Here is a 54,797-nt window from a genome sequence, read left to right on the forward strand (position 1 = left end):
TCTTGCAAAAACGCATAAGGCAAATCTACCCAATCTGCCGTCATTCCATCGGTAGATTCTACAGCACGTAAAGCTACCACTTTTTCGTAAGTACGTTCGTCTCCCATTACTCCAACCGAAGATACGGGCAGCAACATCGCTCCGGCTTGCCAAACTTTATCATACATATTCCACTTGCGTAAACCATCGATAAAAATAGCATCTACATCTTGCAAAATACGAACTTTTTCTGCTGTAATATCGCCTAAAATACGAATACCTAAACCTGGACCTGGAAAAGGATGACGACCTAACAACTTGTTAGAAATTCCCAATTCTGCTCCTACTCTACGCACTTCATCTTTAAATAACATTCGTAAAGGCTCAACCACTTTTAATTTCATAAAGTCGGGTAAACCGCCTACATTGTGATGCGATTTAATGGTTACCGATGGTCCATTTACCGAAACCGATTCAATTACATCGGGATAAATGGTGCCTTGTGCTAAGAAACTTACATCTTTAATTTGATGCGCTTCATCATCAAAAACTTCAATAAAAGTATTGCCTATTTTTTTACGTTTGGTTTCTGGATCACTAATTCCAGCTAAAGCATCTAAAAAACGGGAAGAAGCATCTACTCCTTTTACGTTTAAACCCATGCCTTTGTATTGTTCTAAAACTGAACTAAATTCATTTTTTCGCAACAAACCGTTGTTTACAAAAATGCAGTACAAATTTTTACCGATGGCTTGGTGAAGTAACACAGCGGCAACGCTAGAATCTACTCCGCCACTTAAACCTAGTACTACTTTTTGATTACCAATTTTCTCTTTAAGTTCGGCTACGGTTAAATCTACAAAACGTGCTGGTGTCCATGATTGGGGAACTCCAGCAATGTGTACTAGAAAGTTTTTTAAAATTTGCGCTCCGTCTTTGGTATGATACACTTCGGGATGAAATTGTAAGCCATAGGTTTCTTCGCCATCAATTCGGTAAGCTGCATTTAAAACATCTTCGGTACTAGCTAAACGAACTGCTTGATTGGGTAGTGATTTTATACTATCACTATGCGACATCCAAACTTGAGAACCTTCATTTACATTTTTAAACAACGCTTCTTCTGCTTTAATGATGTTCAATTTTGCTCTACCAAACTCCCGTGTGTTCGATGGGGCAACTTCACCACCAAAATTATGGGCAATGTATTGGGCTCCATAACAAACTGCTAATAACGGAAGTTTTCCTTTAATTTTACTTAAATCTGGCTTAGGTGCGTCTTCAGCACGTACTGAAAATGGACTACCCGATAAAATTACCGCTTTAAATTCGTTTAAATTTTCTGGTATTTTGTGAAAAGGGTGAATTTCACAATATATGTTGAGCTCTCTAACGCGCCTTGCAATAAGTTGTGTATATTGAGAACCAAAATCGAGAATAAGAAGGTTTTTTTGCATGCACAAAAGTAAAAATTTACGCTAAAATTAAGCATTTTAATCGCCTATTTTTAGACATTTGAATTAAAAAATGTTAAACGAAATTTTAGAAACTGCCAAACAAGAAATTAAATTTGGTTATTTAAAGAAGAAACATCCCTTTCGTTACCCTAGTTTAGCTAGTTTAGGCAACACTTACCCAAACCAAAGAACCGTAGTTTTAAGAGACACTACAACTGATTTTGAACTCCTTTTTTTTACAGATAAACGAAGTGATAAAATAGAAGATTTTTCGAAAAACCCTATGGCTAGTGTTTTGTTTTATCATCCCAAAAAACTTTTACAGATTAAAGTTATGGGGAAAATAAAAATAGTGACTTCTGGTAAAGTTTATGAAGATTATTGGAGTAAAATTCAAAGGGAATCTAAAAAAGATTTCATTACTGAAAACCCACCAGGCACCGAAATTGCAAACCCAGATGAAGTTGAATACAAAAACAATGAGCATCATTTTTGTTTGTTAAAGCTCGTACCAACTGAAATTGAATATTTGCAATTAAAGCGACCAAACCATATTCGTGCTATATTTAAGGAAGAAAATAACTGGGAAGGTAAATTTTTAAATCCATAAAAAAAGCTGTTCCAAAATTGGAACAGCTTTGTAAAATAGGTATTGATTTAATTTCACTTAGAAATTTGAACCAATATCGCCTTGAGCAACTATGGTTTCAAGTTTATCTGCACTTAAATGTACATTTACATAACCATCTACAGCTAAGATATCTTCATAAGTATATGAATTTTCTCCATCGCTTTGCCCCATTCTTGTATCAGACATGCTCATTCCTGTATCGCCATCACTTGAGCAATTCACAAATAAAATGGCCAATACCATTAAGAAAGAAAATTTAATTGATTTCATAGTGTTTAATTTTTATTCACAATAGTTATGTAAGAAAACATAATGTTGGTTCACTTTAACAAAACGATAAAGTGATTAATTAACTATATTTAAAAGAAAAAGGTGATTTAGATGAATATTTAAGGGATTCTTAAATATTTATGGGTTTGTAATGATATTTTCCACTTCGGATTTTGCATTACATAGTCAACAATTATAGGAATCATTTTTTCACGCATACTCCATTCGGGTTGCAGGTAAAGCAAACAATCGTTATTTACTTGAGTAGCCTGTTCTTCAGCAAATTGCAAATCGTGTTTATTAAAAACAATTACTTTTAGCTCATGTGCTTTTTGATAAGCTTCTTTTGTAGGTAATTTATTTTTTTTAGGCGAAAGACAAACCCAATCCCAAATTCCTGTAAAAGGGTAAGCTCCCGAAGTTTCTATATGGATATTTACGTCTTTTTGTTTGAGCATTTGAGTAAGCAAAGTCATATCCCAAGTAAGTGGTTCGCCTCCAGTAACTACAACAGTATCGCTGTATTTCACTACATCATCTACAATTTTTTCGGTAACTGTTGGTGGGTGTTTTTCTGCGTTCCAGCTCTCTTTTACATCGCACCAATGGCAACCTACATCGCAACCGCCTATTCTAACAAAATAAGCCGATGTTCCTGTATGGTGACCTTCACCTTGTATTGTGTAAAACGCTTCCATTAAAGGAAGCATTTTCCCTTCATGAACAAGCGTTTCAATTTTTTCTTTTTTCATAGCGGGCAAAGATACTACTTCAATTCTGTTTATAAAAGCTATAAGATTTAAGTAAAAGTATAATTGTTTAGCCCTAGCAATTCTTATTTTTGTAACTTAAAATTTAATTATGAAGAAAATATTTACAGTCATTTTAGTGCTTATTGGTTTAGTATCTTGTACCAATGCTGAAAAAAATAAATTCTTATTAGCTAAAAACCAAGTCGGATTGGTAAATGCTAATACACCCGTTTACGAGCTAGAGCATTTATTTAAAAACGATTCTGTTGTTCGAATGGATTTAGAAGACCGTTTTAGAACCAAAATTCAAGATGTTGAAGTTTACAACAAAGAAGGTGAGAAACTTTTGGTTTTAGAACCTAGAAAAGCAGATGATTCTACCAGTACTTTTAAACAAATACAAGTAGCTAGTCCTTTGTTTGTTACAGAAAAAGGTTTTGGAACAAATTCTACTTTTAAAGATATTTATCAAAATTACGAAATCGGAAAAATACAAAATACATTTATGTCTGTAATTGTTACTATTAAAGATATTGATGCATTTGTAACTATTAACAAAAAACAACTTCCAGAGAATTTACGGACTGGTTCGGATATTGAAATTAAAGCTAGCCAAATTCCAGATGATGCTAAAATTCAACATTTATGGATGAACTTTAGTTTAGATGAAGAAAAGTAAATTATTTATTTTTGGCTTATTCATTGTATTAGCGTGCCAGAAAAAGAAAATTGATTTAGTAAATATTCCTACAACTACAAAAGATGGTTATATTCAAGTTTTAGTCTCAACAAGCTTAAGAGATTCTGTTATTAGTAATTTTAATTTCGAAAAAAAGAATCTAGAACTTACCAAGCAAAACCATTTTTTAAAAGGGATTGCTAGCTTGGGATATATAGCTGGAAAAAACAAGAACAATGAAGCTATTGTTTTAGGCGAAAACAAATCAAAAAATCATCTAAAACAATTAAAATCGATTGGATTAGCTCGGGTTGAATGGCATAACCAAACCAAAGATTGGTTTGGTTTTACCGAAAAAAATGGAAATATTAAGAGCTTTGAAGATTTCGTAGTAAATCACATTTCATTGAATAAAAACCTTCAAGAAGCATTAATTAATCAAAACACAAAGGCTGGCGGTCGTGTAATTTGGTATGGTGAAGCTTTTTTAGATTCAGAACTAAATCTCAGCTAATTATGAAAAAAATACTCAAAAAATATATTCCTAAACTTATAGGCCTTCAACTGAATTCAATTTACCGAATTAATAAGAAAAAAGCTGTAATTAAAGTTTATCGCATTTTTTGTACGCCTCGTGGCGGAAAAGTTAAGCCACATCAGGAGCTGTTTTTAAGAAATGCCCAAGCCACTAAAATAAATCATGGTAATATTAAGTTACAAACTTACCATTGGAAAAATGAAGGACCAAGTGTTTTGTTACTTCATGGTTGGGATAGCAATACCAGCAGATGGCGAGATTTAATTGAACAATTAGTTACAGAAAAATACAATATTATTGCCTTCGATGCACCCGCACAAGGCAATTCTGGTGCTAAATTACTAAATGTTCCGCTCTATGCTAAATGCATTGGCAAAATGATAAAAATGTATAAGCCTCAATACTTGGTTGGTCATTCTATGGGTGGTATGAGTATTTTTTTTAATGAATTTCAAAACAGATCTAATTCAGTTGAAAAAATAGTAAGCTTAGGCGCACCTACTGAAATGAAAAAAATAATTGATGATTTACAGCAAATTTTAGGACTTAAACCTAAATTAATGAAGGATGTTGAAGCTTATTTTAAAGATAAATTTGGTTATCGATTTAAAGATTTTACAACACAAAACTTTGTGCAATCAGTAGATAAAGATTGCTTGGTAATTCATGATAAATACGACAAAATTGTACCTGTTCAGTCCGGTAGAAATCTAGAAAAACAATTAAAAAAAGTAAATTATATAGAGACTGAAGGCGCGGGTCACTCATTAAATCGTGATTATATACATCAGCATATACTCGAATTTTTGGCAAAATAAATTAGTTATGGAGAAAGAACAACCTGTTAGAATAAATAAGTATTTAAGCCAAATTGGATATTGCTCTCGTAGAAAAGCAGACGAATTACTTAACCAAGGAAGAATTAAAATTGAAGGAAAAGTACCTGAATTAGGTACTAAAATTATTCCTGGCCAAGAAATTTTAGTAGACGATAAACCCATACCACAGCAAGAAAACAAACCTGTTTATATTTTACTAAACAAACCCAAAGGAATTGTTTGTACCACCGATACTAGGGTAGAAAAAGATAACATCATTGATTTTGTAAATTACCACAAACGCATTTTTCCGATTGGCAGATTAGATAAAATGAGCGAAGGACTAATTTTATTAACCAACGATGGTGACATAGTGAACCAAATTTTAAGAGCCAAACATAAAAATGAAAAAGAATATATTGTAAAAGTTAACCAACCCATTACTGATGAATTCTTACATAAAATGGCTGATGGTGTTTCTATTTTAGATACGGTAACTTTACCCTGTAAAGTTGAAAAAGTAGACGACTACCGTTTTAAAATTGTGCTAACGCAAGGCTTAAACAGGCAAATTAGAAGAATGTGTGAAGCCTTAGACTATAAGGTATATGCCTTAAAACGAATTCGACTAATGCATTTGTTTTTAGATGTACCACAGGGCGAATACAGAGAATTAAATGACCAAGAAGTATTGCGCTTAAAATCTGCTTTAGCTAAAAAAAATTAAAAGTTTAATTGTAATTTTAGCCAAAACATAAAAAATGCAAAAATTACGTCCGTTTCATTTAGCCATACCTGTTCAAAACCTTGAAGAAGCTAGAAATTTTTATAGAAATACCTTAGAGCTTCAGGAAGGTAGAAGTGACAAACAATGGGTTGATTTCGATTTTTTCGGGCATCAGTTAGTAATTCATGAAGACCAAAATGCTCATCAAAATTCAAAAGTGAGTAACATTGTTGATGGTAAAACAGTTCCTATTCCACATTTCGGCATTTTATTAGATTGGGATGAGTTTCATAACTTTTCTGAGATGCTTCGTATTAAAAAAATAAAATTCCAAGTAGAACCTTACATTCGTTTTCAAGGAGAAGTTGGAGAACAAGCCACCATGTTTTTTTATGATTCTTCTGGAAATGCCTTAGAATTTAAAGCATTTAAAGACGAACAACAAATATTTGCCAAATGAGTAATCAAAAAATAAGCACATCCTTAATACGCCAAATTTTCACTCTCCTACTAATTATAATTTTAGCAGGCTTAATTTTAAGTAAAACATTTCCTTATTTGTCTGGCGTACTTGGAGCTATTGCTTTATTTGTGATTTTTAAAAAAAGTATGGCAAAAATGCGAGCAAAAAAATGGAATCCCTTTTTTGCAAGTTCTCTAATATTATTTATTTCGACCATTTTAATAATATTACCTGTTTTTACCATTGTATACTTAATGACCAATAAAATTGGGCAAGCTGTAAAAAATTCTGAGCAACTAGTTAAGGCATTCAAAAATCAGTTAGTAATAATAGAAGATTATTTAGGATTTGAACTTGCTTCCCAACTTGATCCGAATTCTGTAACCGATTGGGTATCTAGCAGCTTAAAAGGACTTGCTACAGGAACTTTTGATGTATTTATAGCATTAACTATTATGTATTTTTTACTGTATTATATGCTTATTAATTATAAAAAACTACAGCAAACTTTAGAAGCATACGTACCCATAGGAGTAGAAAATTTTAAACGAATTGGCAATGAAGCTTACCAAAAAGTTAAAGCCAATGCCATTGGTATTCCGTTAGTTGCCCTTTTTCAAGGACTAATTGCATTAATCGGATTTTGGATTTTTGATGTACCCAATCCCTGGTTTTGGTTTGTAATTACATCGGTTGGTTCGGTTTTACCCTTTGTAGGAACTGCCATCGGAATTTTACCTGTTAGTATTATTTTATTTGCTGAAGGAGCAACGGCAAGTGGAATTGGTATTTTAGTTTATGGATTTGTAGTGGTTGGTGCTAGCGATAACTTAATTCGCTTGTACGTTCTGAAAAAAATGGCAGATGAGCATCCGCTAATTACATTATTTGGCGTTATAATTGGCGTACCTTTATTCGGATTTATTGGCTTGATATTTGGTCCTTTACTTATATCATTATTCTTGTTAATAATGAAAATTTACAAAGAAGAATACGGAAAAGAATCTAAAATAGAAACCCATGAAAAAATCATCTAAAAATATCGATGAAGCATACATCAACAAAAATGCAGAAAACTTAGACAAAGATCAGCTCAATGAAGCTTTAGAAAACGAAGGAAAAATTAAAAGTAAACTGAAATACTTACAAGATTTTAAAAATCAAATTATTTTGCTTTTTCAATTACTAAAAGACTACAAAAACAAACGCTACAAACAAACTCCGTGGTTAAGCATTGCCGCTATTGTGTTTGTGCTACTTTATATACTAAACCCTTTAGATTTAATACCCGATTTTATTCCGTTTGTTGGCTATATAGACGATGCTAGTGTAATTGCCGTTACTTATAAAATGATTAACAGCGATATTGAAAACTATCAAATTTGGAAGAAAGAAAATCAAGAAATTAAAGGCGAAGTGAGTTAATACTATTTTGATTATGTAATGTCGCTAATAAATACACCAATACCTAAGGTGCTAAAATATCAATCATCTGCTGGCAGTATTTAAAAAACCTCGTTAATGTGGAAGACAATTAAAATGACTTGTAATTAAGCCTAAAAAACAAAAAACCTAGATCAATTAAAAAAACCTTGATGGAATGCATCAAGGTTTTTTTAATGAGTTTTGATAGATAAATTACTATTCGTCTAACATTAAATTGAGTGTTACATCAATATTATCGCGAGTAGCTCTAGAAAATGGACACATTACGTGAGCTTCATTAACTAACTTTTCTCCCGTTTCAATATCAGTGACTTTTGGCAAGTATGTATCTAAAATAACTGCCAATTGCAAGTCGCCTTCTTCCGTTTTTCCTAAGCTAACATGTGCTGTAACTTCAAAATCTCCAATTTCAACTTTATGTTTATTAGCAACTGCTTCAACTGCACCTCCAAAACAGGCTGCGTAAGCTGCGCCAAAAAATTGCTCAGGATTAGCTCCGTCTCCACCATCGCCTCCAAGCGCTTTTGGAAGACTCAACTTCATATCTATTGGTCCATCTTCAGATTTAACATGACCTTTTCTTCCACCAATTGCTTTGGTTGCTGCTTTATAAATTGTTTCCATGATTATATTTTTTACTAATGTAGAAACTTAAGTAACGGAGAACAAAAATGAATTCATAAATTTGTGCTAAACACTTTTAAGTTGGCATCAAAACAAAATTCTAAATTCACTTCAGCTTTAGGACACAGCAAAGCTACTGTTGAAAAATCGCACATTAGCCATGCGAGTAAGAAACGCATTCGTGAGATTAGAAAATTAGGATTTAATACAGATGCTATAATTACAGGATTACTAAAAGGAAATAAAACACAACTCAGTAAAGCTATTACTTTAATAGAAAGCAATGCAAATAAGCATGAACATGCAGTAAAAAAAATTATAGCAGCAAGTTTACCACACGCTAATAAATCGGTTAGGATTGGCATTACAGGTGTTCCTGGTGTCGGAAAAAGCACTTTTATTGAAAGTTTTGGAAATTACCTTATCCAACTTGGCAAGAAAGTGGCTGTTTTAGCTGTAGATCCTTCTAGTTCAATTTCTGGTGGAAGCATTCTAGGCGATAAAACCCGAATGGAAGAATTGGTTAAAAGTGAAGCTGCATTTATACGTCCTACCGCCTCTGGCGACTCGCTTGGTGGCGTGGCAAGAAAAACAAGAGAAAGTGTTATTTTATGTGAAGCCGCAGGCTTTGACGTAATTTTAATTGAAACCGTAGGAGTTGGTCAAAGTGAAACCGCTGTACACAGCATGACTGATTTTTTCTTATTGTTAAAATTAGCTGGAGCTGGAGATGAATTGCAAGGCATTAAACGTGGGATTATTGAAATGGCAGATGCTATTTTAATTAACAAAGCTGATGGGCAAAACAAGAAAGCTGCAAAACAAGCAAAAGTTGAATTTAAACGTGCATTACATTTATATCCCGAAAAACGAAGTAATTGGATACCTAAAGTAAAACTCTGTTCTGCATTAGAAAATTGGGGAATAGAACAAACTTGGGAAATGCTAACCAATTATTTTAGCCTTACTAAAAAAAATAACTTTTTTGAAGAAAACCGAAAACAACAAAATAAATATTGGTTATTACAAAGCATCAACGAACAATTGAAAAGTCAATTTTACAATCATCCAGAAATTAAAAAAGAATTAGCCGAACAATTGGAAAAAATACATCAACAAAAAACAACTCCATTTGAAGCAGCTAACTATTTACTAACTTTAAAACGGTAACTTTTTAATGTAGTTTGTTCTAATTTTTGATAAATTTCATAGAATATAACACCCACACCAAAACCAAATAAAGTTCCTACTATAATATCACTTGGATAATGGTAGCCTAAATAAATACGACTAGCACTTACTAAGAATGCCCAAATACATATACTTATAAAATAAATTAAGTGTATTCTGCCTAAAAGTCTACCTATAAATCCCGCAATAACAAAAGACACCGCAGCATGCGCTGAAAAAAAACTGAATTTTTCACACTTTACCAGATTGCTATCAATTAAATCGCCTTTAAAAAACAAACCGTCGGCTAATAAACGAATTTGATTTGCAATGACTGAATATTGGCTACAAGGTCTTGGTCTAGCCACGCTGGTCTTAACCAACATAGAAAAGAGTTCAGTAAAAACTATACCAGCCAATAAAAAAGTTCCAACCCAAAATGCAGTTTTAAAATTAGATTTTTTCCAACAAAATAGTATGAGTATAGCCGTAAAAATAGCACCTGTAAGTTTATCCGTAAAAAAAAGCCAAAAAAAATCCCAAAACGCTGTATGGTTTTGATTAAAAGCTAGCAACAAGTCTTGATCTAAACCTTTTATCATGATGCATTCGTTTAATTTTCTTGTTGTTCGTAAAACTGAATTTCGGCATCATAAAAATCACTTGCTTCTTTTACTAAATTTGCTGTTTCTTCGCGTAATTCATCTTCATCTTCCTTAGAGATATCTTCCCAAAACTTTAATTCGTCTGTAGATAAATCGATTATACATCTAGGAAATTCAGTATGAATAACAAAAATTGAGTCGGGACATTCAGAAGCGTCACCCATTATAAAACGCGGAATTTTCATAAATTAAAAGTTAATTTATTGCAATATTATCAAAATCATTTCATTTATAAGATATTACGCCGCTTTATGTTTGGTCTTTGTAAGCATTTTTTTTGTTAAGTAATTGAATCTAAAAAATAACATTATAGCAGAAGCGGTTAAACCAGCGAGTAATCCTAACCAAATGCCTACACTGCTAAAAACATCAGCTTTACCTGTAAAAAACGAAATTGGAAAGCCAATCATCCAATAGGCTACAAAACAAATTAAGGTAGGAATCCAAACATCTTGCATGCCACGTAGAGCACCTAAGATGGTTACTTGTAAACCATCACTCAGTTGAAAAATAGCAGCGACAATTAATAACTGGCTGGCCATTTGCGTAACCTCTATATCATCGATATAAATGCTTGGTAAAAAGTCTTTCAACAAAATAAAGCCTAAAGCAAAAAAAGACATGATAGTAAATACTTGAATAAAAATAGAATATGCAATTCGTTTTAAACTAACATAATCTTTTTTTCCTTTTTGATTACCAACACGAATTGTAGCGGTTACTCCTAAGCCAACCGCAATCATAAAAGTCATAGATGCTAAATTTAACGCAATTTGATTAGCAGCTTGTGCATTGGTTCCGAGTGTTCCTGCTAGCAAAACAGTAGCTGTAAAAATACCGCCTTCAAAAATCATTTGTAAAGCTGTTGGAAAACCAAGATGAAAAAGTTTTTTAAAAATCAATTTTTGTAAAGACTTCTTCATTAAAACAAAATAAGGCTTCAATTTAGGCTTCTTGAATAAAATAATAAACAAAAAACTAACTAAAAAAATGCGGGAAATAAGAGTTCCAATAGCGGCTCCTTCAATTTCAAGTCTCGGAAAAATCCAAACTCCATAAATTAGTAAATAGTTTAAAAGTACATTTATTAAATTAGCTCCAATGGTAGCATACATGGCATATTTAGTTAGCGACAAACCGTCGGCAAATTGCTTTAAACCTTGAAAAAGCATCATAGGAAGCATAGATAAAGCAATAATATTTAAGTAAGGCATGGCTAAGTTTACAACAGCAAGCGGCTGGTCTAGATAAAATAAAATCGGTTTTGAGAACACCAAAAAAAGCAGTAACAAAACTCCAATAAAACCACACATTAATAAACCATGCTGAAAAATTTGCCTTCCTTTTGTACGGTCTTCTTCACCATCGGCTTCTGCTACTAAAGGAGTAATTGCAAAACTAAAACCGATTCCTAAAAACAAAGCAAACATAACTAGGCTATTTCCTAGTGAAACAGCTGCCAAAGGAGCTGCACCCAACTTACCAATCATTACATTATCTACAAATCCAACTAATATATGACCTAACTGGCCCAGCATAATCGGATAAGCTAGCTTATAATTCGTAAAAAACTCCTTGGTATATCTGTTTAGCATTACAATAAAAAATTTGCAAATGTAGTTTATTTATAGCTTTGTAAGCATGAATCCAAAATGGATTTATACGCCAAGGAGTTTAGCTTTGGATAAAGTTAATTTATGAAAAAATACTTTTATGGCCTGTTTTTTCAACTACTTTTCTAATTAAACTTTCGAATTGGCTAGAACATTATTTAAGCATTTAGATGCATTCAAGTTTGTCTTCTAATTTTTTGCTGGCTTATCCTTCATTTATCATAATAAAAATATTGGTTTCTGGTTGCCACATAATAAGCCTAAATATTAGCGATCCTTAAAAGAGAAACAAAACTCATTAGAAAAGAATGTTTGATAAAATTTTAGTTAAGATCTAGCGACTAGAAGTCGGAATTGAGAATTTTTAATAAGCTATCTTAATTGTTTAGCGATTTGGGGATAAATGGCTTTATTGAAAAAAATATATTCTCTTCTCGAATATTTTTTCAAATGAAATCATTTTAATTTTTTAGGTGAATTTTTTTCTAAAAGTTGTTTGTGCTTCATCAAATACAAGTTAGAGTAACTAAGCATAAAAGGAAGTTTACTTCAAAAATTAAACTGAAAAATATTGTATATTGCAGAGTTTTATGCTTTAAAAAAATCTAATTTTGGAAGACAATAAAGAGACTATAATTAATAACATTGCTCAGCTACTTCAAGAGGTACCAAGCTCTTTAGAAATTGTAAAAGACGACGACAAAAAGCAACAACGCTTTCGCTATCTTGCTAAACACATGGTAGAAAAAGCCATAAGAGAAGATGCCTTAATTGTAAGCGATGATTTAAAAGGGATTGCAATTTTATTTAAGATTGATGGTAGCCAAAAAAATTTTTGGTTAGACACCTGGGAAGATTTAAAATTAGCAATTCATGTTACGGGTATTAAAAAAGGTTTAAAAGCCTTTAAAACTCAACAAGTTGTTCGTAAACAACGCCCTAACCAAGGTACCTATTTGTATTGTTGGTTTTGGGGAATTTTAGCTGATGCTCGAGGAGTAACCGATAAAATGACAGCTTTTAAAATGAAAGATGAGTTTTACGAACGTGCTTATCAACTCCAAATTCCTATTTATGCAGAAACTAGAATTCGGCGAGTTGCACTGGCTTATCAACGTTATGGTTTTAAAAAATTAAAAGATTGGAAACACCCAAGCGGTGATACTATGGTTTTTATGCGCTACGATCCGCCCAAAAAAGAACAACATGCGTAAACTAAAAAACGAAGAATTAGACCGCAAAAGCCTGAATGAATTTAAAGCAGCTAGAAAAACTCCACTGATTGTTATTTTAGACAATGTACGCAGTTTAAATAATATAGGTTCTGTTTTTAGAACTGCTGATGCTTTTTTAATTGAAAAAATATACTTGTGTGGCATAACTGCTAAACCTCCACATAAAGACATTCATAAAACAGCTTTAGGTGCTACCGAAAGTGTAGACTGGGAATATGTAGAGAGCACAATTAAATTGGTAGAAAAACTCAAAAAAGAACAAATAAAAGTTTACGCTATAGAACAAGCAGAAAAGGCTACAGAATTACATCAGTTTCAAGTTAAACCCAGCCAAAAATATGCTTTTATATTTGGTAACGAAGTAAAAGGTGTACAACAAGAAGTTGTAAATAATTGCAATGGTATAATTGAAATACCACAATTAGGCACTAAACATTCTTTAAACATTTCAGTTAGCACTGGAGTTTGTTTATGGGATTTTGTTACTAAAAGCAAGTTGTTTAACAGCGAATTGTAGCTTCAGAAAATTACAATACCCGATCTAAACGTTTAGAAATTATTACTTCTAACTGTTTATAGTCTTTAATTTCAGTAAGAATTTGAAAAACGTCTTCGTTAGGATTTGTTTTAATTTTTTCCCCAAATTGATTTACTTTTTCTTTTATGAGTAATCTACGCATACTTAAAATAGTTTGCACTACTTCTTTAGGATCTAAAATAGATTTATCGGTTACAAAAATATTGGCATCTTGCCACCGATGAAGTTTTTCCTTTTCATCTTCCATTAAAATATGGGTAACTTCGGTAGCTTCATCTTGACTTAAGGATTGTAAAAAAGCATTTACTTCAATTTTTCCTTTACTTGCCAGCTCAACTTCAATTTTTTTGTGCAATTCACTAAAAATAGGATTACTAAATTCAGTTTCATCGTCTTGTAAATCTTTATAAATTTTATCGTAAACGCTACATTCTACTTCTAAATTTTTATAAATAATTTCTTCATTTTCATCAATATCAATCACTACGTCGTTAAAAACATTTCGTTCGTGACCGTGTTTTAATAATAGTGAAATAATTTTTCGTTCGAGGATATATTTTGGATCGACGGCTTCTGCTTTTACCTGATTTTCTTCTGGCTTTACTAAGGCCATTGGTTTTTCTGGAGCATATTTTTTTTTCGATTCGTCGCGTTGTTTTTTAGCTAAAATTTGTGCTAACGAGCTAAACAAAACTTCTTCAGAAACATTCATAATTCTAGCACATTCCTTGATATAAATTTCCTGCTGAATTTCATTAGGAATCAAAGAAATACTATTTACAATTTCTCGGGTAACTTCTGCTTTGCGAATAGGGTCGTTTATAGCAGATTCAGCTAACAACGAAGCTTTAAACTGAATAAAATCGGTTGCATTATCATTTAAGTAAGCCTTTAACTCTACTTCATTGTTGTTTTTAGCAAAGCTGTCTGGATCTTCACCTGCTGGAAAAGTACAAACCTTCACGTTCATACCTTGTTCCAAAATTAAATCTATACCGCGTAAAGATGCTCGAATACCTGCAGCATCACCATCAAAAAGTACCGTTATGTTTGGGGTTAACCTATTAATTAATCGAATTTGATCTGGTGTAAGTGCCGTACCCGAAGAAGCTACAACATTTTTTACTCCAGTTTGAAAAAACTGAATAACATCGGTATAGCCTTCAACTAAATAACAATTATCTTCTTTGGCTATGTATTTTTTAGCTTGATACAAACCGTAAAGCACTTTACTTTTGTGGTAAATTTCACTTTCGGGAGAGTTTAAATATTTTGCTGCCTTTGGATCGTTTTTTAAAATTCTACCTCCAAAACCCAAAACTCGACCAGACATAGAAAAGATAGGAAAAATAACACGACCTTTAAATCGATCGAATTTTTTATCGCCTTTTACTATGCTTAGTCCTGTCTTTTCTAAATAATTAAGTTGATATCCTTTTTTTAAAGCTTCATCAGTAAAAGCGTGCCATTGGTCGGGTGAGTAACCTAAACTAAAGTCTTTGATGGTTTCGGTTGTAAATCCACGTTCTTTAAAATAGCTCAATCCAATTTGCTTCCCTTCGGTGGTATTAAAAAGTTGATCTTCAAAAAAAGTCTTTGCAAATTCTGAAACTAAAAATTGGCTTTCTTTTTCGCTAGCTTTTTGTTTCTCTTCGTCGGTTTGTTCAGTTTCTTCAATTTCAATTCCGTAACGTTTAGCTAAATATTTTATAGCTTCAGGATAACTAAAGTGTTCGTGTTCCATAATAAATGAAACCGCATTACCACCTTTACCACTCGAAAAGTCTTTCCAAATTTGTTTTACAGGCGAAACCATAAAACTAGGCGTCCGTTCTTCAGTAAAAGGGCTTAATCCTTTAAAATTAGAACCTGACTTTTTTAACTGCACAAAGTCGCCTATTACTTCTTCAACACGAGCAATATCAAATACTTTTTCTATGGTAGACTTACTTATCAATTCAAAAAAATTAAGAATTCAAAAATACACAAATTAAAAGTTTAGTTTCTTTAATTTAAATTAGATACTTCAAAAAAAGTAAATTCGCTCCATTGTTATACAATTATATTAGTAATAAGTGCTTACTTTACTATCTTTGAAGCTTAATTCGTAATAATGAAAACACAAATTATTAACATACTCCTTATCTGTATAAGCTTAGGTGCATTAAGTTGTGAAAAAGAATATGTTAAGCCAGTTAAAATTAACTATAAACAACAAGCTATAGATGCAAATCTTATGGCTGATGAAGAAATTGAAAATTTTATAGCTCCTTATAAAAGCAGAATTGAAGGAGAAATGAAAAAAGTTTTAAGTTATGCACCACAAAGCATGTTTAAAAGCCAAGGCAAGTACAACACGGCTATTGGTAACATGATGGCAGACGCTGTACTTGAAGAAGCCACTCCCATTTTTAAGAAACAACAAAATTTAAATATTGATGCCGTTTTACTAAATTATGGTGGGATTCGTGCAGGAATAAGTAAAGGTGATATTAGCGTTCGTACTGCTTTCGATATTATGCCTTTTGAAAATGAAGTAGTTGTAGTAGAGCTTACTTATGAGAGTGTACAAAAGATGATTCGTTATTTAATGAAGAAAAAAATAGCCCATCCTATTGCAGGAATACAACTTCAGTTAAATCATGATTATACTTTTAAAAAGGCAAGTATAAATGGAGAAGAAATTAAATTGAACGACCAAAAAGACAAGCATTTTTATATTGCAACTTCAGATTATTTATTGCAAGGTGGAGATGAAATGTCTTTTTTTGAAGATAATAAGAATGTGTATCACTTAGACTATAAACTACGAAATATTTTAATTGATTATTTCGAAAAAAAAGAACAAATTTTAGCAACAGTAGAGAAGCGCTTTACTGTTTCAGATTCATTTTAACAACACTATGAAAAGAAGAAATTTTATTAAGAAAACAGGCGTTGCTTCTAGTGTTTTAGGTTTTGGAAGTTTTAGTTTATTAAATTCTTCGTTAACAAAAGTTGAAGAAGATGCAAAGCAGATTACAATTTTACATACCAACGATGTACACAGCCATATTGAAGCTTTTAGCAATACGCATGCTAAGTATCCAGGTCGTGGTGGGGCTGCAAGACGCTACGCATATATAAACATGGTAAAAAAAGAAAATCCCAACACCTTGATACTCGATGCTGGAGATGCTTTTCAAGGAACACCTTATTTTAATTTTTATGGTGGAGAGCTGGAATACAAATTAATGAGTAAAATGGGTTATCATGCTTCAACAATAGGAAATCATGAGTTTGATAATGGAATAGAAAATATTGCTGCACAATTAGCCCATGCTGATTTTAAATTATTAAATGCAAATTACAATCTAAAAAACACCATTTTAGATGGCTTGGTAAAACCTTACCAAACTTACGAAATGGACGGTGTTAAAATTGGTGTTTTTGGTTTAGGAATTGAGCTAAATGGTTTGGTTTCAAAAAAATTATTTAAAGAAACTGAATATATAGACCCTGTTGATGTAGCTAAAGACACTGTTAAAAAGCTAAAAAATGAAGAAGAATGCGATTTAGTAATCTGCTTATCGCATTTAGGTTTTAACTACAGTGGTCGTAAAATATGCGATGTAAAACTTGCACAACAAACACGAGATATCGATTTAATAATCGGTGGCCATACGCACACTTTTTTAGAAAAACCATCGCTTATTGAAAATTTAGATTTTAAAAATGTGCTGGTAAATCAAGTTGGTTGGGCAGGACTAAATATGGGAAGAATTGATTTTTATATGAAAAAAGAAAAAGCATCTAAAGAAACATTGATTGAGCTTTAATTCTCTGTTTTTATTTTTCTCTTTCTATAACGTAATCGATTAAGGTCTGTAATGAAGTTTTGTATTCAGAATCTGGATAAGAATTAAGAATTAATGATGCTTCGGTTTGGTATTTTTTCATTTGCTCTATAGCATAATCCAAGCCACCAGATTGTTTAACAAAAGCAATAATTTCTTTTACACGTTTCTTATCTTTATTATGGTTTTTAACAGAATTAATTAACCATTTTTTATCTTTAGCAGCAGACGTATTTAAAGCATAAATTAAAGGGAGCGTCATTTTTTGTTCTTTAATATCAATACCTGTTGGTTTGCCTATTTTTTCTTCACCATAATCAAATAAATCATCTTTAATCTGAAAAGCCATACCTATTAATTCTCCAAACTTTCTCATTTTTTCTATGTGTTCTGAGTTTGGCTGAACAGCGGCAGCACCAAGGCTGCAACAGGCAGCAATAAGCGTGGCTGTTTTTTGGCGAATAATCTCGTAATATACATCTTCAGTAATATCTAGTTTTCTAGATTTTTCAATTTGAAGAAGTTCGCCTTCACTCATCTCACGAACAGCAACAGATATAATTTTGAGTAAATCAAAATCGTCATTATCTATGGAAAGCAATAAACCTTTTGAGAGTAAAAAATCACCTACTAAAACAGCAATTTTATTTTTCCATAAAGCATTGATTGAAAAAAAACCGCGTCTTCGGTTACTATCGTCTACCACATCGTCATGGACAAGAGTAGCGGTATGAATTAATTCTATTACCGCAGCACCACGATAGGTTCGATCGTTAACATCTCCCTTTGAGAGCATTTTTGCTACCAAAAATACAAACATAGGTCGCATCTGCTTGCCTTTTCTGTTGACAATAAAATGGGTGATTTTATTTAGTAAAGCTACACGAGAAGACATGAATAGAGAGAATTTTTTTTCAAAAATTTCCATTTCATGAGATATGGGTGCTTTTATTTTGGCTACGGCTTTCAAAGGATTGCAAAGATAGGAATTTGATGGACTAGAAAATTTAATTATTAACAGATATTTAAAAATCTTAAATTTTTATCAAGTAAATTAAAGATAAGTTAAAAATCATGTGCAAAGCTTTCTTTACTGAGTAAATCCTTATTATTGTAACTCAATAAAATTATATATTTATGAATAAAATTACCTTACTTATGCTAGCTTTTCTAGCAACTTTATCGACTTATGCTCAATTTCCTGAAACTTTTGAAGGACCAAATAGTTTACCAGCGACTTGGGCCATATTTGATAATGGAATTGGAACAGTTGAATCTTGGCAACAAAGTGAAAATGGCTTTGCACTAGTTTTATGGGAAGCTGTTGGGGCTGGTGAAACAGCTGAAGATTGGCTTGCAAGTCCATCTTACACTATAGATGCAACTACACCAGTACTTTTATTTGAAGCTACTCCATTTAATGCACCAGATTATGGTTCTACACTATCAGTTCGTGTACAAGTTGACGGAGCTGGAAGCGATAGAGTAGATCCAAGTTTATACACAACTATAGAAACTTTTACTGAAACAGATTTACTACCCGAAGCAACCTTTAACACTGTAGAAGTTGACTTATCAGCTTATGCTGGAGACGATGTGTTTATCGCTTTCGTTTATTCTAATAACGACGGTGATGCGTGGGCGCTTAGAAATGCTGAATTTATTAGCTTAGCTACTACAGCTCCACAAGCCGTTATAAACCCTGATCCTGCAGACCAATCTACTGTTTTTTTATCTGATGGTGGTATAAATGATGAAGGCGTACAAGTTTACCAGTATGTATTTGGTTTTGAATTACCAGACAGCTCTGAGCCAGCAACTTCGTATCTTTTTGAATTAGGACTTGATTCAAATGTAGATGCTTTTAGTACTACTTTACCTAGTCCAGCCCTAACTTTAACAGGTTTACAATTTGATACAACTTATTTTTGGAAAGTTACTTCAATCAATAGCCAAGGTTCAGCAGAGAGCCCTGTTTGGTCTTTTACAACTGAAAGTACGCTAAGCAATAATGAGTTTGTTTTAGAAAATGATTTTGTTCACTTTATTGGCAACAACAAATTAAACATTCAAGCTAATACGCAATTTAATCAAATTCAAATTTTTGATATCAGTGGTAAGCAAATTATTAACAATGAATTAAATGGTGCAACTGAAGCGCAAATTGACATCAATACATTAAATACTGGTATTTATATTGCTAGAATTAATACAGAAAATGGTTTATATTCATTTAAATTTGCTAGATAAAATACTTAATTTAGTTAATATTTATAAAAACGTCCTTTCATTCGAAAGGACGTTTTTTTTGGATTAAATAAAAAATTAATTATTTTTTGTTAATATTGTATACAAACATCTAAAACAAATAAATATGAAGAAAATTACTTTTTTATTAACAATGATTTTTGTCGTAAGCTTAGGTTATGCACAACAAAGTGCGTTTACAGACGATTTTACAGACGATACTTTTCCAGGCTGGACATTTTATGATGAAGACGGTGATGGAAACTTTTGGGGTGATTTAAACCAAATTGGCGATGGCGAGGGTGGATTTATAACACCTCCTTCACTAATTTCTAGATCATGGCAAGGTTCTCCTCTAACTCCAGATAACTGGGCTGTTAGTCCAGCTATAGATTTATCTTCTGCAAGTGGTACCATAACTGTAGATTATATCACTCAAGTAGCAGCACAGGCATGGGATCAAGAAACCTATTCTGTTTATGTTACAACAACAGACGATTTTACTACAATACAAGCTGAAACACCAATTTTCACAACAACTCTTGGTAATGGAGCTGGTGGTATCCCACAAGAAACTCATACTCATGATATTTCTAGTTTTGCAGGCGAGTCTGAAGTGTATATCACATTTAGACATTTCAATACAACAGATATGGATTTTATAGCCATTCATGAACTTAATGTATTCGCTGAAACCTTATCTAATAACGAATTTGTTGTAGAAAATAATTTTGTTCACTTTATTGACAACAACAAATTGAATATTCAAGCTTCTACGCAATTTAATCAAATTCAAATTTTTGATATCAGCGGTAAGCAAATTATTAACAATGAACTAAATGGTGCAACTGAAGCGCAAATTGACATCAATACATTAAATACTGGTGTTTATATTGCTGAAATTAACACAGAAAATGGATTATATTCATTTAAGTTTGCTAAGTAAAATTAGTTGATTGTAAATAGAAAACGGTCTTGAACTTAATCAAGACCGTTTTTTTTATGGATAACTCCAAACTTACTTAGAAGCAAATAATTCTACATCTTGTTTAGTGATTTCATAATCACCTAGGATATGAAGCCGCTCTATTACATTTCTTAATTCTCTTATATTTCCCGTCCAATTATACGATTTCAATTCATTAAGAGCACTTTTAGAAAAAGTTTTAGGAGCATCGCCATTTTCTTTTGCAATGGTTTTTGCAAAATGGTCTACCAATAAAGGAATGTCTTCTCTTCTTTCGTTTAAAGATGGAACTTGAATTAAAATAACGGCTAACCTATGGTACAAGTCTTCTCTAAATTTTTTATTACTAATTTCATTTTTTAAATCTTTATTGGTTGCTGCTATTACCCGAACATCTACTTTTATATCTTTATCGCTCCCAACACGTTGTATTTTATTTTCTTGAAGTGCACGTAAAACCTTAGCTTGAGCAGGAAGGCTCATGTCTCCAATTTCATCTAAAAAAATGGTTCCGCCATTGGCAGCTTCAAATTTACCAGCTCGATCTTTATTAGCTGAAGTAAATGCACCTTTTACATGACCAAATAATTCGCTTTCAATTAATTCTGATGGTATTGCAGCACAATTTATTTCAATAAAAGGCTTTTTTACGCGTTCACTTTTTTCGTGCAACCAATGGGCTACTAATTCTTTTCCAGTACCATTTTCTCCAGTGATTAAAACGCGTGCATCAGTTGGCGCTACTTTGTCGATTATATGCTTAACAGAATGTATGGACTCGGAATCACCAATCATTTCGTACTTTTTAGAAACCTTTTTTTTCAGGTTTTTATTTTCTGTTTTTAACTGATTATTGTCTAAAGCAATACGAACAGTTGTAAGTAAACGGTTTAAATCGGGTGGCTTAGCAATATAATCAAAAGCACCCATTCGCATGGTTTCTACAGCTGTATTAATATCGCCATGGCCAGAAATCATAACTACTGGAACGTCGGGTTGGTGTTCCTTAATTTGGGTTAATACTTCCAAACCATCGTTTTTAGGCATTTTTATATCGCAAAGTACTAGGTCGAAAATCATCGATTTAATTTTCTGAATTGCTACAGCCCCATCTTCTGCTTCTTCAATGAAGTAAGATTCGTTTTCCTCAGATAGTATCTTGATTAAAACTCTACGTATAGAAGGTTCGTCTTCTGCAATAAGTATTTTAGCCATTTTAAATTTTTATGCAAAATACAGAAGTAGTATTTAAAAAGAAAGATTTTGTATTAGAAAAAGTATGAGTTAAAATTTTCATTACGCTCTCGGATGATATTTTAAGACGGTTTCTTTTAGATGTGAAGTGTCTAAATGCATGTAAATTTCGGTAGTAGTTATACTTTCATGTCCGAGCATTTGTTGAATAGCTCGTAAATCGGCTCCATTCTCTAATAAATGGGTAGCAAACGAATGGCGAAAAGTATGTGGACTAATTTTTTTTTGAAGGTTTGCTGCTTTAGCCAAATTTTTAACGATAGTAAATATCATAACACGCGTTAAAGCCTTACCACGTCGATTAAGGAATAAAATATCGCTTGCAGACTTATCAATGGATTCATGTACGCGGACTTCGTCTTTATAGATATTAATTAACTTTATAGTAAAATTGCCAATAGGTACAAGGCGTTGCTTATTACCTTTCCCAAGAACACTAATAAAACCTTCTTCAAAATATAAATCAGATAGTCGTAAACCAACAAGCTCACTTACTCGTAATCCACAGCCATACAAAGTTTCAATAATTGCTTTATTTCGCTCGCCTTGTGGATGCGACAAATCAATAGCACCTATAAGTCGGTCTATTTCAGAAGTTGACAAAGTATCAGGTAACTTTCTGCCTATTTTAGGTGCTTCAAGTAGTTCTGAAGGGTTATCTACTCTAAAGTCTTCTATCAATAAATATTCAAAAAAACTTTTTAAACCAGAAATAATGCGGGCTTGACTTCTTGCATTTACCACTTTAGCAAGTTGGTGTACAAAGGCATATAAATGAGTTGGCTCTATTTGTAAGGGATTTATTCCCTCATAGTATTGATCTAAAAACTGAATTAATTTGGCCAAGTCTAAACTATAATTTTGAACTGTGTTTTCAGCTAAACCACGTTCAATTCGTAGGTAATTTTGAAATTCTTTCTGCGCCTGCTTCCAATTCATAATAAAGAATATGAAAGCAAAATAACTAATTTTATCAAATAATTTTCTATTTTTATAAATTAAACAACCTAGAAATGAAAATACACATTATTAATGGTCCAAACCTAAATATGCTAGGTGTTCGTGAACCTGAAATTTATGGAAAAACTTCATTTAAAGATTATTTTTCAGAACTTCAGTTTCAATTTAAAGATGTTGAACTTTCTTATTTTCAAAGCAATATAGAAGGTGAGTTAATATCTGAAATTCATGAATCTAGTACTAATGTAGATGGAATTGTGATCAATGCAGCGGCTTACACACATACATCAATTGCATTAGCTGATGCTATAAAAATACTTGAAATACCTGTTGTTGAAGTACACATCTCTAACATATATGCAAGAGAAGAGTATAGAAAACATTCGTTTATTGCCCCTAATGCCTTGGGTGTTATTTCTGGATTTGGATTACAAAGTTATGCTTTGGCCATACAAAGCTTTATTTAAAGTAGCTTTATGTCTACAAATTTTAAGCTTGAAAATATCACAATTTATTTATTATTGTGAGCAAAACAACTCACAACAATAAATTCATGAAATCTACTCAACTGGTTGCCTTATTCCTTATTTTTTTATCTTCTTGTACTGCAAAAAAAATAACTGATTACGAAAATGGAATCCTTAAATTTAGTGGTTGTCCTGATGGGGGTGATTGCAATATTGAACAAATTAGAGATACCCAAATAAGCTTAGAAAAAGATGATACTGGAAAATTATATCCTGAACTCAAAAAATCGAATACTTACCATTTATATAAAATAACTTACAATAAACAGACAGATATAAACCTTGCAGATACAGAATACCAAGAAGTAATTTACTTTGAAATTGAAAAAAGCAAAACCTTTAGGCAGTTTAATAACAAAGCCTTAGATCGTGCAAAAGTAACCTACGGAAGACTTTGTCGATGCCCTGAAGAAACAGGCTACGAGCCTATATATGATGGCAAATTATACTTCGAAACTTTTAGGCAAGTAACTGAAATAAAGCTTGAAATAATACCTAAAACACTACCTGTAATAATGAATAATTTTCAAGTTAAAGTTGCATTTAATGATTAAAGTAAGTAGATTATTCTACTAAATTTATTTTGTTTATTAGGCAAAGCTTACTTTTGCAATGAAAATTTGCATCATGAATCAAGAACCTAAAGAAAGATACGCCCAACGTGGTGTTTCTGCACAAAAACAAGATGTTCACCAAGCTATAAAAAAAATAGATAAAGGACTATTTCCAAAAGCATTTTGTAAAATAATACCAGATCACCTCACCAATAGCAAAGAGCATTGCATTGTAATGCATGCCGATGGAGCAGGAACAAAATCTTCTTTAGCTTATATGTATTGGAAAGAAACAGGAGACATTTCTGTATGGAAAGGAATAGCCCAGGATGCCTTAATTATGAATATTGACGACTTACTTTGCGTAGGGGCTACCGATTCTATCCTACTATCTTCTACCATCGGGAGAAATAAAAACATCATTCCAGGTGAAGTAATTTCAGCTATAATTAATGGTACAGAAGAATTATTAAAAGATTTAAGTACATATGGAGTTAAAATACATTCAACTGGTGGTGAAACAGCAGATGTAGGCGACCTTGTTAGAACTATTATTGTAGACTCGACAGTTACAGCCAGGATGAAACGAAACGACGTAATTGATAATGCAAACATAAAAGCTGGCGATGTAATTGTAGGTTTAGCTTCTTTTGGGCAGGCAACTTACGAAAACGAATACAATGGTGGCATGGGTAGCAACGGTCTAACTTCGGCAAGACACGATGTGTTGCACAAAAAATTAAAAGAAAAATATCCTGAGAGTTTTGACCATTCCATACCAGAACACCTTGCTTATGCTGGCAGCAAAAACTTAACCGATTTACTAGAAGATGTTAAACTTAACGTCGGAAAGTTAATCTTATCGCCAACTCGAACTTATGCACCAATTGTTTCTGAAATCTTTAAACAATTAAACAGAAAAGATATTCATGGAATGGTTCACTGTTCAGGCGGAGCACAAACCAAAATTCTTCATTTTATAGACAATTTACATGTAATTAAAGATAATCTATTTCCAACACCTCCCCTTTTTAAGCTTATTCAAAAAGAAAGTGAAACGGACTGGAAAGAAATGTATCAAGTTTTTAATATGGGCCACCGTATGGAGTTATATGTAGAAAAAAACAATGCGCAACAAATTATCGATATTGCAAAGAAATTTAATGTAAATGCGCAAATTGTTGGTCATGTAGAAGCTTCAAATCACAAAAAACTAACAATAAATTCTGTACACGGTAGTTTTATTTATTAGATATATTGATTTTTAAATAGTCTTTTTTATCTAATTTATACTCAACAATTAGAAAGCTAAGATTTAATTTACACACAAAATAAAACAAAAAATAGCTTATTTATAGTAGATTATTTATGAAAAAAATAATTTTCTTTTTTTTTATCTGTTTGGTTTTCAGCAAAGCAAATTCCCAAAGAAACCCTCTATTTTTTAAAGAAAGACCTCTTAACGTTTTTATAAAAAAAAGTGGACCAATTGAATTTGTTAAAGATTATACCGACCGTGACTACAAAATTGAAAATGCTACTCTGTTAATTCCCAATCAAGCTCCAGAAAGTTTTTGGAAAAAAATAAATCGGTTTTCATTCGACTTTACGCAAGTATCCTTCGCAAACTGGAATGCAGGTGGTATTAGTTCAATTGCTGGATTATCAGATTTTCGGTTTAGAAGAACTTATGAAAAAGGCTTTGTAAGATGGAATAATGAAATGATAATTCGTTATGGTCTTAATAAACAAGAAAATCAAAATTGGCGAAAAACAGACGATGATTTTGAAATGGTATCTACCTTTGGTTACAAATTCAGTAAAAGCTCAAAATGGTTTTACACCGCACGTTCAAGTTTTAAAACCCAACTTACACCAGGATATAATTATCCAAACCGAGATGAAAGTATTTCTCAAATTATGGCACCTGGGTATTTTTTCCTGGGTATTGGTGCCGAATTTTCTGAACCCGAAAAAGAATTGATTTTTTATGCATCTCCATTAACCCAAAAAACAACATTCGTATTGAATCAACGTTTGGCAAACCAAGGTGCATTTGGTGTACGTGAAGCACAACTAGACAACCAAGGAAACCTAGTAAGAAAAGGAAGCAAAATAAGAAACGAAACTGGTATACTTATTAAAAATGAGTTTAGAAAAGAAGTTTTAAACGATGTAATCTTATTTAGCAGAATTAGCTTATTTACAGATTATTTTAAAAACTTTGGTAATATTGATGTGGATTGGGAATTAATTGTAGACCTAAAAGTAAACGAGTATATAAAAGCAAGAATTGGCTCTCATATTCGTTATGACGATGATATCCGAACCACGAGTACCGATCAAGATGCACTTGAAAGAGATGAAGGCCCAAAAATACAATGGAAACAACAAATTGGAGTTGGAATTTTAATTGAATTGTAAACGCAAATGCGAGCGTGTGCGTTTTATTCCTTAAATTTGCTCATTAAATTTTATTCATGTTAGATAAACTCAATATTGTAAAACAACGTTTCGACGAAGTAAACGACTTAATAATTCAACCTGAAATAATTAGCGATCAAAAGCGATATGTTGATTTATCGAAAGAATACAAAGATTTAAAGGATTTAATGCTAAAGCGAGATGAATACCTCAATTTAGTAAACAATATTGAAGAAGCTGAAGAAATAATTAGCGATGGTAGCGATGCAGAAATGTTAGATATGGCTAAGTTACAAATGGATGAAGCTAAAGAACGACTTCCAGCTTTGGAAGAAGAAATACGCATGATGCTTATTCCAAAAGATCCTGAAGATAGTAAAAATGCAGTTGTTGAAGTAAGAGCTGGTACTGGCGGAGATGAAGCTAGTATATTTGCAGGTGATATTTTTAGAATGCTTACAAAATACTGCGATAGTAAAGGATGGAATGTAAGTACTGTAGATTACAGTGAAGGAACAAATGGCGGCTACAAAGAAATTCAATTTGAAGTATCTGGCCAAGATGTATATGGAACATTAAAATACGAAGCTGGCGTACATCGCGTACAACGTGTACCACAAACCGAAACCCAAGGTAGAGTGCACACTAGTGCAGCCACAGTAATGGTTTTTCCTGAAGCTGAAGAGTTTGATGTTGAAGTAGATCCTAAAGATGTGCGTATTGATTATTTTTGTTCTTCTGGACCAGGTGGTCAATCGGTAAACACTACCTACTCCGCTGTAAGGCTAACTCACGAACCTACAGGAATTGTAGCTCAGTGTCAAGATCAAAAATCGCAACATAAAAACAAAGAAAAGGCATTTAAAGTCTTGCGTTCCCGATTATACGAAATGGAACTCGCTAAAAAACAAGCTGAAGATGCAGAAAAGCGTGGAAATATGGTAACAAGTGGCGACCGAAGTGCTAAAATTAGAACTTATAATTATCCACAAGGTAGAGTTACCGATCACCGAATAAATTTAACCTTATACGATCTTGATAATATTATAAATGGTGGTGATATACAAAAGATTATTGATGAATTAAAATTGGTGGATAATACTGAAAAAATGAAACAATTATCAGATTCATTATAACATGAAAATTCAAGATTTAATTCAACAAATTAAACTGAAAAAATCATTTTTATGCATTGGTCTCGATCCTGATGTAGATAAAATGCCACCACATTTATTGAAGTCTAATAATTTTATATTTGAATTTAATAAGCAAATTATAGATGCAACTCATCATTTGTGTGTAGCCTACAAACCTAACTTAGCATTTTATGAAGCACATGGCTTAGAAGGTTATAAAGCCTTAAAGGATACTATTTTGTATTTAAATGAAAAGTATCCTGAACATTTCACTATAGCTGATGCTAAACGAGGAGATATTGGCAATACTTCTAAAATGTATGCAAAAGCATTTTTTGAAGAATTGAATTTCGATTCAATTACCATCGCCCCTTATATGGGAAAAGATTCTGTTGAGCCTTTTTTAACTTTTAAAAATAAGCACTGTATCTTATTAGCTTTAACGTCTAATGCAGGATCAAAAGATTTTCAATTCCTAAATACAGAAGAAACAAAAACAAAACTTTTTGAAGAAGTTATTCAAACTTCTCAAACTTGGCAAAATGCAGATCGGTTAATGTATGTTGTTGGTGCCACACAAACCGAACATATTCAAGCAGTAAGAAAAATAATCCCAGAGTCGTTTTTATTAGTGCCTGGTGTTGGTGCGCAAGGCGGAAGTTTAGAAGAAGTTTGCAAGTATGGTTTAAACAAAAATATAGGTTTACTAATAAATTCATCTCGAGGTATTTTGTATGCTTCAAATGAATTAAATTTTGCAGAAGCTGCTGCGGAAAAGGCCTTAGCAATTCAAACTAAAATGGAAAGCTTTTTATAAAAGCATTCTAATACATAATCAACTTCAAACAATAATTAGAATAATAAACTAGCTCAAAAATGTACATTTTAGCTTTCCATAACGTCAAAGGAATGCTTAGTATAGCAAAGCTAGCATATTATCGAAGTATTAAAAATAGCAATAGATATCAAAGCATAACTTCTTAGATTCCAATTTGCTTATGGTTGAAAAGGTCTATTTTTTCAATCAAAAACTAATGATATAATTTATAAAGTGATATAAGATTCAAGCATATTAAGCTGAGTACAATATTTTAGCTACAATATTATTTTTTGATAATTGCAATTGGAAAATTGAAGTTAAAAAAAAGCGAAGCTAAAGACTTCACTTTTTTATATTAATTTTATTAATCGCTGGACGGTATTCTTTCTTATCAATGATCATTTTGGCGATGCAAAAAAGCATTTTCGCCAAAATAATCGGAAAACATTACTTTGTCGCTGGACGGTATTCTTTCTTATCAATGATCATTTTGGCGATAATTTCTTTTAAAATTTCACTAGTGCCGCCGCCGATGGGGCCAAGTCTGCTATCACGTAACATTCTTGCCATCGGATACTCTTCAATATAACCGTAACCTCCTAACATTTGTAAGCAATCGTAAATGGTTTCATCTGCAATTTTAGTAGAAAGTAACTTAGACATGCTTGCTTCTTTTACAACGTAGTCGCCCATAATCATGCGTTTAACCAACGAATAGTTAAATTGTTTAGCCATTTCAACTTCACTGGCACGTTCCGCCATTTTGTGACGCAATGCTTGAAATTCATTAATTTTTTTGCCAAAAGCCATACGATCGTCCATATAATCTAATGCATACTCTAAGGCGTATTCTGCTCTTGCATGTGCATTAATTCCCATAATTAAACGCTCTAATGCGAAATGCTGCATAATGTAAGAAAAGCCTTTATTTTTCTCCCCCATTAGTCGGTTTTTAGGAACTTTTACATTGTCAAAAGCAAGCTCAGCTGTATCGGAAGCTCTCCAGCCCAATTTATTTAATTTAGTAGCTGAAATACCAGACATATCTCGGTCTAAAAGAAAAATACTCATTCCTTTAGCACCTAATTCTGGACTAGTCTTAGCTGCTACTACTAAATAATCGGAATATACACCATTGGTTATGAAAGTTTTAGAACCATTTATAACAAAATGTTCGTCTGTTTCTTCTGCTGTAGTTCGCATACCAGCTACATCACTCCCACCAAATGGCTCGGTAATGCATAAACAACCTATCATTTCTCCCGTAATACTTTTAGCTAAATATTCTTGCTTAATTTCTTCAGAACCTTCTGCATTTAAATGCGTCATTGCTAGATACGCATGTGCCCAAATAGCAGCTGCAAATCCACCAGAATTGATGCGTTGTAATTCTTCCAGTAAAATTACGGTATAAAATAAATCTAAATTCATACCACCATACTCTTCTGGGTAATTAACACCAAAAAACCCCATTTCACCAAATTTCTCCCAAATAAATCGGTCGATAGTTCCTGTTTCTTCCCACTTATCTAAATGGGGAACAACTTCTTTTTTTAAAAAATTACGTAAGCTTTCTCTAAATAAATTGTGTTCTTCTGTAAAATATAAATTCATTGTATGTTTGTTTAGAAATGTTGAATAATTAGATTTTCAAATTATAGATTACTCATTTATTTCCAAATATAATTTAATTCTATCAATTTTATCGCTTGGAAAATCATAGATTTTTGATAATTCTTCAAAACTAGAAATCCCTTGTCTTACTTTTATAAAATGAACAATCTCTCTAGCTAGCTCGTAATCGAAATAAGGAATTTCTGATAATTGCACTACACTAGCAGAATTAATATCGATTTTTTTTGGTTCAACTTTTAATTTAACAGTAAATTCTTCAAGTAATTTCGCTCTAGTTTCGTAGTTTAAACCCCATATATCTTTAAGTTGAATATCGTTTAAAAAACCCCCTATTTTAGTTCTTCTCCTAACAATCCGTTTTGCTAAAACTTGGCCAATTCCAGAAATTTGCTGTAATTGTGTTTCTGTTGCAACATTTAAATTTTGTTTTTGAGCATAGGTTTTTAATTGAGATTGATATTTCTTCACTTCAGCTGCTCTTTTTTCTTTGGCAGTAACCCAGTCTGGAAACTTAAAATAAGGTTCAATTTTAAGTAATAGACTATCTGAAATTTGTGTGACTTCTTTAAAATCTGCTGCAGAATTAATCCATTTACTGTCGTCTCTAAATTTTTGTAGACGATTAAATTCTTCAACTGAAATACCTAGTTGATAAGCTTTATAATCTTTTAAATAGTTTGGATTAAAAGGATAAATTTTAGGCTCATTAGCTTTATTTGAAGCTTGCTGCAATGAGTCTAATTGATGCTGCAGGTTGAGTTTATCTTCTTCAGAAAAAGCAAATGCTGTACTCTTTGTATTTGGAAGAAACCAAAAAAACTGGAACGCTAGAGAAGCGAGTAAAATAAAGACCAAAAATAAAATCCCATTCCGCTGAGCAGTACTCAAATCGAAATGAGATTTCCAAAACTTCATTTTTTTATATTTATGATCGGGTATACAACTTACCTGATTTAAGTTTCACAAGGTATTCTTTTAAATCGGTTCTAACTTCTCCAGATAAGATGTATAACCCAATTATATTAGGGAATGACATAGCTAAAATCATCATGTCTGAAAAATCTAATACAGCTCCTAAACTTACAGATGCTCCTAAAACAACGAATAATAAAAATAATAGTTTATAAATTAATTCGGAGCGACTGCTTTTTCCAAAGATATATGTCCAAGAACGCATTCCGTAGTAAGACCAAGAAATCATAGTTGAAAATGCAAACAAGAATACGGCTACAGATAATACATAAGGGAACCAAGAAATTACACTACCAAAGGCAGAAGAAGTTAGTTCTACACCAGAAACTCCTGTTAATTCGTGTTTACCAGTAAATATTAACACCAAGGCCGTTAGGGTACAAACAACAACAGTATCTATAAATGGTTCTAGCAAAGCTACAAAACCTTCAGAAGGCGGATGATTTGTTTTTGCAGCTGAGTGTGCGATGGCAGCAGAACCAACTCCTGCTTCGTTAGAAAATGCAGCTCTTTGAAAACCTACAACCAATACACCTATAAAACCACCTTTTAAAGCACCTGGGCTGAATGCACCAGAAATAATTGCATTAAAAGCTGGACCTATGTTATCTATATTTATACCAATTACAATAAGCGCACCCACTACATAAACTGCTGCCATAATAGGAACTACCTTACCCGTTACTTTTGCAATACTATTAATTCCACCAATGATTACAACACCAACTAAAATAGCTAAAACAACTCCAAACAATGGACCTTTGCCAACTAAAAATGGAATTTGATTGGATAATATTTCGAAAGACTGGTTGGATTGAAACATATTACCACCACCAAATGAAGCGCCTATTCCTAGAATAGCAAAAAATCCTGCTAAAAAAGCTCCTAATTTACCAAGATTTCTTTTTTCTAAACCATGGCGTAGGTAATTCATCGGTCCACCAAAAATCCTTCCTTCTTTACTTATAAATCGATATTTTACACCAAGAGTACACTCTACAAATTTGGAAGACATACCGAGTAAACCAGCTACAACCATCCAAAAAGTAGCACCAGCACCTCCTAAAGAAATAGCAACTGCAACACCAGCAATATTTCCTAAACCTACAGTTGCAGAAACAGCTGTGGCTAGTGCTTGAAAATGTGTAATTCGGCCAGGTGCGCCAGGTTCATCGTATTTTCCTTTAGCAAGTTGCAATGCGTGTTTAAATCCGCGAATATTAATGAAGCCCATTCGAATAGTAAAGAATGCAGCACCAAAAATTAACCAAATAACGATGAAAGGAATCTGGTTTTTTACAGGATTGCCATTAGGATGGGTTAATACAACTTGATCAGCATACTTAATTCTTGCAAACAAATGCGCATTAGTTTCGATAACATGTTTTTTGTTTTCTGGATTGTAAACAAACTCACCTGTTTTGTTTAACTGCTTTAAAGTTCCATTTACAGGAGCTTCAATTTCTACATCTCCAAGGCTACCTCTACTTAATAAAGCTATTTTTTCTCCTTTTTTAACTTTCGCACCATCTTGTACTAACCATTTTTCGAGTTTAAATTTTTCTTGGGTATCAGCATTCCAACCAGGTGCAAAAATTTGTTCAAAATCTTTATAAACAATCGGATCGTATATTCCAACGGCTGCAAATGGATCCCAAAATAAAACTTCTCCCAAACCAGCAACAATAGGCTTAAACGTACCATTAAAATGTTCTGCTATGGATTCTGCTTCAATTGTAAATTCTCCTTTAAAAGTCTTTCCTTTAGCATCAGTAACAGTAACTGAATACGGTATTCCTTCAACTAAATCTAAAGCACTAGATGAATTTAACTTTACATCTTCCTTAGACCATTTGTAGGTAAAAGGCTCTTCTCCATTTAAAACACGAAGTTGTATTATAGCGTCGTCAATCTCAGATGATGGGTTAATGAGTTTTACATCTACTTCTAATTCTTGCGAATAAACAGATGATACTGTAAGTATTGTTGAAATTAAAAATAATAAAAATTTAATATTCTTCATAAAATTTAGCTTTGTAGAGATAGAATTGCGTGCAATATGCAAAAAATACTTGTGCTTTTAAAGTATTTTTCTTTGAATCAATACTTCAAGTTAAAATTTAATGATGTTATAAGGTTGGAAATTGATTTTAAAAGTAAACTTAGAGCTTTAATAATTGCTACAAATCAAAAACGGAAGTTCGTTTTGTATAAATTAAATCTTTTAGTTTTAACCAAAAAGCAATGGTTAAATATAACCCGAAACCAAAACCGAAAGTGGCAAATGAGACATAAATAAAAAACAATCTTACAGATTTTACTTTCATTCCAAGTCGGTCGGCAAGTCGTGTGCTTACGTAAAATCCATGGCGTTCGAAAAAGTAACGTATGTTTTGTATCATCTTCTTAGTAAATCGATTCCTAAATTACATTGCAAACATTTGTTTTTATCGCAATAGTTTTGTTTTAATTGAATTAAAGCCTGAGATTCCAAGGCATTAACCGCAGTATTATTTTTTAAAGAATTAAATTTATTTACTATACTGTTATTTTCTACAGCCAAACTGGTTAGTAAATTAATACTGGAATTTTCTAGCTTTAAATTGTTTGTAAATTTAGCAAATGAAAATTGAATTGGTACAAGTGTGTTAATAATTAGTAAATCGATAAAGCTTTTACTCAGCTGTTTTTTTCTTGGCTTACTTACTTTTTCGAAAGTATAATGCGATTGCCAAAAACTAGAGAGTTCAATTTTAAAAAGTTTTGTTATTTCGGCTCTGGTTTTGCATTCAATTAAGGCTCCAAAAAGGTGTTGCTGTTGGTGAAACAAACTTGCCAATTGAGCTAAGCGAATTGTTGGAAAATTAGTTGGCCTTGCTCCATAAAATTGAACTGGCAAAACCGATTTATCCTTTAGTTGAAATTTTTGTTGCAAATACGCAAATTCTTTTTGTAACTCTGAGTAATATGAATTCTGTATATTAGAATTGTCTAACAAACGAGCCTGACCTAATAACAAAGATTCCAACTGAAACTGATTGTGAGCTGTCTTTTGAAGTACTTGATAAGGAATTGATTTTGCAAGCGACAAAAAGGCTTCTCCATTAGATTTTAAACCAAAATTTTTGACTAACATTAAAAACAAAACTTCGTTCCAATTATTTTTTGATGTGCCCAACATTTCTTGTATAAAACCTGATTTCTGTTCTAAACGCTCAACAAAAACGCGTGTTAACCATGATTTTACTTTTATTTCATCGAAAGTATGAAAAGCTGTTTCGCAGTTGATCCATTTAAGTTGACTTTGCATTAATCGACGATAATTATTTTCAGCTGAATTTTCTATTACAGGTTTTAAGACTAATGTTGGTATTTTAGTTTCATCTGTTCTGTAAATATCCATATCATGCTCCCAAACAACATGCAAAATTACGTTTTGATATGCAGTATCTTTTTCATGTCCGTGTGCGTACCAATCTGAAGATTTTATATGAATTTCTACATTTCCAGCCCAATGCTGCTCGCCAATGTACATTTGTGCATTAAAGAAATCAGGACCAGATGCATGCTGATTGTGCAATCCTGAATTTATAATTGAAATTATTTCGCCATCAAGGCTTTGTAATTGATGGCTTTTAAACTTTTTAAATTTCCATATGTAATGTAAAAAATCTTCTTTCATTATTAAATTCTAAATAAATGAAAAATTTAAGTTGATTGCTATTGCTTCACTAAAGTCTGTAATTGATTTTTTACTTTTTCATAAAAAACATCAACCCAAAGTTGATATTGCTCAGCACTAGGATGTAATTTATCTTCAGCAAACATACTTTTATTGCCTTCAATCGATTTTGATATAGGTGTTATATTGTAAAAAACAATATTATATTTTTCTGCGATTTGTTTTGCTATTTTGTTATAAGTAGCTATTTCTTCAGCAACCTTTTGGAGCTCTTTTTTTTTAGCAAAATCACTCACTCCATAATCTGGAATGCTAACAACAAACATACCCTGTGCATTATATTTAGATTTTGATAAACCTATTTGAATTAAATGTTCAAATTCATTTTTATATTGGTTAATATCTTTTTTTTGATATTGGTTGTTCACTCCTATAAGTAAGGAGACCAAATCGTACTTTTTTGCTAAATTTTCTTTTTCTATTGCACTTATAAGTTCGTCTGTTCGCCATCCGGTTACCGCAATAATTTTGGGTTTTTGAAGGCTAAAGCCATCGGCTTCTAATTGTTTAGTTAAGACGTTGGGCCAGTTTTTTTGAGTTTCAACTGCTTCACCAATGGTGTACGAATCGCCTAAAGCTAAGTAAGTCATATTTTGAGATTGTAGGGCTAATATATTCAAAAATAAGCCAACCATAAAAAACAAATTAAGCAAATTAAAGTCTTTCCGCATGGTGTTGAATTAATGTTTAAATGTAAGCAATATTCTCTATTTATAAACTGAATATACAGAAGAGTGCTAATTGAAGTCTGATTATAAATAGATTATTAGAATCGGTTTCACAAAAAAACGCCTAAGTTCTGTTAACTTAGGCGTTTTGTTTTAGGGTGTTTCAACTAAACGGGTTAGCTAATTTTATTTTGCTTGTTTTATAAACTTTTCGAGTGCCATTGTCATAGACGGAGTCTCTGGTGTTGGTGCTTTAATATTAACCTTTAAACCATGTTCCTTAGCTGCTTTTATAGTCGTATTTCCAAAAACAGCAATTTTAGTATTTCTTTGTTCAAAATCTGGAAAATTTTCGAATAAAGATTTAATTCCGCTAGGGCTAAAAAACACTAAAACATCGTAGGTAACATCTTTAAGATGAGACAGGTCGCTGACAACCGTTCTGTATAAGATTGCTCTAGACCAATTTAATTTTAATTTATCGAGCTGTTTAGGCACATTCGGTTTTAAAACATCTGATGATGGTAACAAAAAATTTTCAGACTTATGTTTTTTAATAATATCTATTAAATCCTGAAAAGTACGTTTTGCCACATAAATTTTACGTTTACGATACACCACATATTTTTGCAGATAATAAGCAACAGCTTCACTTTGACAAAAATATTTTAATGTATCAGGAACTTCATAACGCATTTCGTTAGCAATTCTAAAAAAATTATCAACCGCATTACGGCTAGTTAAAACTATTGCGGAAAAATTTTTTAAATCTATTTTTTGCTGTCGTACTTCTTTAGTATCTACTCCTTCTACATGAATAAAAGGAATAAAATCAATTTTTACTTTGAGTTTATCTTCTAATTCGGCATAAGGAGAGTTTTCAACTCTAGGCTCTGGTTGTGAAATTAAAATAGTTTTCACTTTCATAAACAAGTATTTATAGCAGTTTGTAGCTTATTTCAAATACCTAATTATAAATAATATAGGTATTATTTCAAGACTGCAAATGTACAAAATAAAATAGAACAAATGACGCGCAATTAAACTTCTTGACTTAAGCAAGAATTGTGCTATTTTTAATATGTAAAAGCCTACAAAAACTCCATAAATTATCACTATAAATAAGGAATTTAATTCAGTATAAACTAATAAAAGCAAAGGTACAAACATCAATAATCCAAAATAACAAAACAAATTGAGCTTTAATTCTACATAATTGTTTAAAACTTTCTTTACATTGAATAAGTAAGCAATACTTTTTTGAATTAAATATTTGAACAACAAAAAACCCAAAATGTAACTTAAGGTAAACAAGCTCGATTTTAAATTAAAAACAATAGCATTTTCATTTAAAGCCTGATGGATAAATTGATAAGAAAGACTAATTATAATAGTTGATAAAAAAAGCAGTAAATTGATAAAACTTCTATCTTTTTTGGGCGAAGTAAAAACCAATTTTAAATAATCGGTGGACCAACCTAGTTGTATAAATTTTTTAAACCAAAAAGCATTCACTTCTTTTAAAACAACGATGCCAATAAAAATAGCTAAGAAGATAAAATGTAAAAAATAAAGACTGTCTGAAACTCGTTCTATCATATCATTTAAACTATCACAAATGTAAACTATCTAAAAGATTACAATGTAATTTTTAATTCAAAAACTTACCTTTGCAAAAATAAGCCGTATTGAATTTAGTTATCATTCCAACTTACAATGAAAAAGAAAACATCGATTTTATTGTTCGACGTGTTTTATTAAAATACAAGGATTTTCATGTATTAATTGTAGACGATAATAGTCCTGATGGTACTGGAAATATTGCACAAGAACTGATAAATACGAAGGAATTTGAGCACCGATTACATTTACTAAGTAGAGCCAAAAAAGACGGATTGGGTCAAGCTTATATAGCTGGTTTTACTTGGGCCTTAAACCATGATTACGACTACATTTTTGAAATGGATGCTGATTTTTCTCACAATCCAAAAGATTTAAAAAAGCTGTTAAAAGCTTGTAGAGATGAAAATTACGATTTTGCAATTGGTTCTCGATATGTAAAAGGTGTAAATGTTGTAAACTGGCCCATGAAACGAATTTTAATTTCTTGGTTTGCTTCTAAATATGTTCGTTACTTAATGCGAATACCTATTAAAGACAGTACAGCTGGTTTTATTTGCTATAAAAAAGAAGTATTACAACAAATTAATCTTAAAAAAATTCAATTTGTCGGATATGCATTTCAAATTGAAATGAAATTTAAGGCTTTAGCCTTAGGATTTTCGTACAAGGAAGTTCCTGTTATCTTTACAGAACGCAAACTAGGAAAATCGAAAATGGATGGAGCAATTATTTATGAAGCCGTTTTGGGCGTAATTTATTTAAAACTAAAAAGTATATTCGGTAGAATTCAATAACAATGAAAACACTAATTAAAAATGCCAAGATAGTAAACGAAAATTCCATTTTTGATGGAGATGTTTATATTGATGATCAAATTATAAAAGAAATCTCTTCATCTATCAGTTTAAAATCAAATTCAATTCGAGTAATCGATGCAGAAGGAAAATATTTACTGCCTGGCTTAATTGATGATCAAGTACATTTTAGAGAACCTGGCTTAACCCATAAAGAAACTATTAAAACAGGCTCGATTAGCGCAGCTGCTGGAGGTATTACTTCGTTTATCGAAATGCCAAATACCAACCCACAATCTACCACCCTAGAACTACTTGAAAAAAAGTTTGCCATTGCTGAAAAAGATGCCTTGGTTAATTATTCTTTTATGTTTGGTGGCACTAACACGAATTTAGAAGAAATAAAAAAAATAAACCCTAAAACCATAGCCGGATTAAAATTATTTTTAGGCTCATCTACTGGAAATATGCTAGTAGACAATGAAAAAGCTCTAGAAGAAATTTTTAAAAATTCGCCTGTAATTATTTCTACGCATTGCGAAGATGAAGCCACAATTCAAAAAAACACTCAGCTATATATTGAAAAATATGGCGAAGAAAATATTCCAATTTCAGCACATCCAGAGATACGCAGCGAAGAAGCCTGTTACTTATCTTCTTCTAAAGCAATAAAGTTGGCCAAAAAAACAGGAGCAAGATTACATGTTTTTCATCTTTCTACAGCAAAAGAATTAACTCAATTTAGCAATAAAATCCCTTTGAAAAACAAAAAAATAACGGCAGAAGTTTGCATACATCATCTTTGGTTTAACGATAAAGATTACGATAAAAAAGGAACAAAAATTAAATGGAATCCTGCAGTTAAATCTGAAAAGGATCAAAAAGCTTTACTAAAAGCTTTAAATGAAGATTATATAGATGTATTAGCAACCGACCACGCACCACATACTTTAGCAGAAAAAAACAACAACTATTTAAATGCGCCCAGTGGTGGCCCTTTGGTTCAACATGCTTTAGTCGCTTTGCTCGAAATGCATCATCAAAAGAAAATTAAACTTACTAAAATAGTAGAAAAAGCTTGCCATAATCCAGCTATTCTTTTCGATATAAACCGACGTGGCTACATTAGAGAAGGTTATTTTGCTGACTTAGTTTTAGTAGACTTAAATGCGCCTTGGACGGTGCAAAAAGATAATATTTATAGTAAATGCGGGTGGTCTCCTTTTGAAGGTACAACATTCCGCTCTCGTGTAACACACACGTTTGTAAATGGAAATTTAGTTTACGAAAATTTTAAATTCCCTAAATTGCCCAAAAATTATAAAGCAGAAAGATTAAGTTTTAATAGGTAATTTATGCGTAGTTACATTTTTGTAGTAGTTTTTGTTTTAATTTTTACGTCTTGCCAAGATTTAAAAACACCTAAAAAGCCAAATCCCTTATTAAGTCCAGCTAAAATGGAAGCCATTTTAACCGATTTAGTTGTGCTAGACGCAATGATTAGCGTTAACAACTTTAGGATAGATAATTTACAAATAAGTTTACCCGATTTTATTTATGAAAAACATGATATTGATAGCGCTAACTTGGCAAAGAATATTGAATACTACAATTCACTATACGAGCAAAACACAGAAATTTACGAAAATGTAAAAACCAACATAGAGAAAATTAAGCAAAGAGTAGAAGAAAAAAGACGTAAAATCGACAGTACAGAAAGAATAAAAAAAGAGCTTAATCGAGAAAAGGACAGTTTAAATCGTAAATGAAATTTTTGGCCTAGATTAAATTAAACACCTAAAATCAAGCCAAACAGCATATATGAAGTGTAAAATCTTTTTCTTATTGTTGAAATAAGTCTACTTTTTAAATCAGATACTCATCATTTTTTAAACCTTCAAAATTAGTAAGGATCATCTGCCTTTTGAAAGTCCAAACAAGCATCTTTTATTACTCTTTCTATAGGTGTAAACTCAAAATTCAAAACAGATTTTAACTTTTGGTTGCTGTATAAACGGTCTTGCAATAAAGTGGCAATCACATCGAAACTAAGTTTTCTTTTTTTACGGGTGAAGATTGCTACCAAAGCCTCCGTAAACCAATAAAGATATACCATCCATTTTTTTAGTTTAACTTTTGGAAGTTTTTTACCAAGTTGCTGAGCTATTAAAAATTGAATTTTACTCATTCTTAAATTTTCATCAACTACAATAAAGCGTTCATTAGTAACTTCAGATTGCATTAGTAAAATCATAATTTCTGCAACATCTCTTACACCTACAAAACCTGTTATTTTATCAATTTTAAAAGGGAAATTACCTTGTGCTTGAGAAAACAATTCACCTGAACCTTCAGTATAAAATCCTGCACCTAAAATAACACCTGGATTAACTATAACTACAGGCAAGCCTTCTTGAGAAGCACGCCAAACTTCCATTTCGCCCCCATATTTAGCAATACTATAGTAACTGGAATTATTCAGGTTTTCGCGATAAGACTCTTCGGTAATTAGAGCATTATTCTTTTCTTTCCCTAAAGTTGCAATTGAACTCACATGGCAGAACTTTTTAACCTTATAAGCAATAGAAAAATTAACCAAATTTGCAGTACCTTCAATATTTACCTTTCTAAGTTTGTGGCGTAAAGATGGACTATTAGAAACCAACCCAGCACAATGATACACCCAATCTACGTTTGTAAAAGCTTCATCTAAAGTCGTAACATCGTTAATATCTGCTTTTTGCCAATCTATATGTTGAGCTAAATTAAATATACTTTCGCCGTAAACTCTTTGTATAACTTGTAAAGCAAAGGCTTTTTTACGCTCAGTTCTGTACAATCCACGAATGGATTTAGCTGCTTCATTTTTAAGTAAAGTTGCTAATAAATGAGTCCCTACTAAACCGGTTGTTCCTGTAATTAATATCATTTTGTAAATATAATTAATTCGCTACCTAGTAAGAACAAGCTTTATAATATCTTTGCGTCGAAAATTTAATATTGATGGAAAAAGATTTTTTTGAAGAAGTAAATTGGCGTGGAATGGTTCACGATGCAATGCCTGGACTACAAGATCATTTAAATGAAAAAATGCGTACAGCCTATGTTGGTATCGACCCAACGGCAGATTCTTTACATATCGGGCATTTAGTAGGTGTAATGCTATTGAAGCACTTTCAGTTAGCCGGACACAGACCTGTTGCTTTAATTGGTGGAGCCACTGGAATGATTGGAGATCCATCTGGAAAATCGAAAGAACGCAATTTACTTAATGAAGAAACATTACTTCACAATCAAAATAAAATAAAAGAACAACTTCAGAAATTTTTAAATTTTAGTCAAGGTGAAAATGCAGCTATCTTAGTAAACAATTACGATTGGATGAAGGAATTTAGTTTTTTAAATTTCATTCGAGATGTCGGCAAACACATTACTGTAAATTACATGATGGCGAAAGATTCTGTTAAAAAACGATTGTCGTCTGAATCTTCAGAAGGAATGAGTTTTACAGAATTTACCTATCAACTTGTACAAGGCTATGACTTTGTTCACTTATATAATGCTGAAAAATGCACCTTACAAATGGGTGGAAGCGACCAATGGGGAAATATAACCACAGGTACCGAAATGTTAAGAAAAATGCATAATCAAAAAGCATTTGCATTAACTTGCCCTCTAATTACTAAAGCAGATGGCACTAAATTTGGTAAAACTGAAGGCGGAAATATATGGTTAGATCCAAATCGAACTTCTCCATATAAATTTTATCAATATTGGCTAAATGTATCAGATGAAGATGCAGCCAAATTCATTAAAATTTTCACACTACTCAACCAAAAAGAAATAGAAAGTTTAATTGAAGAACACCAAGCAAGTCCGCATTTGCGAAAACTACAAAATGTGCTTGCGGATAAAGTAACCCAACTTGTACACGACGAAGATGCTTTACAAAACGCAAAAGATGCCAGTAAGGTATTATTTGGTAAAAGCACAATAAAAGACATCGAAGCCTTAAACGAAGTCACTTTTTTAGAAATATTTGAAGGCATACCCCAAGCAAAAGTTTCTAAAGCAGATTTCGAAGAAGGTATTGATATGATTGGTGCTTTAGCGGCAAAAACATCTTTTCTTTCTTCCAATTCTGAAGCTATAAGAGCTCTTAAAGCAAATTCTGTTTCAGTTAACAAAGCTAAAGTAGATCAGTCTTATGCGTTGAGTGCAAAAGACTTATTAAACGATAAATATATTCTTATAAACAAAGGAAAGAAAAACACCTATTTAATCGTGGTAGAATAAATTGAATTAGCTTTTATAATTAGCTATTTGTAATCGTTTTTTTTAAAAGACAAAAGCCCAAACATAAAAGTTTGGGCTTTTGCATTAACTAACCAATCATATGAAAAATCCATACATTCAAATGTAATGGAATAAGCAGTGAATACTGAAATATATTGGTTAAAATTAGAATAAATAAATCTAAATTTATGCAAAAAGAAAACCCTGAACGGGCGTCCAGGGTTTTCTAACCAATCTATTATGAAAAACTTCATCCAATACAAATATATATCAGATTCTAATTTTTAGAAAACCAAAATAGTTAAATAAATGTTAATTTTTAAAGATTTACATAAAAGAAAGCCCTAAACGGGCGTTCAGGGCTTTCAATCAATCTATTATGAAAAACTTCATCCATAACAAATATATAATTTATTTAAGTATAAACAAAAGTTTTTAGTCTTAAATCAAAACAACAATGTTTTCTATTGCAAAATGCTTGATATATAACCAAATACATCTGTAATATAAATCTGCTTATCTTCTGCATTTTACCGCATTGATTATGTTTTTAAAAAATATAAAGTTATTGGGTTATACCTTTCTTTAATTGAAATATTTTTTTTAACCCTAAAATCAAAAACGAAAAAACTTTCTAAATCTCATCCCGTAGAAAGCCATAAAAGATGACAGTTAAAGTTTAATATATGATTTATGCAATAAGGCATTATAAATCAATCAACACGATGTTTACAAATTAGCTTCATTTATACAAATTTAAAACTTTGTAGTAATTCAATTGCAATTTAACTATTACAAAAAGCTAGATTTCATCTAAAGTTGCGAGTAAATTTGTTAAATCTGCTTCATTATTAAAATAATGAAAGCCCACGCGTATTCCATTTTTTCGATAAGCACAGACAATATTAGCATCTAATAATTTTTTTAAATCAGCTTCGCTCCTATTCAAATTAAAAATACAGGAATGTATTTTTCGTTTTTGTACGGCATTCGAAAGTAAGTTGCGTTTACTAAAAGCATTGAATGCTTTTAAGCTTAAACTTTTAATTTGGGCTTCTATAGATTCAATACCTATTTCGTTATAATGAAAATCTAAAGCCACTTCTAAACTTTTTAAGGAGTGCATATCGAAGTGTCCGGGTTCTAAAAAACCAGTTTTCCTAAATGGTCCGTCGGGTTTAGTTAGCAAAGAATTACTGCCGTAGCTTTTCGGATTTAATGCAGCTAAAAAATCTTTATCGATAATAAAAAAAGCATTCCCAGTACCTGCATTAAACCATTTATAACCACTACTGCCAATAACGGAAAAAGCAGATTCATCGAAATTGAATTTTTCTGTACCCAAGTATTGGGTTGCATCGCCTATTATTTGGATATGGGGGTAAGTTTTCTTTACTTGTTGAAGAAAAGACAAGTCAATTTTAATTCCATTCAGAAATTGAACCACACTTAAAGCAATAAAATCAGGTTGAAAACGCTCTAATTTTTGGTCAATATTATGTTCTAGATTTTCATTAATTTCTGCATATTCAATTTGAAAATCACGAAACTCAAAAGGTAGATTTACAGATGGATAATCGCCTTTTAATAACAAAACTTTTGCATGCTTTGGAAGCGCATCAACAATACCATTTAGACCTATCGAAAAACTTGGCAGCAAAGCTATTTCGGCAGTTTCTGCTTTAAAATACTTTTGTATTTTAGTCCGTAAGCTATCTATTTGCTCATCTTCAAGAAAATCAATTTTTTTATAATCTGTATGTATCCCGTTGTCATATTGCTTTCTAAAATCAATCAGTTTTTTCGAAGTTAATCCAGATGAAGGTGTATTTAAATAAGTACATTTTTTTGTAATTGGAAAAGCATTGTGTATTTTGGACAGCATGGTATGGAATTATAAATAAAAACACCAAATGTAGTAAATCTGTAGTATGAAATTTTTATTTCGATTTATTTAGCTAAAAATTAAGTAAATTGAGCTACAAATAATCTGTATTTTTGAGTTTTAAACAAAGACGATGAACAATAAAATTACAATGATTGCTGCGGCTTCAGAAAATGATGGTTTAGGAAAAAACAATGATTTGGTGTGGCATTTACCAGACGACTTTAAACGATTTAAACAACTTACCACTGGGCATCATATTATAATGGGTAGAAAAACCTTCGAGTCTTTTCCAAAACCACTTCCCAATCGTGTACATATTATTCTAAGTCGAGATAAAAATTATACAGCAGAAAATTGCCTAATTGCACATTGTTTAGAAGATGCTCTTCAATTAGCTAAAGCAGATAAAAATCCGTTTATTATCGGAGGCGGAGAAATTTACAAATTAGCTCTCCCATTTGCAGACGAAATTGAACTAACTCGAGTACATACTACGATAGATGCTGATGCTTTCTTCCCTAAATTTAATAATGAAAACTGGCACATTATAAAGAAAGAATTTCATCCTAAAGATGAAAAACATGAACATAGTTTTACTTACCAAACATGGCAGCGCATGAAAAATGAATAAATGCAAGTTTTATTTAAAATAGCAGAACAAGAAGGTTTTTATTTGAAGCATTATACGCGATTAAGTGGCGGTGACATTAACGATGTATTTTTACTTGAAACCGAAAACAACAAAAAAGTAATTAAACTAAACAAAGCGAATAAACTTCCTGGATTATTTAAGGAAGAAGCTAGCGCACTCCATGCGCTTTCTGCTACACAAAGTTTTTCAATTCCTAAAGTGCTGCATTTAGGCGAATTGGACAAAACGAGTTATTTAATTTTAAGCTACATAGAAGAATCTTCCAGCAATCAATTTTTTTGGGAAAGTTTTGCAAAACAATTGGCTAGCTTACATGAAAATACAGCTGCTAATTTTGGTTGGAAATCTCATAATTACATTGGTAGTTTACCACAAAACAATAAGGCACACTCTACTTCTTCAGACTTTTACATTCAGCAGCGTTTAATCCCTCAATTTAAGTTAGCCTTGCTAAATGGATTTTCTTTTAAAAATCTAAATCGTTTTTATAAAGAAGTAGAACTACATATTCCTAAGCAAGAAAAACCCGCATTAATTCATGGAGACTTATGGTCTGGGAATTTTATATGTGGTAAAAACCAAAGTCCTGTACTTATCGACCCTGCAATTTGCTATGCTTCAAGAGAAATGGATTTAGCTATGATGCAGCTTTTTGGCGGATTTCCAAACATGGTATTTAATGAATACCAACAACATTTTCCAATAGATACAGGTTGGGTTGAACGAATTGAAATGTACCAACTGTATTATTTGTTGGTACATTTAAATCTATTTGGAGCTCGCTACCTACAACAAGTTCAGCAAATTATTAAAAAGTACTTATAAATTAGCTTACGAATTTTCAATTAAACCAGCTCGTTTTAATAAAGCTTCCGGGTCGGGTTCTTTGCCACGAAAAGACACATACAAATCCATTGGATCTAAAGTACCTCCTTTAGAAAGTACGGTTTGCTTAAATTTTAAAGCCACTTCTGGGTTAAAAATTCCATTTTCTTTAAAAAATGAAAAAGCATCTGCATCTAGAACTTCAGCCCATTTATAGGAATAATATCCTGCTGCATATCCACCCTGAAAAATGTGACTAAATGCAGTGCTCATGCAGTTTTGTTTTATGCTCGGCAAAAGCTGAGTGTCTTTAAAAGCTCCATCTTCAAATTGTTTTACATTTTCAATTTGGGTAGGATTGTGAGCATGCCAAGCCATGTCTAATTTTCCAAAACTCAATTGCCTTAAAGTTAGCATTCCTTCTTGGAAGTTTGCACTAGCTTTTATTTTTTCAACTAATGTTTGTGGTATTTTTTCTCCAGATTTATAGTGTTTAGCAAAAAGAGCTAGAGCTTCTTCTTCATAACACCAGTTTTCTAGTAATTGACTTGGTAATTCTACAAAATCCCAATAAACACTTGTACCCGATAAACTGCTGTAAGTTGTATTGGCCAACATAGCATGTAAAGCATGTCCAAATTCGTGAAACAAGGTAGTAACTTCGTTAAAAGTAAGTAAGGAAGGTTGCGTTTTAGTTGGTTTAGTAAAATTACAAACAATAGAAACATGCGGACGCTCATTTTGCCCGTTCTTAATTTGTTGATTTTTATAAATCGTCATCCAAGCGCCATCACGTTTTCCTGCCCTTGGGTGAAAGTCGGCATAAAATATTGCAATAAAATTGCCGTGCTGATCTGTTACTTTATAAGTAGTTACTTCTTTATGATAAACATCGATATCTGTTAGCTTTTCAAAATTTAGTTGATATAATTTATGTGCAATAGTAAACACCCCGCTAACAACCTGATCGAGCTCAAAAAATGGCTTAAGCTCTTCTTCGTTTAAATTGAATTTTTTCTGCTTTAGCTTTTCGCTATAATAAGCTGTATCCCACTTTTGCAATTGTTCTATACCATCTACTTGCTTAGCGAACTCGTTTAATTCTTTAAATTCTTTTTTGGCTGCGGGTTTTGCTTTTTCAAGCAACTCATCTAAAAAAGAAGTAACTTTTATAGCAGTCTTCGCCATTCGCTTTTCTAACACAAAATCGGCGTGCGTATTGTAACCTAGTAAGTTTGCTCTTTCGTGTCTTAACTTTACAATTTGTAAAACAATTTCTTCGTTATTGTTTTGGTTTTGCTGAAAACCTTTTGAACCAAAAGCAATAGCCATTTTTTTACGAAGTTCTCTGTTTTTTACGTACTTCATAAATGGGATATAACTTGGATAATGCAGGGTAAAAACATAACCTGTTTTTTCTTTACTTTCTGCTACTTGCGCTGCGCTTTCTAGCGCATTTTCTGGCAAGCCTTCTAAGGCTTCTTTATTTTCGACATGTAGCTCGAACGCATTGGTATCTGCTAAAACTTGCTTCCCAAATTGAAGTGACAAAGTGGCTAATTCTTGATCTATTTCGCGAAGACGTTTTTGTTGACCTTCCTGCAAATTAGCTCCATTTCTAGTGAAATTTTGATAGGTTTCTTCTAGCAATCTAGTTTCTTCATGGTTTAAGTTGAATTTATTTTGGGTTTTAAATACAGACTTAATGCGTTTAAATAAAGTTTCATTTAGCATTAAATCGTTATTAAATTCGCTTAATTTAGGAGAAACATTTTGAGCAATTTGTTGGATTTCTTCGTTGGTTTCGGCAGAATTTAAATTGAATAAAATGCTGGAAATTCGATTAAGCTGCTCACCTGTTGCATCGAGAGCTGCTATGGTATTTGTAAAGCTAGGTGCATCGGTTGAAGCGGTAATTACTTCAATTTCTGCTCTAGCTTCTTTTAAAGCTTTCTCGAATGCAGGTTCGAAGTCTTGGTTTTTAATTTTTGAAAATGGAGCAGTATCGAAGGTTTGCAATAATGGATTTGCCATGTAAAATTTATTTTTTGCAAATTTAACTAACTTAAGAAGAGAATTGTTTAAAGTTTTGTTGGAATTTGAACCTAAGATTGGTCTTATCTACCCATTTTAAAAAAGATGATTTGAAGTTATTTTTAAGTATTAGGTAAAATTACAATTGATTCACATCTGTTGTAAGCTTTGTAAGGATGGATTGTAAAAGTTTTCTTACTTTTTCCTATTCTTTTTCTTATCATTTTTTATTGATAAAAAAACTAGATAAACACCTAAAATAAGGATTAAGAAATCGAAAAAAAGGATTTTGTTAGATCAGGTTTCTTTTGATGCATGTTTTACCTTACTGGAATTATTTCGCAAGGAATTTCGTTTTGTTGAATAAATTGATCTACTGCATCGATGCTTTCTTGATTTAACATTTGTGAGCCTATCCTTACTTCTTTATTGTGGAGCACAAAAGTAATGTCTCCAGCAAATTTCTTTACATACTTAGCCTTTGTAAGATTGGTTTTAGATGCAAACCAATTGTTTTGTTTATACATGCCGTTTTCTATAGTGGCGTAAATTGTATAATCGATGCTATAGTATAATGCGTAATGAAAAACACCTAAACCCATATAAAACCAACCCATTGAATTTATGTAAACGACATCTACAACTCCAAACAAGAACCAAAATATCCCAACATATTTAGCATACTTTGTATTGGTCTTTTGAAACTCAGTTTTGGTGTGTAAAACAATTTTTTTCATACGCAAATATAATGAAAAATTTGATGTTTAGTTATACCGCCCTAGCCCCGATGGCAATGGCAGCTTTGGTTAGGCAATATAATTAAATAGGCGTATTTTTAAGAGCGATTTTATGAGCTCCTTGAAAATGCAATGCCTATTTTATATTGCCCAACCAAACTATAATGGATAGCGGGAAATTGCTTCGAAAACTTTTAGTTTACCAACTCTGGAAAAGCTTTTTTAACTTCAGGACAAATTACTTTACCGTTAACCATACTTAAGCCTTTTGCTAGACTTTTGTTTAAATCGCAGGCTTTTTGCCAACCCAAATTTGCGAGTTGCATAACGTAAGGAAAAGTAACATTAGTAAGCGCCAATGTTGAAGTGTAGGGAACGGCACCTGGCATATTTGTAACGCAATAATGTACTACATTATCAATAATATAAGTAGGGTTTTCGTGTGTGGTTGGTTTTGTAGTTTCGAAACATCCACCTTGGTCAACTGCTACATCTACCATTACAGTACCTGGTGTCATTTCTTTGAGCATATCGGCGGTTATGAGTTTTGGAGCTTTGGCACCAGCAATTAAGACCGCACCAATAATTAAATCTGCTGTTTTAATATGTTTACGAATATTGTATTCGTTAGAGAATTCGGTAACCACATGGCTCGGCATAATATCGTTAACATAGCGTAGGCGTTTCATACTAATATCTAAAATGGTAACGTGTGCACCTAAGCCAGCCGCCATTTTTGCTGCTTGAATTCCGACTACTCCAGCTCCTAAAACCAGTACTTTTCCTGGAGAAACACCAGGCACTCCGCCAAGTAATATGCCTTTTCCTTTTATGGGTTTTTCTAAATATTTTGCTCCTTGCTGAGTTGCCATTCTACCCGCTACTTCAGACATTGGGGTTAATAATGGTAAGCTACTATCTTCGTCTTGTACGGTTTCGTAGGCTATACAAATTGCTTTAGCCTTTAGCATAGCTTGAGTTAGCTGCTGGCTAGACGCAAAATGAAAATAGGTAAACACAAGCTGATTTTCTTTAATAAGATTATATTCGGCTTCAATCGGTTCTTTTACTTTTACAATAAGCTCTGCTGTTTCGTATACATCTTCAATATGATCTAAAATTACGGCTCCAGCTTCTTGGTATGCTTGATTGGAAAAACCACTGGCCAAACCGGCGTTGAATTGAAGAAAGATTTCATGATTTTGTTTTGAAAGTTCGAATACGCCAGCGGGTGTAATGGAAACTCTGCTTTCGTTGTTTTTAATTTCGGTAGGAATGCCTATTTTCATGGTTAGCTATTATTAATTATGTAGGGTAAAAATATAATAATTACTATATTATTTAATTTTACCCCTGTTAAATATAGGGCATAAAATGAATTTTTGCATTTTAAATTAAAAACAACCCTTTAGTTAAGATTAATATTAAAAATATTTTTGTTTGTTGATGATTTAGTAATCTTCATCTTGATTTTTGGTCAAATAATAGATTTTTAAAATACACCCATCTCTGGTCCTCCCTTACTTCGCCTTCGCTCAGTACAGGCCATGGAAGGGGATAACTGGGATTATGATTTTTACTTTCCCTAGATGGAAATACCTAAAGGCAAAGGGTGTTTAAAGTAAAATGTAGCAATATAGCTTTGTTTAAAAAAGTGTTTAGTACAAATTAATATACACCCATCTCTGGTCTTCCCTCTTAGGGAAGAAGCTAAAAATTCTAACAGTAATTGGAAGTTTTCCCTAGAGGGAAATGCAGATAAGCAAAGGGTGTGTTTTAAAATAGCCAAAGTTAGTCCTTAAAATGGTATTCCTTCATTTCTTGTGTAGCTTCAAAAACAGGATAGTCTTTCCAAATATCTGGTGAATAGGTTTCGATAGTTTCAGTTTCTAAAGAAGACACAAATTGATCTTTTGGTAATTCTTTACCTTCAATGTTCTCTTGCTCTAATAAAACCCATTCATCTATAGTTTCATTTTCAGCTTCTATGATAAATCGAAGTTTAAATTTTATGCGTTTACTGCGATCTAGATGGTTTTCTATAAAAGTAAGTGTTCTTCTTAAAAAAACATATTGAGCAGAAGAACTGCTGGTATAATAAGGCACATAAAAACCTTCGTCTGTTTTGGTAAAACGTAAGCTTCTTTGGGCTTTGTATTGATCAAATTTTATTCCTAATAATTTTAAGTTTAAACTAAAAAGGCTTTTCCCTTCAGCTAATTGATAATCTATTTGAGTGATGGCAAAATCTTCTTTGTCTATGTAAATTTTTCCTTCGTATTTTCCTTTTCTACGTCCTGGCTCAAAATGAATTACATATTGTGAGCGGCCTTTAACCATCGTAGGTTCTTGAAGTTGGTAATCGTAATATTTGGTTTCGGTAATCACATCGGGAAGCCAATTTCCATTTTCGAATGCTAATCTCGGATATTCATCTATGGAAAAGTCTTCATCCTCTTCATCTACATCTGAGCTTTGGATTCTTATCTGCTCGTCTGACGAGTTCACTTCAACAGAATCGGCAATTTTTAAAATACCTATTTTAATTTTAAAGGTATTTTCTGAATCAAAATTTTCAAATAATTTTTTGATAGCTTCTTCTTGATATTCTTCTATATCTGCCTTTGTATCAGAATCTGCTAAATAAATTTTCTTTTTTAGGTCTACAGTGTATACGGTATCTTGAACATATAAATCTCGTAGGCTTTCAGAAAAACCTAAGCTTGTGCTACCAGCAACATCTTTGTTTAAATCTGCCATGGCTTTATTAATCCGCTTACGCTCTTTTTTTCTTAAGTTACTTGCCTTTTTAAGTTGAAATACCATTTGCTGTGGTTTGTAACTATTTCTGCTACGGTAAAACAATCGGTATCTTTTAGAGCCAAGTTGATGATTTTGATCTCTATTTTCTTTGAATTTTTGAATAATTTCTAAAGCGGTTAGTTGCTTGTTGGATACAATAACTTGATCTAGTAATTCATCGGAAGGTTTTAAAACTATAGTGTTAGTTTGTTGAAGCTCTTCTAGGCTTACTTTAAACTCTTCGAATCCCATAGAAGAAAAAGTAACTATATGCGAAGATTTAAAACCTTCTGTATTGAGTCTAAAAATTCCTTCGTTGTTAGAAATCGTTCCTTTGTTTTCACTCAATTGAATATTCACAAAAGGAACGGGCTCATTCAATTCACTATCGATTATTTTTCCAGTTATAGTTTGAGCGTAACTACTAAATATTGCAAGACAAAGGCAAACAAATGCGAATGTATTTTTCATGTAGTGTTTTTTTCTAAACGAGTAAGTTTCATTTATGCTACAACTATTCTCTTAAAAAAGTAGCTTTAATTATTAAACCATTGTTTACTTCATAAATAGCAATCAGTTTTAGCAGTTTATCACTGTTTTGACGTCCAGAAATCAATTCATAATCAATTACCTTATTCCCAATAACACTGCGGTTAATTACCAAGCTATGTAAGTTTGGTGAATTTATAAAAAGTTTAGTGTAAACCGCTCTCACTTCTTCTGCTCCTTTTGCCAAAGCTTTTTCGTCTCCAAAATTATAGATAGCTGCATCTGCAGAAAATACGTTCATAAACGCATCAATATCTTTGGCATTATATGCATCTAATTGTTCCTGAACCACTTTTATAGCCATATCTTCTAGGCGTTGTGCAGAAATATTGATACTGAAAAAAAGTATGAAAACTATTAAAAAATTTCGCATAATTATTGTGATTTAGTTTTTTTAAAATTTTTCTTTTAAGGCTTTTTCGGTAGTGTAAACTGGGTACCCAATAAACACCGCTAAAATTAGCATAGATACTATAAATCCGGTTATTTGCTCCACATCAAAAAACAAAAATGGCAAAGCTGAAAGCGTGTACCAAAAACCTGATATAATCAATTGCTTACTCGAAAATTGCTGAGCAAAATCCCAACTTGCTTTGTCTTTCATTGCGCGTTTTGTTCGGTAGCCATAAAACTCATTGATTTTTTTTGGTGGCTTTTTTAGCATGATGAAACCTGAAATCAGTAAAATTGGTCCCGTGGTAATGCCAATGATAAAAATGGGATTTAAAGAATACATGGGTTTAATTTATAGCTAAATGTACATTTATTTTTTGAGAAACTAATACAGTTGATTATTTATCAGAGTTACAAACAAATAATTCATATTTAAAAATCAACAACAAATCCCAAAAAATAATAACAAGTGTTTATTCTGAAGCAAAAAAACTTTCGTTAAATTTGTAATTCAATAATTAAACAGATATGAGCCAAGATTTATTTCAAGCACCCGATTATTATAATATAGACGATTTATTGACCGAAGAGCACCAATTAATTCGACAAGCTGCAAGAGATTGGGTGAAACGTGATGTAAGTCCAATTATTGAAGAAGCTGCACAAAAGGCAGAATTTCCTAAATCCATCATTAAAGGCTTAGCTGAAATCGGTGCTTTTGGTCCTTATATTCCAGAAGAATATGGCGGCGCTGGATTAGATCAAATTTCCTACGGATTGATTATGCAAGAAATTGAGCGAGGTGATTCTGGCGTTCGTTCCACCGCTTCAGTGCAATCATCATTAGTGATGTTTCCCATTTTTGCTTATGGAACCGAAGAACAAAAACGAAAATTCTTACCCAAACTAGCAACTGGTGAAATGATGGGGTCGTTCGGTTTAACTGAACCTGACCATGGATCGAATCCAAGTGGCATGACCACCAATTTTAAAGATCAAGGGGATCATTATGTGTTGAATGGAGCTAAAATGTGGATTTCCAATTCACCTTTTTGTGATGTTGCTGTAGTTTGGGCAAAAAATGAAGAAGGTAGAATTCATGGTTTAATTGTAGAGCGAGGCATGGAAGGTTTCAGCACACCAGAAACTCACAATAAATGGTCTTTGCGTGCTTCAGCCACTGGAGAATTGTTATTTAATAATGTTAAAGTTCCCAAAGAAAATATTTTACCTGGCAAAAGCGGTTTAGGTGCACCTTTGTCTTGCTTAGATTCAGCTCGCTACGGAATTGCTTGGGGAGCCATCGGAGCTGCAATGGACTGTTACGATACTGCATTGCGGTATGCTAAAGAGCGAATTCAATTTGATAAGCCTATCGCTAGTTACCAACTTCAACAGAAAAAATTGGCTGAGATGATTACCGACATCACCAAAGCTCAATTACTTGCTTTACGATTAGGTCAATTAAAAAATGAAGGTAAAGCTACAACTGCACAAATTTCTATGGCTAAAAGAAACAATGTAGAAATGGCAATTAAAATTGCTCGCGAAGCTAGACAAGTTTTAGGAGGAATGGGTATTGTTGGCGATTACAGCATTATGCGCCACATGATGAATTTAGAAAGCGTAATCACTTACGAAGGAACGCATGATATACATTTACTTATTACTGGGATGGATATTACAGGAATTGCAGCATTTAAATAGATTTGGTAATAATTTGAAATGTGATTTTATTTCATAATACATTAACTTAATTATCAAATTAACAGAACAAATTATTAACTAATTTACAAATCATCATTTTTTCCCAATAATAAAGTAACTATTTCTCACATCGACTAATCTTGTTACTTTTGTAAATAAAAAAATGAATTGTCAAGTTTTACAAGAAAAAATTCAGGAAGAACGTAAGTGCTTGCTTAGCCACCCTCTATATAAATTTATTGAAAGTCCACACGATTTAAAAATCTTTATGGAACATCACGTCTTTGCTGTATGGGATTTTATGTCTTTACTAAAGGCACTTCAACAGCAATTAACGTGTTTAAATACTCCATGGTATCCAGTTGGTGACCCACAAAATCGCTATTTAATCAATGAAATTGTATTAGCTGAAGAAACAGACTTAAATCTTTATGGAAAACGCCAAAGTCATTTTGAAATGTATTTAGACGCTATGAAATCTGCAAATGCAAATACCATTAAAATTGATTCATTTATTGAACAAATAAAACATGGAACTGATATTTTTCTAGTACTATCGAAAAGCGATTTACCTGAAAGTGTAAAGTTATTTTTAAATTTTACATTCAACTTATTGGAAGAGAAAAAAGCCCACAAAATAGCTGCGGCATTTACCTTTGGAAGGGAAGAACTAATTCCAGATATGTTTACTTCAATAATTGAAGAAATTCAGTTAAAATTCCCCGAACAAGATTTAAAATTATTTAGTTACTACTTCAAACGCCACATTGAGTTAGATGAAGATGAGCATGGCCCAATGGCCTTAAAATTAGTAGAAAAGCTTTGTGGAAATGATGAAACAAAATGGCAGGAAGCAGAAGATAGCGCTAAAGAAGCCTTACAAATCCGTATACAATTTTGGGACGGTATAGCTAAAGAAATCAAATATTTTAAAGCTTTAACTTAATATGGTAATTAATAATTAATAGTAAAATTTACTATTCATAAAATCACTTTTATTTGAAAACAAAAAAATATTTAGTGATTAATATTACTACAAACAAAAAAGTCCTTTATTTTTATAGATAAAGGACTTTTAGTATAAGGAAGGCGGCGACCTACTCTCCCACATAATTGCAGTACCATCGGCGCAAATGAGCTTAACTTCTCT

56 protein-coding genes (1 of these 56 only partly in view) are annotated in these 54,797 nt (G+C 32.2%); 29 read left to right on the top strand and 27 right to left on the bottom strand.

Annotated features, from left to right (window positions below):
- Positions 1-1,436: the 5' portion of a glutamine-hydrolyzing GMP synthase gene (gene guaA, locus IEV63_RS11255; protein WP_188406919.1), read on the bottom strand. 94 nt of this gene lie to the left of the window's left edge; only the first 1,436 of its 1,530 coding nucleotides appear in the window; the start codon lies at positions 1,434-1,436; the stop codon falls past the left edge of the window.
- Positions 1,437-1,506: 70 nt separating this feature from the next.
- On the opposite strand from guaA, the gene IEV63_RS11260 reads away from it, so the two are divergent.
- Positions 1,507-2,046: a pyridoxamine 5'-phosphate oxidase family protein gene (locus IEV63_RS11260; RefSeq protein WP_188406920.1), complete on the top strand. Its 540-nt coding sequence runs from the start codon at positions 1,507-1,509 to the stop codon at positions 2,044-2,046.
- Positions 2,047-2,103: 57 nt separating this feature from the next.
- Here the strand turns inward: IEV63_RS11260 and IEV63_RS11265 are convergent, their stop codons facing one another.
- Both IEV63_RS11265 and IEV63_RS11270 read right to left on the bottom strand, forming a co-directional pair.
- A complete protein-coding gene (locus IEV63_RS11265; protein ID WP_188406975.1) occupies positions 2,104-2,337 on the bottom strand; it encodes a hypothetical protein in 234 nt (77 codons plus the stop codon).
- Between the two features lie 119 nt (positions 2,338-2,456).
- The gene (locus tag IEV63_RS11270; protein WP_188406921.1) at positions 2,457-3,089 is read right to left on the bottom strand and encodes a 7-carboxy-7-deazaguanine synthase QueE; all 633 of its coding nucleotides are present in this window, start codon (positions 3,087-3,089) and stop codon (positions 2,457-2,459) included.
- Positions 3,090-3,198: 109 nt separating this feature from the next.
- On the opposite strand from IEV63_RS11270, the gene IEV63_RS11275 reads away from it, so the two are divergent.
- From IEV63_RS11275 to IEV63_RS11305, 7 genes are read left to right on the top strand one after another with little or no spacing between them, the layout of a single operon-like run.
- Positions 3,199-3,768, top strand: coding sequence for a hypothetical protein (locus IEV63_RS11275; RefSeq protein ID WP_188406922.1), 570 nt, complete (start codon positions 3,199-3,201; stop codon positions 3,766-3,768).
- The gene (locus IEV63_RS11280; protein ID WP_188406923.1) at positions 3,755-4,282 is read left to right on the top strand and encodes a hypothetical protein; all 528 of its coding nucleotides are present in this window, start codon (positions 3,755-3,757) and stop codon (positions 4,280-4,282) included. The genes IEV63_RS11275 and IEV63_RS11280 overlap by 14 nt, the downstream gene beginning before the upstream one ends.
- A gap of 2 nt (positions 4,283-4,284) precedes the next feature.
- On the top strand, positions 4,285-5,124 hold the full coding sequence (locus IEV63_RS11285; RefSeq protein WP_188406924.1) for an alpha/beta hydrolase: 840 nt from the start codon (positions 4,285-4,287) through the stop codon (positions 5,122-5,124).
- A 7-nt stretch (positions 5,125-5,131) separates the two neighbouring features.
- Entirely contained in the window at positions 5,132-5,851 is a 720-nt protein-coding gene (locus IEV63_RS11290; RefSeq protein ID WP_188406925.1) for a pseudouridine synthase, read from the top strand.
- A 34-nt stretch (positions 5,852-5,885) separates the two neighbouring features.
- Positions 5,886-6,311 (top strand): VOC family protein, encoded by a 426-nt coding sequence (locus tag IEV63_RS11295; protein WP_188406926.1) that lies wholly within the window; start codon positions 5,886-5,888, stop codon positions 6,309-6,311.
- Positions 6,308-7,351 (top strand): AI-2E family transporter, encoded by a 1,044-nt coding sequence (locus tag IEV63_RS11300; protein WP_188406927.1) that lies wholly within the window; start codon positions 6,308-6,310, stop codon positions 7,349-7,351. Before IEV63_RS11295 ends, IEV63_RS11300 begins: the two co-directional genes overlap by 4 nt.
- A complete protein-coding gene (locus tag IEV63_RS11305) occupies positions 7,335-7,739 on the top strand; it encodes a YkvA family protein (RefSeq protein ID WP_188406928.1) in 405 nt (134 codons plus the stop codon). The genes IEV63_RS11300 and IEV63_RS11305 overlap by 17 nt, the downstream gene beginning before the upstream one ends.
- A 216-nt stretch (positions 7,740-7,955) precedes the next feature.
- Here the strand turns inward: IEV63_RS11305 and IEV63_RS11310 are convergent, their stop codons facing one another.
- On the bottom strand, positions 7,956-8,384 hold the full coding sequence (locus IEV63_RS11310; RefSeq protein WP_188406929.1) for an Ohr family peroxiredoxin: 429 nt from the start codon (positions 8,382-8,384) through the stop codon (positions 7,956-7,958).
- An 81-nt stretch (positions 8,385-8,465) separates the two neighbouring features.
- Here IEV63_RS11310 and meaB point away from each other — a divergent pair, with 81 nt between their 5' ends.
- Positions 8,466-9,554 (top strand): methylmalonyl Co-A mutase-associated GTPase MeaB, encoded by a 1,089-nt coding sequence (gene meaB, locus IEV63_RS11315; RefSeq protein WP_188406930.1) that lies wholly within the window; start codon positions 8,466-8,468, stop codon positions 9,552-9,554.
- Here meaB and IEV63_RS11320 read toward each other — a convergent pair.
- The 3 genes from IEV63_RS11320 to IEV63_RS11330 are packed head-to-tail and all read right to left on the bottom strand — an operon-like array spanning position 9,530 to position 11,814.
- Entirely contained in the window at positions 9,530-10,156 is a 627-nt protein-coding gene (locus tag IEV63_RS11320) for a phosphatase PAP2 family protein (protein WP_188406931.1), read from the bottom strand. The two genes, meaB and IEV63_RS11320, sit on opposite strands and share 25 nt — an antisense overlap.
- Before the next feature lie 11 nt (positions 10,157-10,167).
- Positions 10,168-10,404, bottom strand: a complete 237-nt coding sequence (locus IEV63_RS11325; protein WP_188406932.1) for a DUF8828 family protein — start codon at positions 10,402-10,404, stop codon at positions 10,168-10,170.
- Positions 10,405-10,458: 54 nt separating this feature from the next.
- Complete coding sequence (locus tag IEV63_RS11330) at positions 10,459-11,814, bottom strand: MATE family efflux transporter (protein ID WP_188406933.1); 1,356 nt, start codon at positions 11,812-11,814, stop codon at positions 10,459-10,461.
- 629 nt (positions 11,815-12,443) lie between these two features.
- Here IEV63_RS11330 and IEV63_RS11335 point away from each other — a divergent pair.
- Both IEV63_RS11335 and IEV63_RS11340 read left to right on the top strand, forming a co-directional pair.
- Positions 12,444-13,046, top strand: coding sequence for a hypothetical protein (locus IEV63_RS11335; RefSeq protein ID WP_308419940.1), 603 nt, complete (start codon positions 12,444-12,446; stop codon positions 13,044-13,046).
- Positions 13,039-13,584 (top strand): RNA methyltransferase, encoded by a 546-nt coding sequence (locus IEV63_RS11340; RefSeq protein WP_188406934.1) that lies wholly within the window; start codon positions 13,039-13,041, stop codon positions 13,582-13,584. Before IEV63_RS11335 ends, IEV63_RS11340 begins: the two co-directional genes overlap by 8 nt.
- Positions 13,585-13,594: 10 nt before the next feature.
- Here the strand turns inward: IEV63_RS11340 and dnaG are convergent, their stop codons facing one another.
- Positions 13,595-15,562, bottom strand: a complete 1,968-nt coding sequence (dnaG, locus tag IEV63_RS11345; RefSeq protein WP_188406935.1) for a DNA primase — start codon at positions 15,560-15,562, stop codon at positions 13,595-13,597.
- Positions 15,563-15,718: 156 nt separating this feature from the next.
- On the opposite strand from dnaG, the gene IEV63_RS11350 reads away from it, so the two are divergent.
- Both IEV63_RS11350 and IEV63_RS11355 read left to right on the top strand, forming a co-directional pair.
- Positions 15,719-16,501 carry a 5'-nucleotidase C-terminal domain-containing protein gene (locus tag IEV63_RS11350; protein WP_188406936.1) on the top strand — a complete coding sequence of 261 codons (783 nt, stop codon included), beginning with the start codon at positions 15,719-15,721 and terminating at the stop codon, positions 16,499-16,501.
- A gap of 7 nt (positions 16,502-16,508) precedes the next feature.
- The gene (locus tag IEV63_RS11355) at positions 16,509-17,423 is read left to right on the top strand and encodes a bifunctional metallophosphatase/5'-nucleotidase (RefSeq protein ID WP_188406937.1); all 915 of its coding nucleotides are present in this window, start codon (positions 16,509-16,511) and stop codon (positions 17,421-17,423) included.
- Positions 17,424-17,433: 10 nt separating this feature from the next.
- Here the strand turns inward: IEV63_RS11355 and IEV63_RS11360 are convergent, their stop codons facing one another.
- On the bottom strand, positions 17,434-18,411 hold the full coding sequence (locus IEV63_RS11360) for a polyprenyl synthetase family protein (protein ID WP_188406938.1): 978 nt from the start codon (positions 18,409-18,411) through the stop codon (positions 17,434-17,436).
- 167 nt (positions 18,412-18,578) lie between these two features.
- Between IEV63_RS11360 and IEV63_RS11365 the strand changes: the two genes are divergently transcribed.
- Positions 18,579-19,691, top strand: a complete 1,113-nt coding sequence (locus IEV63_RS11365; protein WP_188406939.1) for a T9SS-dependent choice-of-anchor J family protein — start codon at positions 18,579-18,581, stop codon at positions 19,689-19,691.
- Positions 19,692-19,815: 124 nt separating this feature from the next.
- The gene (locus IEV63_RS11370) at positions 19,816-20,634 is read left to right on the top strand and encodes a T9SS type A sorting domain-containing protein (protein WP_188406940.1); all 819 of its coding nucleotides are present in this window, start codon (positions 19,816-19,818) and stop codon (positions 20,632-20,634) included.
- Positions 20,635-20,706: 72 nt separating this feature from the next.
- Here IEV63_RS11370 and IEV63_RS11375 read toward each other — a convergent pair whose 3' ends face one another.
- Positions 20,707-21,870: a sigma-54-dependent transcriptional regulator gene (locus IEV63_RS11375; protein ID WP_188406941.1), complete on the bottom strand. Its 1,164-nt coding sequence runs from the start codon at positions 21,868-21,870 to the stop codon at positions 20,707-20,709.
- Positions 21,871-21,951: 81 nt separating this feature from the next.
- Positions 21,952-22,848 carry a site-specific tyrosine recombinase XerD gene (xerD, locus tag IEV63_RS11380; RefSeq protein WP_188406942.1) on the bottom strand — a complete coding sequence of 299 codons (897 nt, stop codon included), beginning with the start codon at positions 22,846-22,848 and terminating at the stop codon, positions 21,952-21,954.
- Between the two features lie 74 nt (positions 22,849-22,922).
- Between xerD and aroQ the strand changes: the two genes are divergently transcribed.
- The 6 genes from aroQ (at position 22,923) to pyrF (ending at position 28,327) form a co-directional block, all read left to right on the top strand.
- Positions 22,923-23,336, top strand: a complete 414-nt coding sequence (aroQ, locus tag IEV63_RS11385; protein WP_188406943.1) for a type II 3-dehydroquinate dehydratase — start codon at positions 22,923-22,925, stop codon at positions 23,334-23,336.
- A gap of 86 nt (positions 23,337-23,422) precedes the next feature.
- A complete protein-coding gene (locus IEV63_RS11390) occupies positions 23,423-23,950 on the top strand; it encodes a hypothetical protein (RefSeq protein ID WP_188406944.1) in 528 nt (175 codons plus the stop codon).
- A 73-nt stretch (positions 23,951-24,023) separates the two neighbouring features.
- Positions 24,024-25,202 (top strand): AIR synthase related protein, encoded by a 1,179-nt coding sequence (locus tag IEV63_RS11395; protein ID WP_188406945.1) that lies wholly within the window; start codon positions 24,024-24,026, stop codon positions 25,200-25,202.
- Positions 25,203-25,318: 116 nt separating this feature from the next.
- The gene (locus tag IEV63_RS11400) at positions 25,319-26,374 is read left to right on the top strand and encodes a DUF3078 domain-containing protein (RefSeq protein WP_188406946.1); all 1,056 of its coding nucleotides are present in this window, start codon (positions 25,319-25,321) and stop codon (positions 26,372-26,374) included.
- A 56-nt stretch (positions 26,375-26,430) separates the two neighbouring features.
- Positions 26,431-27,510 carry a peptide chain release factor 1 gene (prfA, locus tag IEV63_RS11405; RefSeq protein WP_188406947.1) on the top strand — a complete coding sequence of 360 codons (1,080 nt, stop codon included), beginning with the start codon at positions 26,431-26,433 and terminating at the stop codon, positions 27,508-27,510.
- Between the two features lies 1 nt (position 27,511).
- On the top strand, positions 27,512-28,327 hold the full coding sequence (pyrF, locus tag IEV63_RS11410; protein ID WP_188406948.1) for an orotidine-5'-phosphate decarboxylase: 816 nt from the start codon (positions 27,512-27,514) through the stop codon (positions 28,325-28,327).
- Positions 28,328-28,777: 450 nt separating this feature from the next.
- On the opposite strand, the gene IEV63_RS11415 is transcribed toward pyrF, so the two are convergent.
- From IEV63_RS11415 to IEV63_RS13150, 8 genes are all read right to left on the bottom strand, one after another.
- Positions 28,778-29,944, bottom strand: coding sequence for an acyl-CoA dehydrogenase family protein (locus IEV63_RS11415; protein WP_188406949.1), 1,167 nt, complete (start codon positions 29,942-29,944; stop codon positions 28,778-28,780).
- A gap of 48 nt (positions 29,945-29,992) precedes the next feature.
- Complete coding sequence (locus IEV63_RS11420) at positions 29,993-30,880, bottom strand: ComEA family DNA-binding protein (protein ID WP_188406950.1); 888 nt, start codon at positions 30,878-30,880, stop codon at positions 29,993-29,995.
- Positions 30,881-30,890: 10 nt separating this feature from the next.
- Positions 30,891-32,960, bottom strand: a complete 2,070-nt coding sequence (locus IEV63_RS11425; RefSeq protein ID WP_188406951.1) for an amino acid carrier protein — start codon at positions 32,958-32,960, stop codon at positions 30,891-30,893.
- Between the two features lie 157 nt (positions 32,961-33,117).
- Positions 33,118-33,339 (bottom strand): PspC domain-containing protein, encoded by a 222-nt coding sequence (locus IEV63_RS11430; RefSeq protein ID WP_188406952.1) that lies wholly within the window; start codon positions 33,337-33,339, stop codon positions 33,118-33,120.
- Positions 33,336-34,619, bottom strand: coding sequence for a DUF2851 family protein (locus IEV63_RS11435; protein ID WP_188406953.1), 1,284 nt, complete (start codon positions 34,617-34,619; stop codon positions 33,336-33,338). Before IEV63_RS11435 ends, IEV63_RS11430 begins: the two co-directional genes overlap by 4 nt.
- A 38-nt stretch (positions 34,620-34,657) precedes the next feature.
- Complete coding sequence (locus IEV63_RS11440) at positions 34,658-35,350, bottom strand: SGNH/GDSL hydrolase family protein (protein ID WP_188406954.1); 693 nt, start codon at positions 35,348-35,350, stop codon at positions 34,658-34,660.
- A 183-nt stretch (positions 35,351-35,533) separates the two neighbouring features.
- Positions 35,534-36,274 (bottom strand): uroporphyrinogen-III synthase, encoded by a 741-nt coding sequence (locus IEV63_RS11445; protein ID WP_188406955.1) that lies wholly within the window; start codon positions 36,272-36,274, stop codon positions 35,534-35,536.
- Positions 36,275-36,301: 27 nt separating this feature from the next.
- Positions 36,302-36,946, bottom strand: a complete 645-nt coding sequence (locus IEV63_RS13150; RefSeq protein ID WP_188406956.1) for a DUF4271 domain-containing protein — start codon at positions 36,944-36,946, stop codon at positions 36,302-36,304.
- An 89-nt stretch (positions 36,947-37,035) separates the two neighbouring features.
- Here IEV63_RS13150 and IEV63_RS11455 point away from each other — a divergent pair, with 89 nt between their 5' ends.
- The 3 genes from IEV63_RS11455 to IEV63_RS11465 are packed head-to-tail and all read left to right on the top strand — an operon-like array spanning position 37,036 to position 39,533.
- A complete protein-coding gene (locus IEV63_RS11455; protein WP_188406957.1) occupies positions 37,036-37,764 on the top strand; it encodes a polyprenol monophosphomannose synthase in 729 nt (242 codons plus the stop codon).
- A gap of 2 nt (positions 37,765-37,766) precedes the next feature.
- A complete protein-coding gene (locus IEV63_RS11460; protein WP_188406958.1) occupies positions 37,767-39,116 on the top strand; it encodes a dihydroorotase in 1,350 nt (449 codons plus the stop codon).
- A gap of 3 nt (positions 39,117-39,119) precedes the next feature.
- A complete protein-coding gene (locus tag IEV63_RS11465) occupies positions 39,120-39,533 on the top strand; it encodes a DUF4296 domain-containing protein (RefSeq protein ID WP_188406959.1) in 414 nt (137 codons plus the stop codon).
- A gap of 134 nt (positions 39,534-39,667) precedes the next feature.
- Here the strand turns inward: IEV63_RS11465 and IEV63_RS11470 are convergent, their stop codons facing one another.
- Entirely contained in the window at positions 39,668-40,693 is a 1,026-nt protein-coding gene (locus IEV63_RS11470; RefSeq protein ID WP_188406960.1) for an NAD-dependent epimerase/dehydratase family protein, read from the bottom strand.
- A 74-nt stretch (positions 40,694-40,767) separates the two neighbouring features.
- Between IEV63_RS11470 and tyrS the strand changes: the two genes are divergently transcribed.
- A complete protein-coding gene (tyrS, locus tag IEV63_RS11475; protein WP_188406961.1) occupies positions 40,768-42,060 on the top strand; it encodes a tyrosine--tRNA ligase in 1,293 nt (430 codons plus the stop codon).
- 802 nt (positions 42,061-42,862) lie between these two features.
- Here the strand turns inward: tyrS and IEV63_RS11480 are convergent.
- A complete protein-coding gene (locus IEV63_RS11480; protein WP_188406962.1) occupies positions 42,863-43,945 on the bottom strand; it encodes an aminotransferase class V-fold PLP-dependent enzyme in 1,083 nt (360 codons plus the stop codon).
- 151 nt (positions 43,946-44,096) lie between these two features.
- On the opposite strand from IEV63_RS11480, the gene IEV63_RS11485 reads away from it, so the two are divergent.
- Both IEV63_RS11485 and IEV63_RS11490 read left to right on the top strand, forming a co-directional pair.
- Positions 44,097-44,579, top strand: coding sequence for a dihydrofolate reductase (locus IEV63_RS11485; RefSeq protein ID WP_188406973.1), 483 nt, complete (start codon positions 44,097-44,099; stop codon positions 44,577-44,579).
- Positions 44,580-45,425: a fructosamine kinase family protein gene (locus IEV63_RS11490; RefSeq protein WP_188406963.1), complete on the top strand. Its 846-nt coding sequence runs from the start codon at positions 44,580-44,582 to the stop codon at positions 45,423-45,425.
- A 6-nt stretch (positions 45,426-45,431) separates the two neighbouring features.
- On the opposite strand, the gene IEV63_RS11495 is transcribed toward IEV63_RS11490, so the two are convergent.
- The 6 genes from IEV63_RS11495 to IEV63_RS11520 form a co-directional block, all read right to left on the bottom strand.
- Positions 45,432-47,459, bottom strand: coding sequence for a M3 family metallopeptidase (locus tag IEV63_RS11495; RefSeq protein ID WP_188406964.1), 2,028 nt, complete (start codon positions 47,457-47,459; stop codon positions 45,432-45,434).
- Positions 47,460-47,779: 320 nt separating this feature from the next.
- Positions 47,780-48,196, bottom strand: coding sequence for a hypothetical protein (locus tag IEV63_RS11500; protein WP_188406965.1), 417 nt, complete (start codon positions 48,194-48,196; stop codon positions 47,780-47,782).
- A gap of 194 nt (positions 48,197-48,390) precedes the next feature.
- Entirely contained in the window at positions 48,391-49,485 is a 1,095-nt protein-coding gene (gene ald, locus IEV63_RS11505) for an alanine dehydrogenase (protein WP_188406966.1), read from the bottom strand.
- A 502-nt stretch (positions 49,486-49,987) separates the two neighbouring features.
- Positions 49,988-51,469: a carboxypeptidase-like regulatory domain-containing protein gene (locus tag IEV63_RS11510; protein WP_188406967.1), complete on the bottom strand. Its 1,482-nt coding sequence runs from the start codon at positions 51,467-51,469 to the stop codon at positions 49,988-49,990.
- A gap of 43 nt (positions 51,470-51,512) precedes the next feature.
- Positions 51,513-51,920 carry a nuclear transport factor 2 family protein gene (locus IEV63_RS11515; RefSeq protein ID WP_229737238.1) on the bottom strand — a complete coding sequence of 136 codons (408 nt, stop codon included), beginning with the start codon at positions 51,918-51,920 and terminating at the stop codon, positions 51,513-51,515.
- A gap of 21 nt (positions 51,921-51,941) precedes the next feature.
- The gene (locus IEV63_RS11520; RefSeq protein WP_188406968.1) at positions 51,942-52,283 is read right to left on the bottom strand and encodes an SdpI family protein; all 342 of its coding nucleotides are present in this window, start codon (positions 52,281-52,283) and stop codon (positions 51,942-51,944) included.
- Between the two features lie 185 nt (positions 52,284-52,468).
- On the opposite strand from IEV63_RS11520, the gene IEV63_RS11525 reads away from it, so the two are divergent.
- Both IEV63_RS11525 and IEV63_RS11530 read left to right on the top strand, forming a co-directional pair.
- Positions 52,469-53,647 carry an acyl-CoA dehydrogenase family protein gene (locus tag IEV63_RS11525; protein ID WP_188406969.1) on the top strand — a complete coding sequence of 393 codons (1,179 nt, stop codon included), beginning with the start codon at positions 52,469-52,471 and terminating at the stop codon, positions 53,645-53,647.
- A 163-nt stretch (positions 53,648-53,810) separates the two neighbouring features.
- On the top strand, positions 53,811-54,593 hold the full coding sequence (locus IEV63_RS11530) for a DUF3050 domain-containing protein (RefSeq protein WP_188406970.1): 783 nt from the start codon (positions 53,811-53,813) through the stop codon (positions 54,591-54,593).
- Positions 54,594-54,797 lie beyond the last annotated feature (204 nt).

The organism is Psychroflexus salis (genome assembly GCF_014640175.1).
Taxonomy (GTDB): Bacteria; Bacteroidota; Bacteroidia; order Flavobacteriales; family Flavobacteriaceae; genus Psychroflexus; species Psychroflexus salis.

Coding starts and splice junctions, on each gene's coding strand:
- IEV63_RS11260 (WP_188406920.1), top strand. CDS start 1,507: ATGTTAAACGAAATTTTAGAAACTGCCAAACAAGAAATTAAATTTGGT.
- IEV63_RS11265 (WP_188406975.1), bottom strand. CDS start 2,337: ATGAAATCAATTAAATTTTCTTTCTTAATGGTATTGGCCATTTTATTT.
- IEV63_RS11270 (WP_188406921.1), bottom strand. CDS start 3,089: ATGAAAAAAGAAAAAATTGAAACGCTTGTTCATGAAGGGAAAATGCTT.
- IEV63_RS11275 (WP_188406922.1), top strand. CDS start 3,199: ATGAAGAAAATATTTACAGTCATTTTAGTGCTTATTGGTTTAGTATCT.
- IEV63_RS11280 (WP_188406923.1), top strand. CDS start 3,755: ATGAAGAAAAGTAAATTATTTATTTTTGGCTTATTCATTGTATTAGCG.
- IEV63_RS11285 (WP_188406924.1), top strand. CDS start 4,285: ATGAAAAAAATACTCAAAAAATATATTCCTAAACTTATAGGCCTTCAA.
- IEV63_RS11290 (WP_188406925.1), top strand. CDS start 5,132: ATGGAGAAAGAACAACCTGTTAGAATAAATAAGTATTTAAGCCAAATT.
- IEV63_RS11295 (WP_188406926.1), top strand. CDS start 5,886: ATGCAAAAATTACGTCCGTTTCATTTAGCCATACCTGTTCAAAACCTT.
- IEV63_RS11300 (WP_188406927.1), top strand. CDS start 6,308: ATGAGTAATCAAAAAATAAGCACATCCTTAATACGCCAAATTTTCACT.
- IEV63_RS11305 (WP_188406928.1), top strand. CDS start 7,335: ATGAAAAAATCATCTAAAAATATCGATGAAGCATACATCAACAAAAAT.
- IEV63_RS11310 (WP_188406929.1), bottom strand. CDS start 8,384: ATGGAAACAATTTATAAAGCAGCAACCAAAGCAATTGGTGGAAGAAAA.
- IEV63_RS11320 (WP_188406931.1), bottom strand. CDS start 10,156: ATGATAAAAGGTTTAGATCAAGACTTGTTGCTAGCTTTTAATCAAAAC.
- IEV63_RS11325 (WP_188406932.1), bottom strand. CDS start 10,404: ATGAAAATTCCGCGTTTTATAATGGGTGACGCTTCTGAATGTCCCGAC.
- IEV63_RS11330 (WP_188406933.1), bottom strand. CDS start 11,814: ATGCTAAACAGATATACCAAGGAGTTTTTTACGAATTATAAGCTAGCT.
- IEV63_RS11340 (WP_188406934.1), top strand. CDS start 13,039: ATGCGTAAACTAAAAAACGAAGAATTAGACCGCAAAAGCCTGAATGAA.
- IEV63_RS11350 (WP_188406936.1), top strand. CDS start 15,719: ATGAAAACACAAATTATTAACATACTCCTTATCTGTATAAGCTTAGGT.
- IEV63_RS11355 (WP_188406937.1), top strand. CDS start 16,509: ATGAAAAGAAGAAATTTTATTAAGAAAACAGGCGTTGCTTCTAGTGTT.
- IEV63_RS11365 (WP_188406939.1), top strand. CDS start 18,579: ATGAATAAAATTACCTTACTTATGCTAGCTTTTCTAGCAACTTTATCG.
- IEV63_RS11370 (WP_188406940.1), top strand. CDS start 19,816: ATGAAGAAAATTACTTTTTTATTAACAATGATTTTTGTCGTAAGCTTA.
- IEV63_RS11375 (WP_188406941.1), bottom strand. CDS start 21,870: ATGGCTAAAATACTTATTGCAGAAGACGAACCTTCTATACGTAGAGTT.
- xerD (WP_188406942.1), bottom strand. CDS start 22,848: ATGAATTGGAAGCAGGCGCAGAAAGAATTTCAAAATTACCTACGAATT.
- aroQ (WP_188406943.1), top strand. CDS start 22,923: ATGAAAATACACATTATTAATGGTCCAAACCTAAATATGCTAGGTGTT.
- IEV63_RS11390 (WP_188406944.1), top strand. CDS start 23,423: ATGAAATCTACTCAACTGGTTGCCTTATTCCTTATTTTTTTATCTTCT.
- IEV63_RS11395 (WP_188406945.1), top strand. CDS start 24,024: ATGAATCAAGAACCTAAAGAAAGATACGCCCAACGTGGTGTTTCTGCA.
- IEV63_RS11400 (WP_188406946.1), top strand. CDS start 25,319: ATGAAAAAAATAATTTTCTTTTTTTTTATCTGTTTGGTTTTCAGCAAA.
- prfA (WP_188406947.1), top strand. CDS start 26,431: ATGTTAGATAAACTCAATATTGTAAAACAACGTTTCGACGAAGTAAAC.
- pyrF (WP_188406948.1), top strand. CDS start 27,512: ATGAAAATTCAAGATTTAATTCAACAAATTAAACTGAAAAAATCATTT.
- IEV63_RS11415 (WP_188406949.1), bottom strand. CDS start 29,944: ATGAATTTATATTTTACAGAAGAACACAATTTATTTAGAGAAAGCTTA.
- IEV63_RS11420 (WP_188406950.1), bottom strand. CDS start 30,880: ATGAAGTTTTGGAAATCTCATTTCGATTTGAGTACTGCTCAGCGGAAT.
- IEV63_RS11425 (WP_188406951.1), bottom strand. CDS start 32,960: ATGAAGAATATTAAATTTTTATTATTTTTAATTTCAACAATACTTACA.
- IEV63_RS11430 (WP_188406952.1), bottom strand. CDS start 33,339: ATGATACAAAACATACGTTACTTTTTCGAACGCCATGGATTTTACGTA.
- IEV63_RS11435 (WP_188406953.1), bottom strand. CDS start 34,619: ATGAAAGAAGATTTTTTACATTACATATGGAAATTTAAAAAGTTTAAA.
- IEV63_RS11440 (WP_188406954.1), bottom strand. CDS start 35,350: ATGCGGAAAGACTTTAATTTGCTTAATTTGTTTTTTATGGTTGGCTTA.
- IEV63_RS11445 (WP_188406955.1), bottom strand. CDS start 36,274: ATGAAAGTGAAAACTATTTTAATTTCACAACCAGAGCCTAGAGTTGAA.
- IEV63_RS13150 (WP_188406956.1), bottom strand. CDS start 36,946: ATGATAGAACGAGTTTCAGACAGTCTTTATTTTTTACATTTTATCTTC.
- IEV63_RS11460 (WP_188406958.1), top strand. CDS start 37,767: ATGAAAACACTAATTAAAAATGCCAAGATAGTAAACGAAAATTCCATT.
- IEV63_RS11465 (WP_188406959.1), top strand. CDS start 39,120: ATGCGTAGTTACATTTTTGTAGTAGTTTTTGTTTTAATTTTTACGTCT.
- IEV63_RS11470 (WP_188406960.1), bottom strand. CDS start 40,693: ATGATATTAATTACAGGAACAACCGGTTTAGTAGGGACTCATTTATTA.
- tyrS (WP_188406961.1), top strand. CDS start 40,768: ATGGAAAAAGATTTTTTTGAAGAAGTAAATTGGCGTGGAATGGTTCAC.
- IEV63_RS11480 (WP_188406962.1), bottom strand. CDS start 43,945: ATGCTGTCCAAAATACACAATGCTTTTCCAATTACAAAAAAATGTACT.
- IEV63_RS11485 (WP_188406973.1), top strand. CDS start 44,097: ATGATTGCTGCGGCTTCAGAAAATGATGGTTTAGGAAAAAACAATGAT.
- IEV63_RS11490 (WP_188406963.1), top strand. CDS start 44,580: ATGCAAGTTTTATTTAAAATAGCAGAACAAGAAGGTTTTTATTTGAAG.
- IEV63_RS11495 (WP_188406964.1), bottom strand. CDS start 47,459: ATGGCAAATCCATTATTGCAAACCTTCGATACTGCTCCATTTTCAAAA.
- IEV63_RS11500 (WP_188406965.1), bottom strand. CDS start 48,196: ATGAAAAAAATTGTTTTACACACCAAAACTGAGTTTCAAAAGACCAAT.
- ald (WP_188406966.1), bottom strand. CDS start 49,485: ATGAAAATAGGCATTCCTACCGAAATTAAAAACAACGAAAGCAGAGTT.
- IEV63_RS11510 (WP_188406967.1), bottom strand. CDS start 51,469: ATGAAAAATACATTCGCATTTGTTTGCCTTTGTCTTGCAATATTTAGT.
- IEV63_RS11515 (WP_229737238.1), bottom strand. CDS start 51,920: ATGCGAAATTTTTTAATAGTTTTCATACTTTTTTTCAGTATCAATATT.
- IEV63_RS11520 (WP_188406968.1), bottom strand. CDS start 52,283: ATGTATTCTTTAAATCCCATTTTTATCATTGGCATTACCACGGGACCA.
- IEV63_RS11525 (WP_188406969.1), top strand. CDS start 52,469: ATGAGCCAAGATTTATTTCAAGCACCCGATTATTATAATATAGACGAT.
- IEV63_RS11530 (WP_188406970.1), top strand. CDS start 53,811: ATGAATTGTCAAGTTTTACAAGAAAAAATTCAGGAAGAACGTAAGTGC.